Source organism: Aeromonas sp. 1HA1, assembly GCF_029237385.1.
Taxonomy (GTDB): Bacteria; Pseudomonadota; Gammaproteobacteria; order Enterobacterales; family Aeromonadaceae; genus Aeromonas; species Aeromonas popoffii.
Genome location: NZ_JAACGC010000033.1, coordinates 1 through 42910, shown reverse-complemented (window position 1 = coordinate 42910; position 42910 = coordinate 1). Strand labels below are relative to the sequence as shown.

The window sequence follows — 42910 nt, the reverse complement described above, 5'->3', positions numbered from 1 at the left end:
GTCCGTGAGCGGGTCGGTTGACTCGGCCTCTGGTTGTGGCAGGGCTCTGAGGGTAGAATTAGTCATGGCGTATCACCTCTGTTGATTGAGATTCTTCGCGGGAATCAATCAGCAGGATACGCCACCTTCTCTATCTCCCCCATACACCAGAAATCACCATAACTCACGTTATTGAGCTCTTTGGCGAGTTCTAGCAGGCTGAGTTTGCGACGTGCTACTTTCTCGTTGGTGGTCATACGGTGACTCCAGATAACACGGTAGGGGTACCGTTTTGTTATCCGGTTTGAAGCCGTATGACCACTCCCTTTTGTGGGCAACTGTCAGGTGAATACCATCTCCATACAAAATGTATCTTTAATTCTGGTGTGCCGATCTATTACATCCACGTTTATTCCGCTCTGGCTGGTGCAATAATGCTTGCTTGGGCGGCACTTGTGCCAGCAGGTTACTGGCTGTGGCGGACCGGGATGCTGGGTGCCAGTGCAAGGGTGAGTCTCAGCATGTCCTTGTGCTGGATGCCGTGTTCAATCAGAGGCTCAGGGTAGTGGATAAGGAAATGGTCTTTGAGCACGGCATCGACGCGAAAGCCGTGGCGCTGGTAATAGGTGAGCTGATGGCCAAAGCTGCCGGTTCCGAGTTCGACGCGGCGCACGCCCTTCTCGGCAAGGCTACCCAGCACAAAGCGCAGCAGGCCAGAACCTATGCCTCTCTGCTGGTGTCCGGGGGCTACGGCGATATTGAAGATCTCGACAATCTGCTCCCCGATAAGGTTGGCCACGCAGGCTCCCACAATCTCATCGCCCTCGCTGGCGGCAAAGCCCAGAGCGCCGGGCAGGTAGGCGGCGATGCGCTGCTCGGACGGGTCTGCTTCCAGCAGCAGTGTCAGCGGCAATCGGTCGGGAGCGATCTCGATAAACGTCACCTTCATCTCATCCTGTTCTCTTGGCAATGGGCGTAGCCGACCCCGAGGGGCGTGTCATTCAATACTCAAGAAACGTCTCGCCGCAGCGTTCGCAGATCAGATGCCGCACATGGGTGGCCTGATAGGCGAGGGTCTGGCCGAATACCGCATTGGTGAGGGTGCTGGCGCGAAAGGCTTGCCAGAAGGCTTTACGCGGTTCTTTGGGCATCACATCCTGACTGTGGTCGCGCGCCACCAGCACCACTATATGGCGGGTACGCTCTCTGCATTTGTCACAGCGATGGATTTCGCTCTGCGCTTGCTGTTCCCTTTGTTGCTGCGGCTCGTGTTGGGTTGTCATGATGGGCACTCTCCTGCTGATGGAGCGCCCATTATATCCCTCTCCACTTGGCTCTCATAGCCCCATGCGGAGTTTTGCAATCGGGAGTGGGATCACCCTGACCTGCGACCTGGGCCAGTCAGGAGACTGCGTCCTATCTCTGTTTGTCAGCCAGGGACACTGGTATCGCTGCGCCGTTCCAGCGCCCGCTCCACGTAGAGATAGCCGATGCCCATCACCTGCTGGGCACGGCTGAGCGTGCCGACGCGCAGTTGGGTTGCATTGACCGCATCGCTGCAATCGAACGGATTGGCGCCGGTCTGACTGACGATCGTTTGCAGCCAGGTCTCACCAAAGCCGCAGCTGCGGCCATAGAGCCAGATGCGGTTGATGTTGAGGATATTGAGGAAGTTGTAGAGGCTCAGGCCAATGGCGCGGGCCCCTTCATCCACCAGGGCGCGGATCATGGTATCCCCCTGATGGTAGAGCGCGAGCAGCTGGGCCGTGTCGAGCTCCCCGTCCACCAACGCCGGGTTGTCGGCACTGGCTTGCTGCTTGAGAAACACCCGGGCCCGTTTTTTGATGGCAAACAGGGAGGCGACCGTCTCCAGGCAGCCATAGCGGCCGCAGGCACAGGCGCTGCCGTCCGGATTGATGATGGTGTGGCCTATCTGGCCGCTGCCAAACAGGGTGCCCCGGTAGATCTGGCTGTTGATGATAAAGGCCGACCCGATGCCGTAATCGACGTTGATGACGCAAAAATCCCCGCCGCTTTCCTGGCCCTGCCACTTCTGGGCCAGCGCCAGCATGATGCAGTCGTTATCCACCATCACCTCGCAGCCGAGGCGCTCCTCCAGCAGGTACTTGAGCTCGACCGGCGCGTGCCAGGGGGCCTGCGGCATGGTTTGGGAGACCCCGGTCGCCGGGTTGACCTGACCGTGCACCGCCAATGCCAGCCGGATAGCCAACCCCTTGTGGCGGCGCTTGTGCTGGTAGTAGTGTGCTTCAATCAGGCGCAGCAGCTCATCGGGGGTCTGCGGCGCTATCTTCTGGCCACAGAACTCACCCAGCGGGGTGATCAGGTTATCCACCAATATGCTTTCCAGGCTGGTGGGGCTGATGTTGAAACAGAGAATCGCCCCCTTGCCGCTGGCGATGCGGTAGCTGCCCCCATTGATGCCACGCAAGGAGAGGTTTTGTTCGCTGTGGCTGATGGCGCCGTCGGCCACCAGCTCGTCGAGGATCTTGCTGACCGCCGGGATGGAGAGCTCGCAGTGGCGGGCCAGGGTGGACTTGCTCGCCTCCTTGAGTTGGTAGAGCAATGCCAGCAACACCTGCTTGTTGTGGTGGCGTACCTTCTGGTTGTTCAAGCCGATGATCATCAGTTCACTAAACTCCGCTTACTGTATTGCGTGATCTTTAAGCGAAAATCGCTGCAGTCACCATTCTAAACTGGCCTCATCGAAACGTTTACTAATAAATGTTGAATGAGGCGAGATTGATGAAAGCTGATGTAAAAGTCTGGGTAGAGACCATCTCACTGCCGACCTACGAGGTGGGTGCCGAAGATCCCAACCCCATGTTTCTCGAGAAGCGGGTCTATCAGGGCTCCTCGGGGGCCGTCTATCCCTACGGCGTGATCGACACCCTCACCGGTCAGAAGCAGATGAAGTCCTATCAGGCGGTCTGGCTGGAGAACGACTTTATCAAGGTGATGCTGCTGCCGGAGCTGGGTGGCCGCATCCACCGTGCCTACGACAAGGTGATGCAGCGGGATTTTGTCTATTACAACGAGGTGATAAAGCCGGCGCTGGTGGGGCTGGTAGGGCCCTGGATCTCCGGTGGTATCGAGTTCAACTGGCCGCAGCACCACAGGCCCACCACCTTTATGCCGGTGGATTTCACCATTGCGGAGCAGGAAGGCGGCGCCAAGACCGTCTGGCTGGGCGAGGTGGAGCCGATGCGCGGTCTGCAGGTGATGGCGGGCTTTACCCTCTATCCGGACAAGGCGCTCATCGAGATCACCGGCAAGGTGTTCAATGGCAACGACACGCCGCGCCACTTCCTCTGGTGGTCCAACCCGGCGGTGAAAGGGGGCGATGCCCACCAGAGCGTCTTCCCGCCCGATGTGACCGCCGTCTATGACCACGGCAAGCGCGACGTCAGTGCCTTCCCCATCGCCCGTGGCACCTACTACAAGGTGGACTACTCCGCTGGCGTCGATATCTCCCGCTACCGCAACATCCCGGTGCCCACCTCCTACATGGCGGACAAGTCCGATTACGACTTCGTCGGCGCCTACTGCCATGACGAGCAGGGCGGCCTGTTGCATGTGGCAGATCACCATGTTTCGCCGGGCAAGAAACAGTGGAGCTGGGGCAACTGCGACTTCGGTCTGGCCTGGGATCGCAACCTGACCGACCACAACGGCCCCTACATCGAGCTGATGACCGGGGTTTACACCGACAACCAGCCCGACTTTACCTGGCTGGATGCGGGGGAGGAGAAGGTGTTTGTGCAGAACTTCCTGCCCTACAACACCCTGGGCACCCTGCAAAATGCCAATACCCGCGCCGCCATCAAGCTGGAGCGCAGCGACGACGGCCTGCTCTGCGGTGCCTACGCGATCGCGCCGCTGAGCCAGGCCCGTTTCGAAGTGAGTGACGAGAGTGGCGTGCTGTTCACCCAGACGCTGGATCTGCAACCGGGTCAGGCCTGGCTTGAGCCGTTCGCCATCACCAGCGAGGGACGTTTGCAGGTACGCCTGCTGGATGAGCAGGGCCAGCCGATCCTGAGTTATCTCGAACACCTGCCTGCGGGCGAAGCCCTGCCGGATCCGGCCACGGCACCGGAGCCGGCCGTCAATCTCGACTCAATCGACGAGCTCTATTTCATCGGTCAGCATCTTGAGCAGTATCTGCACGCCAGCCGCTCGCCTTTTGATTACTACCTGCGGGCGCTTGAACTCGATGGTGGCGACTACCGCTGCAACCTGGCACTGGCGACGCTGGAGTACAACCGCGCCAACTATGAGCCGGCGCTGGCCTACGTCAATCAGGCGCTGACCCGTGCCCATCGCCTCAACAAGAACCCCCAGTGTGGCAAGGCCAGCTTGCTGCGCGGCCACATTGAGGAGCGCCTGGGGCAGTTCGATGCTGCCTTCGATGACTTTTACAAGGCGACCTGGAGCGGTAACTGCCGCGACAGCGGCTTCCTCGGACTAGCCCGTATCGCCATGGTACGTCGTGACCCCCTGCAAGCGTTGCCCTTTGTCGAGAAGAGCCTCGCGGTCAACGGTACCCACTATGGCGCCATCGCTCTCAAAGGGTTAGCGCTGGTGGAGTCCGGTCAGCGGGCGGCGGCCCTCGCCTATATCGACGAGCAGCGAGTCCGTTATCCGCTCCACTATCAGCTGGCCTTCCTGCGCTGGCTGGCAAGCGAGCAGCCGACCGATCTCGAGGCGCTGCGCACCCTGTGTAACGGGCGTGGGGTGAACCTCTGTTTCCTGGCGAGCAATCTGCTGGCGCTGGGTCGCCCCGAGTTGGCGCAGCAACTGCTCTCGCTGCTGCCAGTGGAAGAGACCCTGCCGCTGTTGTTCCAGGCCGCTCAGTTGCCCGAAGGTGAGGCGCAGTATGCCCTGCTGGCACGGGCCGAGCAGGCATTTGGCCGCAAGGTGCGCTTCCCCAATACCCTGGGCGAGGTGGCCATGCTGGCGCAACTGCCCCACAGCTGGTTTGCCAGCTACCTGCTGGGCTGCTTCCACTACAGCAAGCGCAGCTACCCGCAAGCCATCGCCCTGTGGCAGCAGGTGTGCGAGCAGGCACCCGAATTTGCCCCTGCCTGGCGCAACCTTGGCATCTATCACTTCAACAAGAGCGGCGATCCGGTGGCGGCCGAGCAGTGTCTGAGCCGGGCCTTTGCCCTCAAGCCGGATGATGCCCGCCTCTTGTTCGAACTGGATCAGCTGCACAAGCGCTGCACCATGGCACCCAACGAGCGGTTGGCGCTGCTGGAGGCACACCGTGAGGTGGTCCTCAAGCGCGACGATCTGACCGCCGAACTGCTCGGCCTCTATCACATCACCGGCCAGCTGGAGGCGGCGGCAGAGATCTTGCGGCTGCGCGAATTCCACCCCTGGGAGGGGGGCGAGGGCAAGGTGACCGGTCAGTACCTCATCAACCAGCAGCGCCAGGCGCTGGTGCTGATGGCCCAGGGACGCCATGAGCAAGCCATACCGCTGCTGCAACAGGCTCTGTGCTACCCCCTCAATCTGGGGGAGGGGCGTCTGGTGGGGCAAACCGACAACGATATCCACTACCTGCTGGCGCTCTGTCACCTCGCCTGTGACAACCAGAGTCTGGCGGCCCAGTGCCTGCAACTGGCCTGCCTTGGTCAGGGGTCGCTGGGTGCCAGTCGCTACTACAACGATCAGCCGGTCGATTACCTCTTCTATCAGGGCATGGCGCTGGCGCGTCTGGGTCGCGCTCCGGAGGCCCATCGTCTGTTTGAGGGGATGGTCGCCTGGGCCGAACAGGCGATGGGTGAGCGGGTCGAGGCGGACTTCTTCGCCGTGTCGTTACCGGACCTCATCGTGCTCGACGATGACCCGCAGCACAAACATCGCCAGCACTGTCTGTTGGTCAGGGCGCTCGGCCTGTTGGGGCTGGATCAGCGGGATGGCTGTGAACAGACCTTGCGAGAGCTGCTCACCCTCAACCCGGCCCATGACAAGGGGCACCTCTTTGCCCTGATCTGCCACGAGCTGTCACTCCACTCATAACACCCATAACAAAAATCGGCGCCCCGCCACGGTAAGGGGCGCCACTGCACCCTACAATCGACAAGATGATAAGGATGAGTCATGGAACGCACGAAAAATCAATTGGATACGAATGGGCTCAATATGAGCTACATCTGGATGATCTGCCTGGTGGCTGCCTGCGGTGGCCTGCTGTTTGGCTATGACTGGGTGGTGATTGGCGGGGCCAAGCCCTTCTATGAGGCCTACTTCGCCATTACGGATCCGGCCCAGTCCGGCTGGGCCATGAGCTCGGCGCTGGTGGGTTGCGTGCTGGGGGCTGCCATCTCCGGCTGGTCTGCCGACCGCTTCGGTCGCAAGAAGCCACTGATCCTGGCCGCCATCCTCTTCACCATCTCGGCCTGGGGTACCGCTACGGCCAGTAACTTCGATCTGTTCGTGATCTATCGCATCATCGGCGGTATCGGCATTGGTCTGGCCTCTGCCCTTTCGCCCATGTACATCGCCGAGATAAGCCCGGCCGAAAAGCGGGGCAAGTTCGTGGCCATCAACCAGCTCACCATCGTTATCGGGGTGCTGGCAGCCCAGCTGGTGAACCTGATGATCGCCGATCCCGTGGCCAGCAACGCGACCCAGGCCGATATTCTGGCCACCTGGAATGGCCAGTCCGGCTGGCGCTGGATGTTCGGTGCCGAACTGGTGCCGGCGCTGGCGTTTCTGGTATTGATGTTCTTCGTACCTGAGTCACCGCGCTGGTTGGCCAAAGATGGTCAGTATGAGAAAGCCTCCCGCATGCTTGGCAAGATTGGCGGTGATGATTATGCCAAACAGACCCTGGCCGATATCCGTCAGACCCTGGTGGGCGAGACTCACAAGGTGTCGCTGTCAGAGCTGGGCAAACCCTCGGTGCGGCCAATCCTCATCATCGGGATCGTGCTGGCGGTCTTCCAGCAGTGGTGCGGCATCAACGTCATCTTCAACTATGCGCAGGAGATCTTTGCCTCCGCCGGGTTTGACATCAACAGCACCCTCAAATCCATCGTCGCCACCGGTCTTATCAATCTGCTGTTTACCCTGATTGCGCTGCCCATGGTGGACAAGATCGGTCGCCGCAAGCTGATGCTGATTGGCTCGGCCGGTCTCACCATCATCTATGGCATGATGGCAGCTGCCTATGCCAGCGGTATGCTGGGGCTGCCGGTGTTGCTGCTGGTGCTGGCGGCGATCGCCATCTATGCCTTGACCCTGGCGCCGGTCACCTGGGTGCTGCTCTCCGAGATCTTCCCCAACCGGGTGCGCGGGCTGGCGATGTCAGCCGGTACGCTGGCGCTCTGGATTGCCTGTTTCATCCTGACCTACACCTTCCCGCTGCTCAACGCCGGGCTCGGCGCCGCAGGCAGCTTCCTGCTCTATGGCCTCATCTGTTTCGCCGGTCTCATCTTTATCTATCGCAAGGTGCCCGAGACCAAGGGGGTCACGCTGGAAGCGCTGGAAGCCCAGCTGGCTCAGGGCAGGGTCGAACTGACCCAAGCCAAGGCAAGCACCTCGGCATGACGGTATACACATTAAGCAACCCGCATCTTCGGATGCGGGTCTCTGCACAAGGGGCCTGTCTGCTGGGGCTGGACGATGATCAAGGGCGCCCGCTGCTGCGAGACACTGATCCGGCGCAGCCCTGGCATCCCGGACAGAGCGCCCTCTTTCCCATGTTGCCGCTGGCCAATCGGGTAGCGGGCAACCGGTTCGAACTGTGGGGAGAGGCGTGTTCGCTGCCCGCGAGCGAGCTCGATCCCGACTTTTTTTTGCATGGGGATGGCTGGTTGCAGCCCTGGCAGCGGGTGGCATTGACCGACAGCTCGGTGACCTTGCAGCTCACCAGCCAGCATGGCCCTTTTCACTATCTGGCGGAGATCGACTATCGGCTGCAGGGAGCAAGCCTGGTGGCGCGGATCAGCCTGACCCATCTGGGGGAAGTACCCTGCCTCTACGGCGCGGGATTCCACCCTTTCTTCTGGCGCGACGAGCAGACCCGAATACGCTTTCTGGCGAGCGGCGTCTGGCAGGAGGGGCCGGATCATCTGCCGACCGACTGGGCGAGCAGACTGGCGCCCCACCTCGATTTTCGCCAGTGGCAGCCGCCGCTAGGGTGGCTCAATCACTGTTATGGCGGCTGGCGTGGTCAGGCCGAGATCGATCATCCTGCCCGCCAGCAGCGCCTGCTGATTTCAAGCGAGTGCGCCTTCCTGATGCTCTATCAGCCCGATGACGCGAGTGGTTTCGTCTGTCTGGAGCCCCAGAGTCACGCTGCCAATGCCCACCACATGGCCGGTCACCCGGGCCTGCGCCTGCTCGGTCGCGGCGATCGCATGAGCATCGGCATGACCCTTAGCCAGCAACAGACACACGCAGCCCAATAACCTTGCCTGGCTCCCTTTAACGACAAGGATCCAGCAAGGGCCTCAGGAGATGAGCGGGAGACTTCGTGACCTCAGGCCGACGCCCGTTTTTGCAGATTGGGGGTGATGATATGGCGATTGGGGACGAGCTCGGGTTGCTGCATCCGGGTCAGCAGCCGCGTTGCGGCTTGTCTGCCAATTTCACGGGCCGGTGAGCTGACGAAGGTGAGGGCGGGGGAGGTGAGTTCCGCCTCTGCCACGTCGTCAAAGCCGAGCAGGGCCACCTGCTGGCCTATGTAGTTGTCCTTGCCCACGGTGCGCCCGCTTGCCTCCACCCCGTAAATGCCGCCGAGCGCCACCTCGGGATAGTGGCAGAGCACGGCGGTCACCTTGGGGTGCTGGTGCAGCAGCTGGGCTATGGTGTCGGCGGCGCTGCGCTGGGTGCGCTCGCATTCGAGTACCCACTCCGGTTTGAAGGGGAGGCCGTATTGCAGCAGGCTGGCGCAGTAGCCGCCGATGCGCTCGGCACGGGTGAGGGAGTCGGCCCGCCCGCCGACGTAGGCGATATGGCGGTGGCCCTGCTCGATAAGGTAGGTGGTGGCCTGCTGGGCGGCATGGGTGTTGTCGGGGCCGATAAAGTCCACGTCATCGCGATAGTAGGAGCGGGCGGCGCACACCACCGGCAGTTGTGAGCCCAGCAGGATCTCCAGGGTTTTGGCCGCTGCGCCGCGCACCGGATTGAAGATGATGCCCGCCACCCCTTGGCGTGACAGCGACTGTATGCTCTGCTGCAACCGCTCCGGGCTGTGGCCGCATTGGGTCAGAAACAGCAGGTAGCCCTGCTGCTCCAGCACCTCGCTCACCCCGGCGGTCACTTCGGTATAGAAGGGGTCGGTGATGTCGCGCAGGATCAGCCCCACCAGATTGGATTGCTGGCTGCGCAGGTTGGCGGCGGCGCTGTTGGGCACGTAATCAAGCTGCTTGATCGCCTGCTGCACCCGCTCGGCGGTGGCTGGCGAGATGCGCCCCTTGCCATTGAGCACCATAGAGACGGTCGTGACCGAGACCCCCGCCAGTTGGGCGACATCGGTGATCTTGACGTTTTTCGATGGTTGCAGTTTGGGTGACATAGGTTTGGACGGCATGGGTTGTGACGACATAGGGCGAGTGCTGCAGCCATGGGCAAAGAGACCGGAGAGCCACAGCATACCTCCTCGTATACCCAAGTGAAACGTTACATCACCGCTGCGCCGATCTGGCTCACAGATTTTGCACCACTCATCATTCGGGCCAGCCATTCTGTGATCCTGTCGGCACTTGTTGCTTGATAAAACGTTTTATCATCCAGCAAAACCTGATGCCAACCCGAGTCTCTGCCATGAGCAGCGGTGAGGGAAGCCGCAGACATTGCTGTTTATTCACAAGGAGCCGTTTCATGGCCAAGCCTCAAGCCAAATCCACGATATGGGAGTTCCTGCAGAGCCTCGGCAAGACCTTTATGTTGCCGGTCGCCCTGCTGGCCTTCTCGGGCATTTTGCTCGGTGTCGGCAGCTCGCTCACCAGCGATGCGGTCAAGCAGAGCATGCCCTTCCTCGACAATACCGTGCTGCAACTGCTGTTCCTCTGGATGACCAAGGTGGGGCTGGTGGCCTTTATCTACCTGCCGGTGATGTTCGCGGTGGCCATTCCACTGGGGCTGGCGCGGGAAGAGAAGGGGGTGGCGGCCTTTGCCGGTTTCGTCGGCTATGCGGCGCTCAACCTCTCCATCAACTTCTACCTGACGGTGGCCAACGTTATCGGTGACGCGGCGGCGGAGAAGGCCTACGGGGTGAAATCCATCCTCGGCATCAGCTCCATCGACACCGGCATTCTGGGGGCCATCATAGTCGGGGTGATCGTTGCCAAACTGCACGCCCGTTTTTACACCTACCGGATGCCAGATGCGCTCGCCTTCTTCGGCGGTGCCCGCTTCGTGCCCATCATCACTGTGCTGGTGCTGGGGGTGGTCGGCTTGGTAGTGCCTTTCGCCTGGCCCTGGTTTGCCGCTGGCATCAATGGTATCGGTGCGCTGATTTCCCACGCCGGTCCCTTCGGCCCCTTCCTGTTCGGTACCGGTGAGCGTCTGCTGCTGCCGCTCGGCCTGCACCACATTCTGGTGGCGCTCATTCGCTTTACCGAAGCGGGCGGCACTCAACTGGTGTGCGGCAACGAGGTGAGCGGTGCGCTCAACATCTTCTACTCCGAGCTCGCCTGCGCCGACACCAACGGCTTCTCGGTCTCTGCCACCTCTTTCCTCTCTCAGGGCAAGATGCCTGCCTTCCTCGGCGGCCTGCCGGGTGCGGCGCTCGCCATGTATCACTGCGCGCGTCCGGAAAATCGCGGCAAGATCAAGGCGCTGCTGGTCTCCGGTGTGGTGGCCTGCGTCATCGGCGGCATCACAGAGCCGCTGGAGTTCCTGTTCCTGTTCGTGGCGCCGGTGCTCTACGTTATTCACGCCATCCTGACGGGTCTGGGCTTTATGACCATGGGGCTGCTCGGCGTCACCATCGGCAACACTGACGGCAACCTCATCGATTTTCTGGTGTTCGGCGTGCTGCAAGGCACTGCCACCAAGTGGTATCTGGTGCCGGCGGTGGCGGCCATTTGGTTTGCCATCTACTACAGCGTGTTCCGCTTCGCCATCGTGCGCTTTAACCTCAAGACTCCCGGCCGCGAAATCGAGACCAGCGAGGCAGCCCAGCCCGCAGGCAAGAAAGCTGGTAACAGCGGCTACAACGGTGAGGTGATCCTCAACGCGCTGGGCGGGGCTGATAACATCCTCGCGCTCGATAACTGCATCACTCGCCTGCGGATGTCGGTGCAGGACATGAGCCGGGTCGATGACAAGCTGTTGAAAGCGAACGGCGCCATCGGGGTGATCAAGCTCGACGAGCACAACCTGCAGGTGGTGATCGGCCCTCAGGTGCATCTGGTGAAAAACCAGCTGCAGAGCCTGATGAGGGGCTGAGCTGGTCAATAAAACCCGAATGGGGGGCGCAAGCCCCCTCTTTGCCTCTCATAATATGTCTCCTGTTTATGAATGGGGAAAATTCATGCGCGATACTTATGATTTTGACCGTGTGGTCGACCGCCACGGCACCTATTGCACCCAGTGGGACTATGTGGCCGACCGCTTTGGCCACGCCGACTTGCTCCCCTTTACCATCTCCGACATGGATTTCGAGACCGCCCCCTGTATTCGCCAGACCCTGGCCACCCGTCTCGAACACGGGGTATTTGGCTACAGCCGCTGGAATCACAGTGACTTCAAGGGGGCGGTGAGCGACTGGTTTGCCAACCGCTACGGGGCAACGCTCGACCCGGATACGCTGGTCTATGGCCCCTCGGTCATCTATGTGATTGCCCAGCTGGTGAGCTTCTGGTCGGCGCCGGGCGAAGGGGTGCTGGTGCATACCCCCGCCTACGACGCCTTCGGCAATATGCTGGCGGCCAATGACAGGGTGCTGCTGCCCTGCCCGCTCAAAAAAGAGCAGGGGAGTTACCAGATAGACTGGGCGTGCTTTGAGCAGCAAGCCGCCCGCCCCGATTGCCGGATTTTGCTGCTGTGCAGCCCCCACAACCCCACCGGCCGGGTCTGGACGCGCGATGAATTGAGTCGAATGGCTGCTATCTGCCAGCGCCACGGGGTCAAGGTCATTTCGGACGACATCCATATGGATGTGAGCTTTGCCCGCTACCTGCCGTGGAGCGAGGTGGCGGCGGATGATCACTGGGCACTGGTGAGTTCGGGCTCCAAATCTTTCAATATCCCCGCTCTTGGCGGCGCCTACGCCTTTATCGCCAACGCACAGGCGCGGGCCGCCTATCTGCAGCGGCTAAAGGCGGCCCATGGCCTGTCTTCGCCCCCCATTCTCGGGGTGCTGGCCCATATCAGCGCCTATCGGGACGGCGGTGAGTGGCTCGATGCCCTGAAAGCCTATCTGCACGGCAACCTCGCCCATATGGCGGCGCGGCTCAATGCCGCGTTCCCCGCCATCGACTATCGGGTGCCTGAAGGGACCTATCTCGCCTGGATTGATCTGCGCGGCCTTGGCATCGACACCACGGAACGGATGGATGCCCTGCAAACCTTGCTGGTGGAGAAATACCGGGTCGCCATCATGCGTGGCGACACCTATGGCCCCGAAGGCAAAGGCTATATCCGCCTCAACGTCGGCTGCCCGCGCTCAAAGGTCGATCAGGGGCTCGACGCCCTGATCGGCGCGCTGGGGGAGTTGCATGCCAGATAAAACAAGCCGCTCCGGGCGGCTTGTTTATTGCGAGGTCAGCTTTTTGGTATCGGGAGAGCTAGCCCGTCCGAGGATGGCATGGCTGCTAAACAGCACCTTGCCGCAGGCAAGGCAGGTGTGACGCCGTCGGTAATCACCGACGCAGGTAAGCGGGCTGAACAGTACCTTGCGGGAACCGCAGGCGTAGCAGCTGGCGTGCTCGTCATCCTCGGTGGCGCATTCGGGATGCAAGCTGAGGTACTTAGGCAGGGTGGGCAGCTTGTCCCAGTCGGGCTGAGCGACCGAATTGTTCTTGAGGATGATGGCGACGGTCACCAGGCCCGCCAGGGTGAGTAGTACGTCCGTCAATTCCATGAGCGTCAAGACTCCGTCCGTGATGGGCCGCAGGGCCCTGGGGTTGGCAGGTACAATATGGCTCCTATCTTATCTTGCTGCGGGCTGAGTGTGCTATCCCCGTAAAGGTAGCCTTTTGGCGCCGTCTGCCGGGGAGGCGATCATGAAGAACAGTTTGGAGGGCATCTCCTCTTCAGCGCCCTGGTCGATTCCCTGCCGATGGCCTGGCCGAGCCGCGTGAAAAAAATGTGCATAACCGGCAGATCTTGAGGCTGTCTGCGAGATAGTCGGACGACATCACCTCAATGAACTGATAATAGAAGGAAATGTTGAATTTAATGACATCGGGTCAGAATGATTTGGTGGGGTTTCATAAGGATCTGAAAGCTGTTTGCTAGATTGGTTTATGCATAATCAATCGTTTATTTAGTTGGACAATCTAGGTGGGATCGGTGTCCAATCAAAGGAGCAGGTTGGCCAACAGTGCCGTCAGCCAGTGTGTAACCCTATGATGTAAGGAGACATCCTGATGGAAAAACTTGACCAAGAGATCGACACCATGCGCCAGGAGTTTGAGTCACAAGGCCAGAAACAGGCCCACGACAAATGGCAAGCCAGGGTTGATGAACTGCAACGGGAACGGGATCGTTCAGAAGCGCCCCAGCCGGAAGCTGAAAAACACTAGCTCGCCGACGGCCACCTCGTGATGGCCATCGGTCAAGCAGACAATAAACACCCCCATAGCCTCAGAGGAGACTGGGGGTTTTTATTGGCCGGGAGATTGCACCCTTGCACTTGTTATGAAGCGCAGCCTGACAAACAAAGATGCTTGCAGGGAACAACAAGGACCATCAGTGATGGTCCTTGTTCGTTTAGGCAGTCATTGAAACCTGCGCAGGGGGCACGTCTTGGCAGCGGTTGCCGGCGCGGGCGACCCGGCCTTCTGCCAGCAGCTGGTAGTGGCCGGTAGCGGCGGGGACAAAGGCGGACTGGCCCTTCTCGAGGCGCAGTGTCTCGCCGCCCTGCTTGAGTGTGACTGTGCCATCGATAGCAAACAGGATCTCGGCGCTGGCGGTGGTGAGCGCATGCTCGCCTGCCGGATAGACGCTGAAGGTGAAGTCCGGTACGGGCACATCGAAGTGCTGCACAGTGTTGCCGGTCATGCCCTCACATCGGGGGGCCAGCAGGATCTGGTCATCTGGCTTGGGCTGGCAGCGGGTGCAATCCAGCAGCTCTGCCACGTCGATATATTTTGGGGTGAGACCGGCGCGCAGCACGTTGTCGGAGTTGGCCATGATCTCAAGACCCGTGCCGCGCACATAGGCGTGGGGGGTACAGGCATCGAGGAACATCGCCTGACCCGGCTTGAGGGTCACGACATTGAGCAAGAGCGGCGAGAAGAGCCCCACATCCCCCGGATATTGGGCGGCCAGACTGGTAATGAGCGCAAAGGTCTCTTCATCCTGATGGTCGGTGGCATAGGCCTGCAGGGCCGCCAGCGTGGCTTCCTTGCGTGCCCCAGTCAGGATCAGCAACTGGTGGAAGAAGTGCTGCAAACCACTTTCGTTCTGGTTGGTGGCAAGGGCCGCGACCAGATCGGCGATGGACGCCAGCTTGATCCGCTCGAACAGCGCCAGGATGGCGGGAATGGCACGAAAGCCGTTCATCGCCTGATAGGGGGTGAGGGCAAACACCAACTCCGGTTTGTGGTTGGGGTCTTTATAGTTGCGATTGCTCGCCTTGGGGTCGATGCCAGCGGCTTCCTCCCTGGCAAAACCGGCTTCGGCCTGGGCCTTGCTCGGGTGTACCTGGATGGAGAGGGCCTTCTCGGCGCACAGCACCTTGAACAGGAACGGCAGGCTGCCGAAGCAGGCCCGGGTGGCCTCGCCCAGCGCGGCGGCCGGAGCTGCGTCGATCACCACAGAGAGCTTCTGCACCCTGCCCGCCAGCGTCACCTCTGAGCAGCCGTTGGGATGGGCGCCCATCCACAACTCGGCCTGGGGTTTGCCCGTTGGATTGGGGATGCCAAACAGGGCGGTGAGGGCGTCATGGCTGCCCCAGTCGTAGTCTTGAATCGGATTTTGCATTAACAAAAAAGAAGGCAGGTCGCGACTGCTCATAAGGGACGCCTCATTTAGTTTGAAGAAAGTCGGGTGAAGAAAAGGGTGGCATTGCTGCTGTGGACCGGACTATAACATGGGCGGCCTTTACCGCCGCAACCGCTTGCCTCTCTCCTTTGATCAGGATCAGGGGGGAGGGCCGGTTTCAGCTAGCAGGTCAACGCTCCCCGCCTAGAACGGGTGTTCAGCGGCGAATACCTCAACCAGATTTGGGACAAGGGGCCGGGCTGCAAGGAGATAAGTGTGCTGACCGAAGATCCCGGCCGCTCCCCCACCGATGATTACCTGTTTCACGGCATCTGCCTCTATATCCGGGAAAATGTTCACCGCCCCATCCCCCACCGCTTTAACGTCTTGGCCAGCCATCTCTCCCATCTTTTTCGCGAGCAGTGTCCTATGCGATTGGCGGACTACCTCAGCCGGATACGGATCGATCGGGCCACATTCATGCTGAAACAGTGCCTCCTCCACCTCGCAGAGGTGGCGAGCCGTGGCGGTTACGGCGATGTGAACTGCTTTTGCCGGGCGTGCAAGAGAAAGGCCTGAACGAGCGCACCTGGTGCCACTCCCTGCGCCAGCCGCAGGGGCAGAGGGATAGCCTGGTGGTATGAGTCATGCCGCCGTCTGGGCCCGAGTACAGCAGGGGGGAATGGCGCCGAACGTAGGCCGGGGCGAGCTGGCTGGGCGCATTGTGATCCAGTGCGCGACTATGGTCTGACATACGTACTCGCCATTTTATTATGAAAATGAATGGGCTAAGATGGCCGCGCGCAACAAACAAGTTGATAACAAACGGAAGTTAGGAGATGCCGATGGAAAGCAAAGTAGTAATCCCGACCCAGGGTCAGAAAATCACAGTCGATGCCAACGGCAAGCTGCAGGTTCCCAACCATCCGATCATTCCGTTTATCGAAGGGGATGGCATCGGTGTGGACGTAACCCCGGCCATGTTGAATGTGGTGAATGCTGCGGTCGAGAAAGCCTACAAGGGCGAGCGCAAGATCGCCTGGATGGAGATCTACACCGGCGAGAAGTCGACTCATATCTATGGCGAAGGTGCCTGGCTGCCGGCCGAAACCCTGGATTTCATTCGTGAATATTGCGTGGCCATCAAGGGCCCGCTGACCACGCCGGTCGGCGGCGGTATTCGCTCCCTCAACGTGGCCCTGCGTCAGGAGCTGGATCTCTACATCTGCCTGCGCCCGGTCCGTTACTACGAAGGGACCCCGAGCCCGGTCAAACGTCCGGATCTGACTGACATGGTGATCTTCCGCGAGAACGCCGAAGACATCTACGCCGGTATCGAGTGGAAGGCGGACAGCGATGAAGCCAAGAAGGTGATCGCCTTCCTGCAAAACGAGATGGGCGTGAAGAAAATTCGCTTCCCCGAGTCTTGCGGCATTGGCATCAAGCCCATGTCCAAGGCCGGTACCGAGCGTCTGGTGCGTGCCGCCATCGAGTATGCCATCGACAACGATCGCGACTCCGTGACCCTGGTGCACAAGGGCAACATCATGAAGTTCACCGAAGGTGCCTTCAAGGATTGGGGCTATGCCCTGGCCCAGAAAGAGTACGATGCCCAGCTCATCGACGGCGGCCCCTGGTGCTCCTTCAAGAACCCGAAAACCGGCAAGACTATCGTGGTCAAGGACGTCATCGCCGACGCCTTCCTGCAACAGATACTGCTGCGTCCGGCCGAGTACGACGTCATCGCCTGTATGAACCTCAACGGTGACTATATCTCCGACGCCCTGGCTGCCCAGGTTGGCGGTATCGGCATCGCGCCGGGTGCCAACATCGGTGACGGCGTGGCCTTGTTCGAGGCAACCCACGGCACTGCACCGAAATACGCCGGTCAGGACAAGGTCAACCCGGGTTCGCTGATCCTCTCTGCCGAGATGATGCTGCGCCACATGGGCTGGGTCGAAGCGGCCGATCTCATCATCAAGGGAATGGAAGCCGCCATCGCCAACAAGACGGTCACCTATGACTTCGAGCGTCTGATGGAAGGCGCCACCCTGCGCTCCTGCTCCCAGTTTGCCCAGGACATGGTCGATCAGATGTAAGCGGTAAGACTGAAATGCAAAACCGGCGCCATGAGCGCCGGTTTTTTATGGGTGAAGAGCCAAGGGATTCATTGCGCCTGCTCTACGTGTTGCTGATAGCGCTGCTGCCATTTGCTGCTTTCGGCTTCGTCACCCTGGGTCTGCCAGAACTTGCAGATGGAGTTGGCGAGCTCGGATGCCATGGCGTGATCTCCATCGCGGCGACTCATCAGATATTGTCCCAGCCAGCTTTGATATTGTTTCATTGCCCGATCTCCTTATCTAAGGTGCCCTTGGGTGTTGCTCGTCTGGCAAAACAGCTTCTCGACCGCTGCCAGACCTGACTCAACCAGGTCACGGTTTGTCTGCGCACCTCTGTTCGTTGTTATCACCGGATTGGGTAGCGATCTCGCCGGATAACGGTGCGAACGGGTCGCAGATGTCAAAAAACGGACCCTATCCTATCACAAAATAACCAACTTGGGGGGGTTGGCAGCTGACGGCGGAGGCGTGGCGCGCTCATGTGCAAGGCACAGTGGGGGCCATCTTGCTGATCCATGAAGAGAAAAACCCGCCAGAGTGGCGGGTCTATCGGGTGAAAAAAGATCAAATTGGGGCGCTAGCCAGGTATGTTGCCATCTCTTCAGCGGGATCATCGCCGCTGGTGGCCCATACCAGATGGGTGGCGCTGAGCAACCGGCCCTTGAGAAGCGGTTTGAGTTGCATGGCGTGTGCGCACCTGCTGAAAACAAACGGCGATTACACACGCTTGCGGGGGGATACTCCTGCCCTTGCTGCCACAGTCATCACGGGTTGAACTCCCACGCTGTCTGGCTTGGATTCGGCGCTTTGTTTAGCCGACAGCCTCAACCAAACCGGTAGGAGCCCATATAGAGGCTGCCGCCATCCCAGCTGTCGTGCAGCTTGAGGGGCTTGTCCTGGCCGGCGGCGCCGAGCGCCACAAACAGCGGGCACAGGTGATCGTCGTGAGGATGGGATTCCACTGCCCCCGGCGCACGGGCTCTGTACTCTTCCAACGCAGCTCTGTCACCCTCGCTCATGGTCTGCTCCAGCCAGTTGACGAAGGCGCTTGCCCAGCCGGGTACGGGCGAGTTGTCAGGCCCGAGCGCCCGCAGGTTGTGGGTGATGGCGCCGGAGGCCAGTATGCCTATCCCCTGCTCGCGCAGGCTATGCAGTGCCTCACCCAGTTGCCACAGCTGGCTCGGGCTGAAACTGGCCGGGATGGCGATCTGCACCAGGGGGACGCGGCTGGCCGGATCCATCAGGGAGAGCGGCGACCAGACGCCGTGATCCAGCTCACGCCGTACCGGCGTTGCCGGCAAGCCCGCCAGCATCAGCTGATCGCTCACTGCCTCCTGCAGCCACTGAGGGCTCTGCGCTGGCCAGCGGATCTGGTAGAGCGGCTCCGGAAACCCGTAGAAGTCATACATGAGCGCCGGGCTGGGCTCGACGTTGATCTGTAGTTCGGCGCGGCTGAACCAGTGGGCCGAGATCACCACCAGCCCCTTGATGTCGCCAAGAGAGAGATTTTTCAGGAAGCGGGTTGCCGGCTGGTCGCGCAGAACCAGATCCGGGGCACCGTGAGAGATAAACCATACAGGGGCAATAGACATGACAAGACTCCATATACGCTGTGTCGGTACGCGCGGCGCACCAAAACCCGGGTCAGGGCAGCGCCACTGACGATGGACTCATTATCTGCCCCGGATTGGCGGTTAACAATCCAGTATCATGTATAAGCACTGTTCACTATGGGTTGATAGTTATGGCGAAAACCGGGGGATGGATTCCATAAATGACAAGGCCAGCGCATGGCGCTGGCCTTGTCTGATTATTTCATCATCAGGCTTGCTGAATACCCGGCCGCACCACATCGAAATCCGCGCGGGTACTTATGGGGGGGCGGCAATAGGCCTGCTTATTGAATGCCCAGCAGCTCAACGTCGAAGATGAGGACTGATCCCGGCGGTATCTTGCCGGCGGCCCGATCGCCATAGGCCAGATTGGCGGGGATGTAGAAGCGGGTCTTCTCCCCTTCCACCATCAACTGCACCCCTTCGGTCCAGCCCTTTATCACCTGATTGAGGCCAAACTCGATGGGCTCGCCACGGGCGACCGAGCTGTCGAAGACAGTGCCGTCCAGCAGCTTGCCCTCGTAGTGCACCTTCACCTTGCTGGTGGCGGTGGGGTGAACCGTGCCAGTGCCCGGGGTCAGCACTTCGTACTGCAGGCCGGAGGCCGTGGTGGTCACCAGGGGTTTGTCTTTGTTGCTGACGAGGAACTCGGCGCCCTTGCGCACATTTTCCACGGCTTGTTTTTTGCTATTGCTGCTCGAGTAGAAGTAGTAGACGACACCGGCAACCAGCAGCGCGATCAGAATGAATTTCATCAGGTTTTCCTTAAATGCAATGAAGGTGGCATCTTATCCCAGTCGGGGAGGGAGGGCGAGTCGGGACATAAGGAGGATGTGACGGGGCAGACAGACGACGAGGGGACCAGGATCTGGCCCCCTCGTCTCATGAGGGTGGATTACTTCACCGCCACCATCATCAGGGCGGGCAGGGCGAAGAAAAGGCCTGCCACATAACCCAGCGCCAGCAGCTTGTTCTCGCTGCCCACTCGTGCCAGCCCCTCGGCGGCCCGGATGGGTAACTCCCGCAGGAAGGGCACGCCATAGATGAGCACCACGGCTAACAGGTTGAACAGCACGTGCACCAGGGCGATGGTCAGCGCCAGCTTGGCGCCGGCGTCGCTGATGGCGGTGGCCGCCAGCAGTGCCGTGATGGTGGTGCCTATGTTGGCGCCCAGGGTGAAGGGGTAGAGCTGGCGGATGCTGAACATGCCGCTTCCCACCAGCGGTATGATCAGGCTGGTGGTGGTGGAGGAGGACTGCACCATGACGGTGACCAGGGTGCCGGAGGCGATGCCGGTCAGCGGGCCACGGCCCAGCGCTTTGTGCAGCAGATCCTTGGCACGCCCCACCAGCACTCGTTGCAGTACCTTACCGAGGTAGGTGACGCAGCCGAGGATCAGCAGTATGCCGATGATGATGGTGGCGATGGCGGCGCCCTTGCCTGGCAGGAAGGCGACCAGGCCGTCGATGAAGGTGAGGGCGGGGGAGATGAGGGGCTTCATGAAATCCATCCCTTTCATCGACATGTCGGCGGAGCCCACCAGCAGGGTGGCCAGGGCTTCGGCACTCTGTTGCAGCAGGCCGAACATCAGCTCCAGTGGCAAGAAGATGAACACCGCCAGCAGGTTGAAGAAGTCGTGGACGGTGGCGGCGGCGAAGGCGCGGCGAAACTCGGCCTTATCCCGGATATGGCCGATGGAAACGATGGTGTTGGTGATGGTGGTGCCAAGGTTGGCCCCCATCACCATGGGGATGGCCATGCCGATAGGCAGGCCACCCGCCACCAGACCGACGATCACCGAGGTGACAGTGCTGGAGGATTGCACCAGCGCCGTGGCCAGTATGCCAAGCAGCAGGGCAACGAAGGGGTTGCTGGCGAAGGCGAAGATCTGGGCCGCGCCCTCGGCGCCGCCGGAGAAGCTCTTGAAGCCGTGGGAGACGGCGCCAACGGCAACCAGAATGAGGTAGATCAGGGTGATCACAGCGAGCCAGTTGAACAGTGGGCCAGTACGACGGGTCTGCTGTTGTGCTAAAGATGGTGTGCTGTGCATGAAGCCTCTTGGGACAGTCTGCGTGAAAATGGACGGGCGCATTACACCAAGCCTCCATGACAGAAATATGACAAAGTGACACTTTTGTGATGGTTTGATGATGTGGCGGCAGGGAGCCGTTCGCGGGGGAAGAGGGGCGCAGCTATGCCCATGACGGACGACAGGTGTCGGAGCCGGGGCCAAGTTTGGCCGGCTTGGCGGCCCATGGGATCAGGGTCTTGCGCCTGTCCGCTCGCTGCGGGGCATGGCAGGCCAGCGCTGGCAGGGTGCAAAACAAGAAGGGGAGCCATGGCTCCCCTTCTTGTTTTTTTGCTGTGTGGCGCGGCCCCTTATTGGGAGTCGGCGGTCTCTTCGTACTGACGGAAGGGAATGCGGAACACGGCGAGGCGCAGGAACAGGTAGGTGGCACCCAGACCGGCCCAGATCAGGCCCAACTCAAGGGAACTCTGCTCCAGGTTGATCCAGAGCGCACCGATAGTGGCGGCGCCGAGCAGCGGCAGCAGCAGGTAGACTAGGTGATCCTTGATGCACTTGTTGCGCTTCTCGCGTACCCAGAACTGGCCTATGACCGACAGGTTGACGAAGGTGAAGGCCACCAGGGCACCGAAGTTCACCAGCGCCAGGGCGGTATCCAGATCGAATGACACGGCGGAGAGTGCCAGGCAACCCACCAGCAAGACGTTGATGGCCGGAGTGCGGTATTTCTGGTGTATGTAGCCAAACACCCGCTCCGGGATCATGCGATCACGCCCCATCACGTAGAGGATGCGGGAGACACCGGCGTGCGCCGCCATGCCGGAGGCCAGCACCGCAACCGTGGTGCACACCAGCACCACGCTCTGGAAGAAGGCGCCGCCGACGTAGAGGGCGATCTCGGGCAGCACGGCATCGGGATCCTTAAATCGGGTCAGATCCGGGAAGTAGAGCTGCAGGCAGTAGGAGACCACCACGAAGATAACGCCGCCGATGAGGGCGGTCAGCACGATGGCGCGCGGGATCACCTTGCCGGCGTTCGGGGTCTCTTCACTGAGTGAGCTCAGACCGTCGAAGCCGAGGAAGGAGAAGCAGAGGATGGTGGCGCCGGTAAACAGCGGCACCATGCTGGCGGATTCGAAGTGGAACGGCCGGCTGCTCATCAGGGTTGCTGCGCCTTCGCCGTGATAGATGCCCCAGCCCATCAGACCGATGAAGAGGATGATGATGGCCAGCTGGATCACCACGATCAAGCCATTGAAGTTGGCCACCAGGTTGATGCCACGCAGGTTGAGGAAGGTCATCACAGTCACCAGACCGAAGATGAAGATCCAGGGATCAACCCCCGGGAACATGGCTGTGAGGTAAATCTTGGCCAAGAGGATGTTGATCATCGGCATGAACATGTAGTCGAGCAGGGAAGACCAGCCCACCATGAAACCGACGTAGGGGTTGAACACCTTCTGGGCATAGGTATAGGCAGAGCCCGCAGAGGGGAACTTGCGCACCAGATGGCCGTAGCTGAACGCGGTCAGCAGGATGCCGCCCAGTGCCAGCAGATAGGCGGTGGCGACCCGGCCATCGGTGATGTCACCGACGATGGCGAAGGTGTCGAACACGGCCATGGGGGTAAGATAGGCCAGGCCCATCACCACCACCTGCCACATGCTGAGGGTTTTCTTCAGACGAACGGGTTGCTGCTGGCTCATTCAGGCTTCCTCCTTGCACGGGTGGCAGGAGGTGGAATGGCGTGAGGCCATGGGACCGGGTTCTCGCGTACTCACAACATCGGTATGCAAACCACAGACGTTGGTCGCGCGGCGACCAAAGCAGGTTCCGGTGGCGACCGGAGACAAAGCAAACAAGAGCCCCATGTTTTTTCCTCATTGCGGCATTAGGTTCATCTGAACCTTGATATCATTTCCGGAATGGTTCCGGCCTCGAGTGGTATTGATTTTTTTTCAAAATGAAAATAACCGATGTGGGATCACATCGGTTATGAAAGCGGCGGGATTTTGCCCCAGATGAGGGGGGAAGACAAGCCACTAAGGCCATTCCAGGCAAGAGAATTATCAATGACCTGGTTTATATCAATAAATGACGCCTAGTCCGGTGTGGGGGAGATGGACGCCAGCCCAGCCGTGGCAAGGTGTGTAGCTCAATAGGTCGGCAAGGATACGCGCCAGAAGGTGGTGCGCAAAAACAGATAAATTCCCCCTATGGCAGCCCAGATAAGGCCGAGGATAAGGGAGGTTTGTTCCAGATTGAACCAGAGAACCGCGACAGTCCCTGCCCCGCACAGGGGCAGCACCAGATATTGCAGGTGATCCTTAAGGGTTTTGTTGCGCCCCTGACGCACGTAATAGCAGGCGATCACCGACAGATTGACCACGGTAAAGGCCACCAGGGCGCCGAAGTTGATCAGGGCCAGGGCGATTTCCAGATCAAAGCTGATGGCCGACAGTGCCAGTATGCCCACCAGCAATATGTTGAACACCGGGGTCTGCCACTTGGGGTGGATGTAGCCGAAAGTGCGTTGGGGCAGCACCTTGTCCCGCCCCATCACGTAGAGGATGCGGGATACCCCGGCGTGGGAAGAGAGCCCCGACGCCAGCACGGCCACGCAGGCGCACACCAGCACCACGCTCTGGAACAGCTTGCCGCCCACATAGAGGGCGAGCTCCGGCAGCACGGCATCCGGCTCCTTGAAGCGGGAGGCATCCGGGAAGTAGAGCTGCAGGGCATAGGCCACTACCACGAAGATGAGGCCCCCCAGCAGCGCGGTCAGGAAGATGGCCTTGGGGATCACCTTGCCCGCCTCCGGCGTCTCTTCGCACAGGGCGCTCAGACTGTCAAAACCCAGGAAGGAGAAACAGAGGATGGTGGCGCCGGTCAGCAGCGGCAGCACCTCGGCGTTGGCGCTGTAGATGGGTTGCAGGCTGACGGCACCGACCCCTTCGCCCTGGGCTATGCCGTAGCCAATCAGGGTCAGGAACACCACTATGATGGCGATCTGGATCAGGATGATGATGCCATTGAGGTTGGCCACCAGATCGATGCCGCGCAGATTGATGAGGGTCATCAGGGCCGTCATGGCGCAGATGAAGATCCAGGGCTCGACGCCGGGAAACAGCGCACTCAGGTAGATCTTGGCCAGCAGCATGTTGATCATCGGCAGGAAGACATAGTCCAGCAGGGACGACCAGCCCACCATGAAGCCCACCACGGGGGAGAACTCCTTCTGGGCATAGGTGTAGGCCGAGCCCGCCGAGGGGTAGTGGCGCACCATCTGGCTGTAGCTGGTGGCGGTAAAGAGCACGCCGACCAGGGCCAGCAGGTAGGCGGTGGTGACATGACCGTGGGTGATGTCGGTGACGATGCCGAAGGTATCGAACACCACCATGGGGGTCATGTAGGCCAATCCCATGACCACCACTTGCCACAGGGTGAGGGTTTGCTTCAATCGAGCCGGGCGTGGAGCCATTGGCCTATCTCCTTGAATTCGGTGCAGGTTTCCCGCGCAGCGGGCAGGCGCAGGATCCGTGACAGGGGGGCCTCGGCCTTGGAGGGAGCCAAGCGCTCCTGTCATCATTTTTGGGGCGGCGATGATACCGTATGAGCAGGCCGTCCGCGATGGGCGACCTGCTGTTATCTGACGGTATTTTTCGCACCGTTTGGCAAAACGGGGCGGATCTAGCCTTGACTGGCGGCGGTGAGAGCCTGTTCCAGCAGGCTCAGCCCTTCCTCGATCAAGGCCGAAGACGCGGTGAGGGGCGCCAGGAAGCGGATGACGTTGGCCCGTACGCCGCAGGAGAGCAGTACCAGCCCCCGTTTGCCCGCCTCGGACACCAGCCGTTTGGTGAGATCCGGGTCGGGCTGGCTGGCATTTCGTCCCTTGACCAGCTCCATGGCGACCATGGCGCCGGGGCCGCGGATGTCACCGATGCAGTCGAAGCGTTCCGCCAGCTGGTGCAGGCGGGCCTTGATCTGCTCACCCTGGGTCAGGGCTTGCTGGTTGAGTTGTTCCTCGTCGATCACCTCCAGCACCGCCAGGGCGGCGGCACAGGCGATGGGCGAACCCGCATAGGTGCCCCCCAGCCCCCCCGGCTTGGCGGCATTCATGATAGCCGCCTTGCCCACCACGGCCGAGAGCGGGAATCCGCCGGCCAGGCTCTTGGCGAGCGTCATGATGTCCGGCTCTATGCCGCTGTATTCGGTGGCAAAGGTCTTGCCGGTGCGACAGAAGCCGCTCTGGATCTCGTCGCAGATCAGCACTATGCCGTGCTGATCGCACAGCGTGCGCAGGCTCTGCATGAAGCTTGGGGAGGCGGCATAGAAGCCCCCCTCACCCTGCACGGGTTCGAGAATGATAGCCGCGACCCGGGCCGGCTCTATATCCGAGCTGAAGCAGAGATCCAGCGCGGCCAGGGCATCGGCCTCGCTCACCCCCAGATAATCGCTCGGGAAGGGCAGGTGATAGACCTCCCCCGGGAAGGGGCCGAAGCCGGTCTTGTAGGGCACCACCTTGCCGGTGAGTGCCATGCCCATCATGGTACGACCGTGAAAGCCCCCCTTGAAGGCGATGGTGCCGCTGCGTCCCGTGTGGGCGCGGGCTATCTTGATGGCGTTTTCCACCGCCTCGGCGCCGGTAGAGAGAAACAGGGTGCGCTTGGGGGTAGGCCCGGGGACCAGGGCGTTGAGCTTCTCGGCAAGCTCGATATAGCCGGGGTAGGGGGTGACCTGGAAGCAGGTGTGGCTGAATTTTTCGAGCTGTTCACGCACCGCCGCCACCACTTTCGGGTGGTTGTGGCCGGTGTTGAGCACGGCGATGCCGGAGGCAAAGTCGATGTAGCGGTTGCCCTCCACATCCCACAGCTCGGCATTTTTCGCCCGGTCGATAAACACCGGTAGCAGGGTGCCGACGCCGTTGACCACGGCCGCTTCGCGGCGCGCTTGCCAGGCCTTGTTTGATTCTGACTGACTCATCTTTCCTCCCTGAGGGGCCGCAGCCCCCGATATTCCCTGACTGAATGTGTGGCGGGCGACTTGGCGCCCATCGTCGCCGACTGGCCCATTGGCCCAGATCGGCGGCGTGTGGTTTGCTCTGCAGCAGCCCTCTTGCGGGGCACAGTGGGCCACATTTAGCCCCTTGCCGCCTCGGGCGAACTCCTGCATCTATCTATCAAAGCGATGGATTTTGCGGCCAAGGCATCGGTGAATAGGATGCTTTGGCCCTCTGCTGCCTTAGCGAATGCCGCCAAAGCAGAGGTATTTGGTTTCGAGGTACTCTTCCAGCCCCTCGGCCGCCCCTTCTCGGCCAAGACCGGACTCCTTGATGCCGCCAAAGGGGGCCAGCTCGGTGGAGATGATCCCCTCGTTGATGCCCACCATGCCGTATTCCAGCTGCTCGGCCACGCGCCATACCCGGGCGATGTCGCGGCCATAGAAGTAGGCGGCCAACCCGTAGGGGGTGTCGTTGGCGATGGCGATGGCCTCAGCTTCTGTTTCAAAACGCACCAGCGGGGCAACCGGGCCGAAGATCTCCTCCTGCAAAATGGGGTTGCTCTTGTCGACCTTGCCCAAAATAGTGGGTTGGTAGAAGAGCGGGCCGGCGGAATGGGCTTCCCCCCCCACCAGTACCTCGGCCCCGGCGGCGGTGGCTTGCTTGACCAGCTCGGCCACCTTGCTGGCGGCGGCGGCGTTGATCAGCGGGCCAATCTGGGTGCCCTCGTTCATGCCATCCCCCACCTTGAAGGCGTGCACGGCGGCGGTGAGCTTCCCGGCGAAGGCCTCGTAGACACCGGCCTGCACCAGGATGCGGTTGGCGCAGACGCAAGTCTGGCCCGCGTTGCGGTATTTGGAGGCCAGCGCCCCGGCGATGGCAGCGTCGAGGTCGGCATCATCAAATACGATGAAGGGGGCGTTGCCACCCAGCTCCAGCGACAGTTTCTTCATGGTGTCTGCGCACTGGCGCATCAACAGCTTGCCGATGCGGGTGGAGCCGGTGAAGGAGAGTTTGCGCACCCGCTTGTTGTTGCACAGCTCGTTGCCCACGGCGGCCGCCTGATGGGAGGTGACTATGTTGATGACCCCGGCTGGTATGCCCGCTTGCTCCGCCAGTACCGCCAGCGCCAGTGCACACAGCGGTGTCTCGGCGGCAGGCTTGATGACGATGGTGCAACCGGCGGCCAGTGCCGGGCCCGCCTTGCGGGTGATCATGGCGATGGGGAAGTTCCAGGGGGTGATGGCGGCGACCACGCCCACCGGCTGTTTGATGGTGGCCAGACGCCTGTCGTTGGAAAAACCCGGAATGGTGCGGCCGTAGGCGCGCTTGCCCTCTTCCGCAAACCACTGGATAAAGCTGGCGCCATAGGCCACTTCCCCCTTGGCCTCGGCCAGCGGCTTGCCCTGCTCGCAGGTCATGATGCGGGCCAGCTCATCCTGATTGGCCATGATGAGCTCGAACCAGGCATGAAGCCGGTTGCTGCGCTCCTTGGCGGTGAGCGCCGCCCAGGCCGGCTGGGCTGTGTAGGCGGCCTCGATGGCGCGGCGGGTGTCCGCCTCGTCCATGTCGGGCACCTGGGTGATGACCTGGCCGGTGGCCGGGTTGTACACCTCGAAGCTGTGCCCGCCATGGGCCTCGCACCAGCGGCCATCTATATAGGCAAGGGATTTGATCAAGGAGAGAGCAGGTTGTGATGCTGACATGAGAGGCCTCGAGTGTGGGTCAGGGTGGTCACGTCATCCCGTGTTGCCACCGTATAGAATAATAAGCATGTAATGACCATAAATTGAGCTGAAATGTTTTTCAAGTGTTAAATATATTTGAGTAAATGGGGCTACACATGCTAAAAATGGAGCCGTCAGGGCGATTTTACCGGTTTTTGTGGTGTCGGGTGTGCAAAATAATGAACGGTGCGTACTGTGCAGGATAACGAACAGACCAGACCGATTGACCCGTTATTTTAACCGGATGCGCCCATCGAACAGATCGGCCGTACACACGTTTGCAGGCACACAAGGAGGTGGGCGATGCAGCAACCACAAGGAGAGGCAAGGTGGCAGACCATGAGGGATAACCCGCTGATGGGCAAGAGTATGGGGGAGCGCCTCGCCGCCACCCGCCGTCATCTCGGGCTCTCCCAACGGCGAGTCGCCGAGCTGAGCGGGCTGACTCATGGCGCCATCTGCATGATAGAGCAAGACAAGGTGAGCCCGTCGGTGGCCTCGCTTCAAAAGCTGCTTAACGTCTATGAGCTGCCGCTGTCAAGCTTCTTCGCCGAGGAGGAGGGACGCACGCCGAGCGTGGTGATCAAGGCCGAGCAGCTGATCGAGCTTGGCAGTCAGGGGGTGTCCATGAAGCTGGTGCACAACGGTAACAACCGTCGCCAGCTCGGCTTTATGCTGGAGACCTATGCCCCCGGCACCGATACCGGTGGTCAGGTCAAGCATCTGGGGGAGGAGGTCGGAACCGTGCTGGAAGGCGCTGTGACCCTGACGGTGGCAGGCCTGGCCTATCAGCTCAGTGCCGGGGATAGCTACGTGATCGACACAGGCGAGCCCCACAGTTTCAGCAATCCGTCGGGGCAGGTCTGCCGCATCGTCAGCGCCCATACCCCGGCCAACTTTTAGCGTTGAGACTATGTCTCGTTTGGGAAAAGAACCGGTAAGGAAACAGGATCATGACCGAGCATGTAAACAGTTACTACGCAGCCAGTGCCAATCCACACGCCCCCTATCCGACACTGACCGAGCAGCTTGAGTGTGATGTCTGCGTCATAGGCGCGGGTTACACCGGCCTCTCCAGCGCGCTGCATCTGGTGGAAAAGGGCTATTCGGTGGTGGTGCTGGAGGCGGCCCGGGTGGGCTTTGGTGCCAGCGGTCGCAACGGTGGCCAGATAGTCAACTCCTACAGCCGCGACATCGACACCATAGAAGCGAACTGCCCGCCGGATCAGGCCAGGCTGCTCGGCTCCATGTTGTTTGAAGGGGGCCAGATCATCCGCGAGCGCATCAAGCGCTACAACATTCAGTGTGACCTGCAGGAGGGCGGTGTCTTTGCCGCCGAGACGGAGCGCCAGCTGCATGATCTCAGGGCCCAGCAGGCCCGTTGGCAGAAGTGGGGCAACGATAAACTGGAGCTGCTAGACAGGGACTGGATCCGTGAGGTGGTCGCAAGCGATCGCTACGTCGGCGGCCTGCTCGACAAGAGCGGCGGCCATATCCACCCCCTCAACCTGGCGCTGGGGGAGGCGGAAGCCATCCGTATGCTGGGGGGCAGGATCTTCGAACAATCCGCCGTCACCAGCATTACCCCGGGCCAGCCCGCTCTGGTCAAGACCGCCAAGGGGGCGGTGAAGGCGCGCTTCGTGGTGGTGGCCGGCAATGCCTATCTTGGTAATCTGGTGCCCGAGCTGGCCAGCAAGAGCATGCCTTGCGGCACTCAGGTGATCGCCACCGAGGTGCTGGGGGAGGAGCGGGCCCGCTCCCTCTTGCCACAAAACTACTGCCTGGAAGATTGCAACTACCTGCTCGACTACTACCGCACCTCGGGCGATCACCGGCTGATCTACGGCGGCGGTGTTGTCTATGGCGCGCGGGATCCGGCGGATATCGAGCGGCTGATCATCCCCAAGATGCTCAAAACCTTCCCGCAGCTGGCGGACGTCAAGGTGGAGTACACCTGGACCGGCAACTTCCTGTTGACCCTGTCGCGCCTGCCGCAGTTTGGCCGCATTGGCCCCAACATCTACTACATGCAGGGTTACAGCGGCCACGGCGTGACTTGTACCCATCTGGCGGGCAAGTTGCTCTCCGAGGTACTGAGCGGTCAGGCGGAGCGCTTCGATGCCTTCGCCAAGCTGCCGCACTACCCCTTCCCCGGCGGCCGCTTGTTCCGCATTCCTTTCACCGCCGCTGGCGCCGCCTGGTACACCTTGCGCGACCGCTTGGGGGTGTAAGCGCCACCTATTGTGCCGCAAGTTAGTGGTATGGGCAGACGCCAAAAACGACAAGGCCACCGAACGGTGGCCTTGGTTTTTTAACCCTGTTGGCGACAGGTGCCTGACATCCTGGTCAGTGCTTAGAGATAAAAGGCCTCAACGGTGCCTTTCAGGGTGATCAGAATGGGCTGACCGCGACGATCCAGCGCCTTGGGGGAGGGGATTTTTACCCAGCCTTCGCTGATGCAATATTCTTCGACGTTGGTGCGCTCTTTGCCATTGAGTCGAATACCAATCTGGTGTTCGAAACAGGCTGCGACATGGTGCGGACTGCGGGGGTTGCCTGCAAGGCGATCCGGCAGTGCCGGCTTGGTGTTGGTATCGCTCATCAATATGACCTGACATGGATAAAAAGTGCGTCATTGTAGAGAATGCAGTCATGGCATTCAAGGTGGCCATAACGAGTGCAACACCCCCTCTTCCATGCTGGATGCAGGAGTGATGCAGCATATTTATGGACCATGAGGCCGCCATCTTCTGTCACCGCCAAGTCGCAGGCATGCTGGCTTTTGGCTGCTGTTTCATGCTTGCGATCATGCTCAACTGTGTATCATCTGAGTGGTGCTGCGCTTTGTTTTCTGAAGGTACTGGGGGTCACACCAGCGATGCGAGAAAACTCGCGATTAAAGTTGGATTTAGTCTGAAAGCCTGCATTCATCAATATGTGGGTAATGGTCTCATCTGTGTTGAGCAGTGCCTGTTTCGCATGCTCGATGCGATATTCATTGACCACTCTGGAAATGCTCTTCTGGTGTACCTGATTGACCGCCATCGAGATTTGCTTGGCGGGAATACCCAGCTTGCGTGACAGTGCTGCCAGGGTCAGATCAGGATCAAGATAGCTGGCTTTTTCTCGCATCAATTTATCCAGCCTTGCTACGATCTCGTCGGCGCGATCCTGTGTCAATAATGATTCCGAACTTGGCGCCCTGGGAAGCTCCGATATTTCCGGCTGGGCAATATCTTCGACTGTGGGGGTATTGATGCTCACTATGATGACGGCAATGGCCAGCACGGGCAGCAGCACCAGGTGAGCGAGCGTCAAAATATAAAGGGAATATTTTCCCTGATTAACCGCAAAATCGAGGGAGATAGCCGCATCAATGAGGGCAGAAAATAACAGCATCCAGCCGGCCACCTGCTCTGCCCTTTTCACGCTTTCCCAATGGCTGAATGAGACATGGATAAGGAGCGGCTCTTTGGCGGAGTAGCGAACCAGTGCGATACCATAGAATAGATAAGTGGCTGTAATTATCTCATCCAGTGGCAAGGCGAGAAAGGGGTGAGTGAAGAGAGTGACCGTCACCAATATCGGTCCCGCAGCATGGAGATAAGCGAGCCGGTGGGGGCTTGCATGGGTAAAAATGAGCCAGGCGGCCACCGGGATCAGTGAGGCAAGTAATGGCTGGGCCATGCTGAAAAGTGCCATATCGACTGTCCAGCGCAGCCCAACCAGCCCGGTGGTAGCCGCACAGAGTGCCAAAAACAGGCAAGCCGATTTTGCTTGGCTGGCCAATCGCACATACAGGGTCACCGCCAGCAAGAGCAGCAGCAAAGAGACAACAAAGGGTACGGGAATTGCGAGCATAACCGATCCGGATCCCAGTCATGGTGGTGAAAATATAACGTCACGCCAGCATAACGATTTACAGCCATGTAAAGAAGAAGGTCACGGACAAAGACAGGTTTTAGCTCGTCCTCAAACCGGTTTCAGGACGTCTCTCGCTGCGTTAGCCACCAAGATGGGTGACCCAATAAGGTTGGAGATATCCCGAATGTTTCATTGTTATTTACTTGCGTGGCGCCGCTGCCTTGATTTTTCCGGTCACTCCTCCAGAAAGGAGTTCTGGATGTTTATGTTGGTACATCTGCTGGTTACCCTGATGTGCATCGCATTGGATGTGGGCATCAATGGTATGAGCGGCTTGGATGTAGGTTATAGCGTGGTGAGTACCCTCCCCATGGTCGCTATCATGGTCCGCCGGCTGCACGATATTGATCGCTCTGGATGGTGGGGATGGATCTTTTTTGTCCCTGGTGTGGGCCCCTTTGTGTTGGTCTATTTGCTTGCCCGGCAAGGTTGTTCAGGCATTCCCCCCATGAGGAAGGCATCATGAAACATCTCCTTTTGTTGTTCATGCTGATATGCCCGGTCGTCTTCGCCGAGGCCGCCAATATCCACCATTTTCCCGAGGGAGCACAGGGGATATTGTCGGTAGAACGTCTGACTCAGGGGAAATTGTTGTGGCTGCAGGGCCGGGTTGGTGAGGGGAGCTATACCCGTGTTGATAGCGAAGGGCGTCACTGTACGATCAAGGTGCCGGTGGTCGTGGGTCGTGTGGCAAATACCGGGCTGGGGATAGAGGCTGTGGGGGGGCTTTCCATTATCGTGATGAATAAACGGTTAAGCGATGCCCTAATCAAGGGGGAACGTATTAATAGCAACGAATGGCAGTTTGCTGCGCTGGCAGAGCGTCGCGGCGCAGATGGCTACATAGTAAAAGGCATCGAAGCAGACGAAGGATTCGTGCTCAATTCAAAACGGCGCTGGATTTCCTGGCTATTGGATGAGACGCCCATGCTGCATTGTCAGTAACCGCGCATTGAACAACACCGCCTGTGGGCGGTGTTTTACTCGGGCCTTATTGGGCAAGGGATTTCAGTTGCTGTTTGTCTGGCGGGTTATTCCAATCGATGGGGCCGTGGGTGAAGCGGTACTGCAGGCGGGGCAGGCTGGTCTCCAGCCACTCTTCCCGAAAAAAGGCATGGCCCTGATCCCAGTCAGGATCGTTCGCCCAGCCGGTTTGCAGGAAGTAGAGCCGGGTGCCTTGACCCTCCGGCACGAACCGCAGGCTGACCTGGGTCTTTTGCTGGCGAATGTGGGGCAGGGAGGGCGGAAAATTCCAGCTGAAGCTGAGCAGGTTGTGGGGCATGACGGCCATCACCCGACAGCCTTCGCTGCCACGCTCACCCAGTGGTGCATCGGGTCTGAAATAGATCTCGAACGGACCATTCGGTTCGGGCACCATCAAACATTCCGGCGCCAGGAAGCTGCGCAGGCCGCTTTCGGTTGTCCAGGCGCGCCAAACATCGTCGATATGGGCCGGAACAAAGATGTTACCTTCTATCTGCTTGTTATCCATAAATCAGCGAGCCTCAAGTCATCCATACATGGGACTCGAGCAGTATAGCCTTGCGGGCGATAAAATGAACAGCTGTGTGTCACACCCGTGCCATCCTGCAGCTGTCATGCTGGCCTGGCAATTTGACATGATGTGGCGATCCATCGACAGTGGTGCCAAGTGATCATAGTGATGAGGAAGGTTTGATGATCAGAGTCATGCGAGAGACAGACACCCCCTACTTGGCGCAGTTGTTTCTGAAGGGGCGGCGTCAGACCTTTCACTGGGTCGATCCTTCCCACTTTCGGCTGGAGGATTTCGACGAGCAGACCCGGGGTGAGCAGATATGGGTGGCCGAACAGGGTGGTACTCCCTGCGGATTTGTCTCCATCTGGGGGGATGAGAGCTTCGTGCATCATCTCTATGTGTCTGCCGACTGGCACGGTCAGGGGGTGGGACGAGCCCTGCTTGCCCAGGGATTGGCGGCGTTCCAGAAACCGGCCTCGCTCAAGGTGGCGACCCATAATACTGCTGCCCTGGCCTTCTATCATCGCCTTGGCTGGCAGAACACGGAGGAGACTGGGCACTGCGATATCACGGGCCCCTGGCGCCGACTGTGCCTCGAATAGTACTCATTAGCGTCAAGTAAAAAGAAGGATGACAATCGTCAGGGGCCATGGGCCCCTGACGATAATATATAGTGTCAATCGTTTACCTTGAGTCTCATGTAGGTGGTCTGGGTTTTAACAGCCATGGCCAATTGTCAAAATAGCTGACACACGTGAGATGAGAAATATACCGGGGCGGTCCCATGCCTATTTACCTGACCGGTATGGGGGAGTGGTGTCGAGCGTGATCAGCTGGCCTTGCACAATGACCGATGGGTGAATACAGTTGCTCACATATTCAGCCAATAGTTTTTGTGAAGAAAGTGACAGCAACTATAAAATCATTATGTTGTTATCAGACAGGCATGCTATTCTCAAACTGTGTTATCCTTGTGACAAACAAAAAATAATTCTGTGAGGAAGTAATGAACGAGTTTCTGAAAGTTCTGCTGAACATTCGCAGCCTGCGTGCTGCCATCCGTGAATTGCCGTTTGAACAGCTGCAAGAAGCGAAAGAAAAGTTTGAGCTGGTATATAACGAGCGTGCCGAGTCCGTTGAACAGGAGCGTGCCGAGCAGGAAGAGCGTCAGCGCAAGCTGAGCGAGTTTACTGAAATGCTGCAGCAAGCCGGTATCGACCCGCGTGAGCTGATTAACAGCGCAGCAGCACCTGCTGCCGCTGCTGGCGCGACCAAGAGCAAGCGTGCTCCGCGTCCTGCCAAGTACAAGTACCAGGAAGATGGCCAGGATAAGACCTGGACTGGTCAGGGCCGTATGCCGAAAGCCATTGCAGAGCAAGTTGCGCTGGGCAAGGATCTGAATGATTTCCTGATCTGATCCATTGGATCTGTCCTGAATGATGCCGCCCGCGAGGCGGCATTATTATTTGTGCTCACCGACACTCTCTCCTGTCAATTCCCGACTCATTTTGTTCCGCCCCGTTTGTCGTCGTGTGATGCATCATCTCAGTCCGTACATTTGTCTCCTTTATTGGTCGATTAATTGCGATCCGTCCGCATCTGGGTGGTCAGGTTGCGCTCGATTTTATTGCAGACCGCTTGTCGACCACTTGCGAGAGACAATCTGCCGGACTCATATAGCCTGGTACATATTCCTCTCTGCCATTCCCCAGAAAATTAGGGGGCATTAAGCTGTCCGCAAACAAGCTTCGCTTCTTTTTTACTCATTGGCGTTGTTGGCGCCATTAAACGACCTGCTTTTCAGTTTTACCTGACGCAGCATTAAGCGGAGGTCGGGATACAGGTTGTTTACCATGGCAGGGGATATTTGCTCTATCCCTGCGGATCCGTATATCCATGATTTTCAACCTGAATGGGTCACCCGGGTCGTGCTGGCGTGGCGAGGAGGGCGGTATGACAGGGGGGGAAAGAGATGGGCAGTCAGGCTCCCGCAGGGGGAGCCTTCCCGGGTTCAACTGGCCAGCAGGGCATTCCAGATCGCCTTGCCAGGCTGTGCATTGCCAGGCTGTGCCTTGGCGCTGTGCTGACGGCGGGCCTCGACGGCATCGGCTAGCATGGCGAGCAGGGTCTGGGTATCGTCCCAGCACAGGCAGGCGTCGGTTACCGACTGGCCGTAGGCGAGCTTGTTCAATGGCGCGGGCTTCTGGCTGCCCCCTTGCAGGAAGCTCTCGACCATGACGGCGGCGATGGCGTCGCTGCCTTCTCCCAGTTGACGGCAGAGTTCCCCCGCTACCCGGATCTGGTTTTTGTGCAGCTTCTGGCTGTTGCCGTGGCTGCAATCCACCATCAGGCGGTGGCTGAGCCCCTGCCGCATCAGCCGCTCGGCGGCATTCTCTACGTCGCTCTGGTGGTAATTGGGGCGGGTGCCGCCACGCAATATGATGTGGCCGGCCGGATTGCCCTCACTCTTGATCACCACAATGCCGCCCTGACTGCCCGGTGCGGTGAACAGGTGGGAGGCTTCACTGGCCTGGATGGCATCGATGGCGACCCGGATATTGCCGTCCGTGCCGTTCTTGAAGCCGACGGGGCAGGGCAGGGCCGAGGCCAGCTGCCGGTGCACCTGGGACTCAGTGGTACGGGCACCTATCGCCCCCCAGCTGATGAGGTCGGCCAGATAGAGGAAGCTGGTGGTATCGAGAAACTCGGTAGCGGTGGCCAGCCCCAGCCGGTTGATGTCGAGCAGCAGCTGGCGTGCCAGCCGCAGGCCATGGCCTATATCGTTGCTGCCATCCAGATGGGGATCGAATACCAGCCCCTTCCAGCCGACCGTGGTGCGGGGCTTCTCGAAGTAGGTGCGCATCACTATCTGCAACCTGTCTTGATAGGCGTCGGCCAGCCGCGCCAGCCGCTGGGCGTAATCGAGGGCGGCGAGCGGATCATGAATGGAGCAGGGACCTATCACCACCAGCAGGCGATCATCCTCTCCCGTCAGGATCTGGCGAACCTGCTGGCGATGGTGCGCGATCTGCGCTGTGGTTGGGGTGGGACAGGGATGAAGTGCCAACAGATCGGCAGGAGTGGGGAGAGCCTCTACCGCGAAGGCGCGCATTACCGAGTTCAAAACTGCCATCTGGATTACCTTGCTGTGCTAACGGGAGTGAATGACGTGCGCACCACACCCGACCCCTGAGGTCATGGCGAGGGAGCTGCAATGGGGCATCATCACTGCTTTTTGTTGAGAGTGATTATCATTATCTTGTTGTCTGCATCAAATGCAAGCACAACCGAGCGGATCACCAGAATGGGGGGAGAGGGGGAAAACCGGAGGCATGCAGATAGCCATCAAGCCCATGACCGGCAGGCCATGAGCTTGATAATAGAAGGGAAAATGCGGGGGATCAGCTGTCCATCACGTCGTGACGGTCATGGTGATAGGCCTCTTCATCCTTGCCTTGACGCCAGTAGGGCACGGCGTAGACGCGCGTGCGATCGACCTCCAGGGTACGCCTGACGTGACGGCGCAAGGGCACCACCAGCCCCTCTTCGCCGCCAAACCAGAAGTAGCTCACCTGCTCTTGCATCGGCAGGGCGGTGAAATACGCCACCAGCGGCTCTGTCTGTTCGGGGGGGCCGACAAACCAGCGCAGGCTGATGCCAGTCGGCAGCGGCAGATCCTGCACATCTTCCTGATAGGGCACCAGCAGGGCGATATGACCCTGAGCGTCGGCGGGCATCACCTCCGCCATGGCGCTGATGGCAGGCAGGGAGGTGAGATCCCCCGCCATGTAGTAGTGCCGGGCGGGTTGCAGCATGGGCGCCGGGCCGCCCGGGCCCGAGATGGCCAGCAGATCGCCGGGTTGGGCCTCAAGGGCAAAGCGGCTGGCGGGGCCAGCCTCGCCGTGCAATGCGAAGTCGATATCCAGCTCCTGCTCCTCGCGGCGAAAGGCCCGTATGGTGAAGGTGCGGATGATGGGGCGCTGGCTCGGGTCTTCCCAGCGCGGCCCTTGCGGGGTGGGCGTGGGCAGCACGGCATGGGCCTGGCCCGGCTGGGGCAGCATGATCTTGATGTGGGCACCGCCGCAGGTGAAGGGGTAGTCAGCGAGTTCCGGGCTGGTCAGGCAGACTCGGCGCAGATGCGGGCTCACATCCCGGACGTGTTTGACGGTGAGCAGACGAGGGCGATTGACCGGGGCGGGCTGGGACATATGGATACTCCTGACTGATAATGGCGCTCATTTTTCATTAAATGAAAATTATTATCAATTGGTTTGTGTGACAGTCCGTCAGGAAAGGGGCATAAACAGGGAAGAAAAACGCCGCCTCTCATGACATGAGTGGCGGCGTAACGAGGCGTTGGATTAGCTGCGATCGCTTCCCCCCAGCGCCTTGTAGATCCTGGCCATGGTGTTGAGCTGCTCCTGCTGCTGACCGAGCAGGGCCAGCTCGGCATCCCACAGCCGGTTCTGCTCATCCAGCCAGTCCCGCACCCCGGTGGCTCCTGCCTGGAAACGCGCCTTGGCCAGCCGCTCCGCCTCCTTGGCAAACGCCCGCTGCTCGGCCAGATAGTTAAGACGCTGCTCGCCATGATGGCGGGCGGCCAGGCCATCTTCCACCTCCACCAGGGCGGTGTAGAGCTGCTTGCGAAACTCGGCCTCGGCGATCTGGTAGTCAAGCTCTGAGCTCGCGATGGAGATCCGGGTCTTGTTGTATTCGAGGAAGGGCAGCGCCAGGGTGGCGCCCAGGGTGCCTACCGGGTTTTGCAGCACCTGGGTCAGGGTATCCGAGGTGCTGCTGGCACCACCGGTGAGGCTGAGGGTGGGGTAGAAACCGGTGCGGATCTCGTCCCCTTTCGCCAATGTCTTGCGCAGCCTCAGCTCGGCGGCGCGCACGTCGGGGCGCCGCGCCAGCACGTCTGCCGGTATGCCGACCGCCAGCGACGGTGCGGGCGCCGTCGTCAGCGCGGTCGGGGCAAACTCTAGCGGGCCACTGCTGCGCCCGAGCAAGAGGCGCAGCCCGTTGCGGGCCTGTTCCTGCTGCACCAAGAGCGCGCTGAGTTCTGCCTGCTTGCCCGCCTTCTGCTGGCTGGCCTGCACCAGATCGAGCCGGGTGACGGCGCCGGCCTGGTATTTGACCTGGGTCAGCTGCTCGGCGCGGGCATAGTTGGCGAGTTGCCGCTCGCCCAGTGTGATGGCCGAGCCGAGATAGGCCAGTTGCCAGTACTGCTCCAGCGCCTTGCCGATCAGCATCAGACGGGTGGCCGCCAGATCCTGAGCTGAGGCCTGGGCTTCCCAGCTCGCCTGATCCCGCACCGAGGCGAGCCTGCCCCACAAATCCACTTCGTAACTGAGGTTCAGAGAGGGACCCATAGTGCTGGTAGCCTTGCCGGTTTTCAGATCCTTGTTGCCGTTGGCGTCCAGGCTGGCGTTGACCGAGGGGGTCAGGTTGGTATCGGCGAGATCCGAACCCAGCAGTGCGCTTCTGAGCCTCAGTCCGGCGACCTGCATGTCCGGGTTGGCGGCTAGCACGGCCTCCACCAGTTGATCCAGCGCCGGATCATGGAACCCTTGCCACCAGAGGCCGGCTTGCTGCCGGGTGAGGTCATCGTCCGGCTGCTGCCAGCTCGGGGCCAGCGCCAGATCTTGCCTGTGATAGGTGCTCTGCTGGCTGCAGGCGCTCACGCCTGCGGCAAGGGCGAGGCAGAGCCCCAGTCTGGATAAGTTGTGCATCGTCATTCCCTCGCCAGCGCCTTGACCGGATCGAGCCGGGCGGCATTACGGGCGGGCAGGTAACCAAACAGGATCCCGATGAGCGAGGAGCAGCCAAACGCCATCAGGATAGAAAAGAGCGAGAACTGCATCTGTATGCTTTCCACGAACAGGGAGAAGAGCAGACCGATGAGCAGGGAGACGCCGACCCCGAGCATGCCGCCGAGCAGGCTCACCATCACGGCCTCGATCAGGAACTGCTGCAAGATGTCGGACTGGCGGGCGCCGACCGCGATGCGGATCCCTATCTCGCGGGTACGCTCCACCACCGAGACCAGCATGATGTTCATCACCCCGACCCCGCCGACGATGAGGGAGATCACCGCGATGGCGGAGACCAGCAGCGTCATGGTGGCCGTGGTCTTCTCCACTGACTTGATGATGTTGTCGCTGCTGAAGGTGAAGAAGTCCTTCACCCCGTGGCGCTGGGTCAGCAGCGCGATGACGGCCTGTTCGGCTAGCGCCGGTTGTACCCCGTCCTTGACCCGGATAGTGAGCTGGCTGAAGTGGCTCTGGGAGATGAGGCGGCTCATCACGGCGCTATAGGGCAGCCAGATATTGACCGATTGGCCGCTGCGGCCAAATCCCGTCTCCTCTTCCACCACGCCTATGATGCGTACCGGCAGGGTGCCGACCAGCACCACTTGGCCGACGGGGTCTTTCTCGCCGAGCAGGCTTTTTATGGTCTTGCTATCTACCACGGCCATCGCGGCCCGATTCTGGATGTCGCGCTCGTCAAACAGGCGGCCGCTGGTGAGTTTCATCCCCTTGACCCGGAAGAAGTCGCTGCCGACCCCCACTATGCTGCCGCTGATGGTCTTGTTGCGATAACGCAGCTGGCCGGCCGAGGTGATCTGGGGACTGGCCCCTTCCAGATAGGGCTGGCCGAGCAGGGCATCGAGATCCCGCTTGTTGAGGGTCTGGATGCTGGCAGCCTTCTCATCTCCCCAATCCTTGCCGGGGAATATTTCGATGGTGTTGGTGCCCATGGCGTTGATCTGCTCGATCACCTTGGCGCGAGCGCCCTGACCGAGCGCGACCACGCTCACCACGGCGGCTATGCCGATGATGATGCCGAGCATGGTGAGGAAGGTGCGCATGCGGTGAGCCAGCATGGCGTGCAGTGCCATGCGCCCCGCCTCGCGATAGCGATCCCAGTCGTTGCCAGTGACCCTGGCGGCGGGTGTGGTGGGCGGGAGGGGGACCGAGGCCGTGGCCGGCTTACCGCTGTCTTCCAGCACCCGGCCGTCGCGCAGCGTGATGATGCGATCCGCGTGGCTGGCCACCGCCATGTCGTGGGTCACCAGTATGATGGTGTGGCCCTGAGCGTGCAGCTCCTTGAGGATGGCCATCACCTCCTTGCCGCTCTGGCTGTCGAGGGCCCCTGTGGGTTCGTCCGCCAGGATCACCTCGCCGCCATTGGCCAGCGCCCGGGCGATGCTGACCCTCTGCTGCTGGCCGCCGGAGAGCTGGCCCGGAGTGTGATCGCTGCGATCGCTCAAACCCAGCCGTGCCAGCAGGGCGTGGGAGCGTGCTTGCCGTTCGGGACGAGAGGCGCCGGCATAGACGGCCGGGATCTCCACATTGGCGGCGGCATTGAGGTGCGGCAGCAGGTGGTAGCGCTGAAAGATGAAGCCAAAGTGGTGGCAGCGCAACCGGGCCAGGGAGAGGGCATCCAGGGTGGCGGTGTCCTGCCCCCGAAACAGATACTGGCCAGCGCTTGGACGATCGAGGCAGCCGAGCAGGTTCATCAGCGTGGATTTGCCGGAGCCGGAGGCGCCGACGATGGCGATCATCTCCCCTGCTTCAATGGTCAGATCCAGTGGATGCAGGACGGTGACCTCGTGTTCCCCGCTCGGATAGCGCCGCTCTATACCCTTGAGCTGGATCAGCGTCTCGCTCACAATATGATCTCCACGTCGCCGCCGCTGACCGGTTTGCCCTGGCCCAGGGTGACCTGCTCCTGCTCGCTCAGGCCGCTGACCACCTCGACCTTGATGTCATCCTTCATGCCGGTCTTGATGCGGCGTGTCTCTTTCTGAGCGTCATCCTTGAGCAGGGTCACCTCGTACTCGTTCTCCCCCAGCTTCTTGCCAAGCGCCGTCTGTGGAATGGTCAGCACCTGCTTGCGCTCGCCGAGCACTATGGTGACTTGCGTGGTCATGGCGACCCGCAGGGTGTGATCCGGATTGGGCACGTCAAACAGGGCGTAGTAGTAGACGGCGGCATTGCTGGTGGCTGTGGTGCTGGCGGCCGGCTCGTTGATGTTGGTGGGGGCCAGCTCCACCGTGCGCAGGGTGCCGTGATAGCGGGTGTCCACATCCCCCATCAGGGTGAAATAGACCGGCATGCCGGCCTTGACCCGGGTGACATCCGCTTCCGAGATTTGCGCCTTGACTGTCATGGTTTCCAGGTTGGCGAGCTTGAGCAGGGTCGGCACCGTCTGGCTGGCGGCCAGGGTCTGGCCCTGGCGGGTCACTATGCTGACGACTGTGCCATCCATCGGGGCAAGGATGCGGTTATAGCCCAGCTCCGTCTTGGTGCGATCCACCTTGATCAGCGCATTCTCGACCTCGGCCTGGGCGCTCTGCAGCTCTGCTCGGGTGACCGCCAGCTGGGCTTCGGCGCTCTCCAGATCGGCGCGGGAGCTGGCTTCCTGCTTGAACATCTGCTGCTGACGACGCCAGGCCAGCTCGTTTTGCTTGAGCTGTGCCTGCTTGATCTTGAGCTGGGCACGGCGGCTGGCAAGATCCGCCTCGGCGGTCTTGAGGTTGTTCTGGGCGATCAGCGGGTCTATTTCGGCCAGCAGGTCCCCTTGCTTGACGTTTTGTCCGGCCTCGACCGCCAGATAGGTCACCTGACCCGAGACCTGGGCACCCACATCCACCTGCTCTATGGCCTGCAGGACGCCGCTGGCCAGCACAGTCTGCTCCACATCCTGGCGGGTCACTGACGCGCTCAGCACGGGCTCGGGGGCCTTGCTCGGCCAGGCCAGCCAAGTGATGGCGGCCAGCGGGAGCAGGATGAGCAGGGCAAATTTTCGCTGCTTGGGGGTTATGTTCATTTATCACCTGAAAGAAACGTGCGAAGGCGTGCAAGGGCAATATCCTGCAGCAAACGAGGCTTAAAAAACAGCGATGAATATGTAAGGAAACATGTAGATAGCTTTGTCATTACCGGCCTTGCCTGCCGTCATGGCAATGACCGGGCGGCGGTTTGGATGGACAGAGTTGCGAGGTGCGAGGGAATGGGGCGAGAGGAAATAAAGCGAGGCGATGGCATGTTGGCAAGCGGCGCCCACCCGTGGGGTGGGCGCCGGGCAGATTAACCTATGGTCTTGAGCTGTTCGGCGTAGGGTTCGTGGCAGATCTGGATATCGATCGGCAGCTTGTAGATGAGCAGGCGGGCCAGTGACCCTTCCATCCAGTGGTGGCGGCTGCCCACCAGCAACAGATCCGTCGGGTGTGCATCCAGCCAGCGCTTCAGATCAGGCACCACGTCATCGACCACCAGACACTGGTAATCCACCGGGTGCTGCAGGGTGGTGATGAGCTCGCTGATGATGGCCTTGGCATCCAACGTGCCTTGGGCACTGCGTTCTTCCTCGGACAGTGAGAGGCTATTGCGGCGCATCTTGCTGCTGTGGGTTAGGTGCAGCAGGGTCAAATCACCGCCCATTCCCTGTACCAGGCGGCTTGCTTTGGCCAGGGTATCCTGCTCGTAATCCTTGCCTTCCAGTAACAGCACAATATGGGTTGAGGTCATAAGCAGTTCTCCTTGGCATGGCGCGGGGCACCGGGGACAAACTGTCTGTCTCCTACCACTGTGTTCCCGCTATGTGTCGCATAAAACGAACCGGTTTTTGCGCGTCTGGCGTCACGTTTTGTCGGTGATGCATCGTCAAGCCATGTTCGTTCACATCATCATAACAGACCGGGTTGAATGGAAAATGAAGGGAAACCCGCTTTTTCACGGTGTACTGGTCTGGTGGCAGTGAACATCATGTAAGCGCCCCTGAATCAGCACCTGTTTTTACTGAGATCACCTCGGCACACTGAAACCCATCGTATCTACGTTGGGATTTCCGCTATGACCACTCAAGAACGCGTTGATTTTTGGCAGCGCCAGAT

General features: G+C 60.3%; 37 protein-coding genes and 1 pseudogene. 14 read left to right on the top strand and 24 right to left on the bottom strand.

Features of this window, described 5'->3' with window-relative positions; genetic code table 11:
- Positions 1 to 104: 104 nt before the first annotated feature.
- The 4 genes from GWQ22_RS12025 to GWQ22_RS12010 all read right to left on the bottom strand — a co-directional run bounded on the left by GWQ22_RS12025 (position 105) and on the right by GWQ22_RS12010 (position 2623).
- On the bottom strand, positions 105 to 236 hold the full coding sequence (locus GWQ22_RS12025; RefSeq protein ID WP_275930439.1) for a hypothetical protein: 132 nt from the start codon (positions 234 to 236) through the stop codon (positions 105 to 107).
- A 209-nt stretch (positions 237 to 445) separates the two neighbouring features.
- A complete protein-coding gene (locus tag GWQ22_RS12020) occupies positions 446 to 922 on the bottom strand; it encodes a GNAT family N-acetyltransferase (RefSeq protein WP_275930438.1) in 477 nt (158 codons plus the stop codon).
- Positions 923 to 980: 58 nt separating this feature from the next.
- A complete protein-coding gene (locus GWQ22_RS12015; protein WP_275930436.1) occupies positions 981 to 1262 on the bottom strand; it encodes a hypothetical protein in 282 nt (93 codons plus the stop codon).
- A gap of 146 nt (positions 1263 to 1408) precedes the next feature.
- A complete protein-coding gene (locus GWQ22_RS12010; protein ID WP_275930435.1) occupies positions 1409 to 2623 on the bottom strand; it encodes an ROK family transcriptional regulator in 1215 nt (404 codons plus the stop codon).
- Positions 2624 to 2742: 119 nt separating this feature from the next.
- Between GWQ22_RS12010 and GWQ22_RS12005 the strand changes: the two genes are divergently transcribed.
- The 3 genes from GWQ22_RS12005 (at position 2743) to GWQ22_RS11995 (ending at position 8417) form a co-directional block, all read left to right on the top strand.
- Positions 2743 to 6021, top strand: coding sequence for a DUF5107 domain-containing protein (locus GWQ22_RS12005; RefSeq protein WP_275930434.1), 3279 nt, complete (start codon positions 2743 to 2745; stop codon positions 6019 to 6021).
- An 81-nt stretch (positions 6022 to 6102) separates the two neighbouring features.
- A complete protein-coding gene (locus GWQ22_RS12000; RefSeq protein ID WP_275930433.1) occupies positions 6103 to 7554 on the top strand; it encodes a sugar porter family MFS transporter in 1452 nt (483 codons plus the stop codon).
- A complete protein-coding gene (locus tag GWQ22_RS11995; RefSeq protein ID WP_275930432.1) occupies positions 7551 to 8417 on the top strand; it encodes an aldose 1-epimerase in 867 nt (288 codons plus the stop codon). Before GWQ22_RS12000 ends, GWQ22_RS11995 begins: the two co-directional genes overlap by 4 nt.
- Positions 8418 to 8488: 71 nt before the next feature.
- Here GWQ22_RS11995 and GWQ22_RS11990 read toward each other — a convergent pair whose 3' ends face one another.
- Positions 8489 to 9526 carry a Mal regulon transcriptional regulator MalI gene (locus GWQ22_RS11990; RefSeq protein WP_275930437.1) on the bottom strand — a complete coding sequence of 346 codons (1038 nt, stop codon included), beginning with the start codon at positions 9524 to 9526 and terminating at the stop codon, positions 8489 to 8491.
- A 305-nt stretch (positions 9527 to 9831) separates the two neighbouring features.
- Here GWQ22_RS11990 and malX point away from each other — a divergent pair, with 305 nt between their 5' ends.
- Positions 9832 to 11403 (top strand): maltose/glucose-specific PTS transporter subunit IIBC, encoded by a 1572-nt coding sequence (gene malX / locus GWQ22_RS11985; RefSeq protein WP_275930431.1) that lies wholly within the window; start codon positions 9832 to 9834, stop codon positions 11401 to 11403.
- A gap of 85 nt (positions 11404 to 11488) precedes the next feature.
- Positions 11489 to 12685, top strand: a complete 1197-nt coding sequence (locus tag GWQ22_RS11980; protein WP_275930430.1) for a MalY/PatB family protein — start codon at positions 11489 to 11491, stop codon at positions 12683 to 12685.
- Positions 12686 to 12709: 24 nt separating this feature from the next.
- Here GWQ22_RS11980 and GWQ22_RS11975 read toward each other — a convergent pair whose 3' ends face one another.
- Positions 12710 to 13039, bottom strand: a complete 330-nt coding sequence (locus GWQ22_RS11975; RefSeq protein ID WP_275930429.1) for a hypothetical protein — start codon at positions 13037 to 13039, stop codon at positions 12710 to 12712.
- 508 nt (positions 13040 to 13547) lie between these two features.
- Here GWQ22_RS11975 and GWQ22_RS11970 point away from each other — a divergent pair.
- Positions 13548 to 13703, top strand: coding sequence for a hypothetical protein (locus GWQ22_RS11970; protein WP_108535925.1), 156 nt, complete (start codon positions 13548 to 13550; stop codon positions 13701 to 13703).
- 187 nt (positions 13704 to 13890) lie between these two features.
- Here the strand turns inward: GWQ22_RS11970 and manA are convergent, their stop codons facing one another.
- Positions 13891 to 15138, bottom strand: a complete 1248-nt coding sequence (manA, locus tag GWQ22_RS11965) for a mannose-6-phosphate isomerase, class I (RefSeq protein ID WP_275930428.1) — start codon at positions 15136 to 15138, stop codon at positions 13891 to 13893.
- Between the two features lie 141 nt (positions 15139 to 15279).
- Here manA and GWQ22_RS11960 point away from each other — a divergent pair.
- Positions 15280 to 15749, top strand: a pseudogene (locus tag GWQ22_RS11960) (helix-turn-helix domain-containing protein); the annotation flags it as partial.
- A gap of 201 nt (positions 15750 to 15950) precedes the next feature.
- Positions 15951 to 17204: an NADP-dependent isocitrate dehydrogenase gene (gene icd, locus GWQ22_RS11955; protein WP_005312750.1), complete on the top strand. Its 1254-nt coding sequence runs from the start codon at positions 15951 to 15953 to the stop codon at positions 17202 to 17204.
- 68 nt (positions 17205 to 17272) lie between these two features.
- On the opposite strand, the gene GWQ22_RS11950 is transcribed toward icd, so the two are convergent.
- The 8 genes from GWQ22_RS11950 to GWQ22_RS11915 all read right to left on the bottom strand — a co-directional run bounded on the left by GWQ22_RS11950 (position 17273) and on the right by GWQ22_RS11915 (position 27569).
- Entirely contained in the window at positions 17273 to 17449 is a 177-nt protein-coding gene (locus tag GWQ22_RS11950) for a hypothetical protein (protein ID WP_108537100.1), read from the bottom strand.
- A gap of 600 nt (positions 17450 to 18049) precedes the next feature.
- Positions 18050 to 18817 (bottom strand): class III extradiol ring-cleavage dioxygenase, encoded by a 768-nt coding sequence (locus tag GWQ22_RS11945; RefSeq protein WP_275930427.1) that lies wholly within the window; start codon positions 18815 to 18817, stop codon positions 18050 to 18052.
- 305 nt (positions 18818 to 19122) lie between these two features.
- Complete coding sequence (locus tag GWQ22_RS11940) at positions 19123 to 19593, bottom strand: FKBP-type peptidyl-prolyl cis-trans isomerase (protein WP_108537667.1); 471 nt, start codon at positions 19591 to 19593, stop codon at positions 19123 to 19125.
- A gap of 140 nt (positions 19594 to 19733) precedes the next feature.
- Complete coding sequence (locus GWQ22_RS11935; protein WP_108537101.1) at positions 19734 to 20888, bottom strand: Na/Pi symporter; 1155 nt, start codon at positions 20886 to 20888, stop codon at positions 19734 to 19736.
- A gap of 329 nt (positions 20889 to 21217) precedes the next feature.
- The gene (locus tag GWQ22_RS11930) at positions 21218 to 22570 is read right to left on the bottom strand and encodes an APC family permease (RefSeq protein ID WP_042034027.1); all 1353 of its coding nucleotides are present in this window, start codon (positions 22568 to 22570) and stop codon (positions 21218 to 21220) included.
- Between the two features lie 449 nt (positions 22571 to 23019).
- Complete coding sequence (locus tag GWQ22_RS11925) at positions 23020 to 24345, bottom strand: APC family permease (protein ID WP_212514329.1); 1326 nt, start codon at positions 24343 to 24345, stop codon at positions 23020 to 23022.
- 209 nt (positions 24346 to 24554) lie between these two features.
- Positions 24555 to 25847, bottom strand: a complete 1293-nt coding sequence (gene gabT / locus GWQ22_RS11920; protein WP_275930426.1) for a 4-aminobutyrate--2-oxoglutarate transaminase — start codon at positions 25845 to 25847, stop codon at positions 24555 to 24557.
- A gap of 258 nt (positions 25848 to 26105) precedes the next feature.
- Positions 26106 to 27569 (bottom strand): NAD-dependent succinate-semialdehyde dehydrogenase, encoded by a 1464-nt coding sequence (locus GWQ22_RS11915; protein ID WP_275930425.1) that lies wholly within the window; start codon positions 27567 to 27569, stop codon positions 26106 to 26108.
- A 324-nt stretch (positions 27570 to 27893) separates the two neighbouring features.
- On the opposite strand from GWQ22_RS11915, the gene puuR reads away from it, so the two are divergent.
- Positions 27894 to 28493: an HTH-type transcriptional regulator PuuR gene (gene puuR / locus GWQ22_RS11910; RefSeq protein WP_275930424.1), complete on the top strand. Its 600-nt coding sequence runs from the start codon at positions 27894 to 27896 to the stop codon at positions 28491 to 28493.
- A gap of 50 nt (positions 28494 to 28543) precedes the next feature.
- Positions 28544 to 29821: an FAD-binding oxidoreductase gene (locus tag GWQ22_RS11905; RefSeq protein ID WP_108537957.1), complete on the top strand. Its 1278-nt coding sequence runs from the start codon at positions 28544 to 28546 to the stop codon at positions 29819 to 29821.
- A gap of 122 nt (positions 29822 to 29943) precedes the next feature.
- On the opposite strand, the gene GWQ22_RS11900 is transcribed toward GWQ22_RS11905, so the two are convergent.
- Both GWQ22_RS11900 and GWQ22_RS11895 read right to left on the bottom strand, forming a co-directional pair.
- Positions 29944 to 30192, bottom strand: a complete 249-nt coding sequence (locus GWQ22_RS11900) for a DUF3297 family protein (protein WP_042034019.1) — start codon at positions 30190 to 30192, stop codon at positions 29944 to 29946.
- Positions 30193 to 30413: 221 nt separating this feature from the next.
- Entirely contained in the window at positions 30414 to 31451 is a 1038-nt protein-coding gene (locus GWQ22_RS11895) for an AraC family transcriptional regulator (protein WP_275930423.1), read from the bottom strand.
- A gap of 154 nt (positions 31452 to 31605) precedes the next feature.
- Here GWQ22_RS11895 and GWQ22_RS11890 point away from each other — a divergent pair, with 154 nt between their 5' ends.
- Both GWQ22_RS11890 and GWQ22_RS11885 read left to right on the top strand, forming a co-directional pair.
- Positions 31606 to 31980, top strand: coding sequence for a DUF805 domain-containing protein (locus GWQ22_RS11890; protein WP_345893638.1), 375 nt, complete (start codon positions 31606 to 31608; stop codon positions 31978 to 31980).
- Entirely contained in the window at positions 31977 to 32459 is a 483-nt protein-coding gene (locus GWQ22_RS11885; protein ID WP_212514323.1) for a hypothetical protein, read from the top strand. The genes GWQ22_RS11890 and GWQ22_RS11885 overlap by 4 nt, the downstream gene beginning before the upstream one ends.
- 46 nt (positions 32460 to 32505) lie before the next feature.
- Here the strand turns inward: GWQ22_RS11885 and GWQ22_RS11880 are convergent, their stop codons facing one another.
- A complete protein-coding gene (locus GWQ22_RS11880) occupies positions 32506 to 33006 on the bottom strand; it encodes an SRPBCC domain-containing protein (protein ID WP_042034016.1) in 501 nt (166 codons plus the stop codon).
- Between the two features lie 185 nt (positions 33007 to 33191).
- Here GWQ22_RS11880 and GWQ22_RS11875 point away from each other — a divergent pair, with 185 nt between their 5' ends.
- Both GWQ22_RS11875 and GWQ22_RS11870 read left to right on the top strand, forming a co-directional pair.
- Positions 33192 to 33614, top strand: a complete 423-nt coding sequence (locus GWQ22_RS11875) for a GNAT family N-acetyltransferase (protein WP_042034015.1) — start codon at positions 33192 to 33194, stop codon at positions 33612 to 33614.
- 404 nt (positions 33615 to 34018) lie between these two features.
- On the top strand, positions 34019 to 34429 hold the full coding sequence (locus tag GWQ22_RS11870; RefSeq protein WP_042034014.1) for an H-NS family nucleoid-associated regulatory protein: 411 nt from the start codon (positions 34019 to 34021) through the stop codon (positions 34427 to 34429).
- Positions 34430 to 35023: 594 nt separating this feature from the next.
- On the opposite strand, the gene GWQ22_RS11865 is transcribed toward GWQ22_RS11870, so the two are convergent.
- From GWQ22_RS11865 to GWQ22_RS11840, 6 genes are all read right to left on the bottom strand, one after another.
- Positions 35024 to 36145: a 3-deoxy-7-phosphoheptulonate synthase gene (locus tag GWQ22_RS11865; RefSeq protein ID WP_275930421.1), complete on the bottom strand. Its 1122-nt coding sequence runs from the start codon at positions 36143 to 36145 to the stop codon at positions 35024 to 35026.
- A gap of 268 nt (positions 36146 to 36413) precedes the next feature.
- Positions 36414 to 37220: a siderophore-interacting protein gene (locus GWQ22_RS11860; RefSeq protein WP_212514321.1), complete on the bottom strand. Its 807-nt coding sequence runs from the start codon at positions 37218 to 37220 to the stop codon at positions 36414 to 36416.
- A 153-nt stretch (positions 37221 to 37373) separates the two neighbouring features.
- Complete coding sequence (locus tag GWQ22_RS11855) at positions 37374 to 38747, bottom strand: efflux transporter outer membrane subunit (protein WP_275930420.1); 1374 nt, start codon at positions 38745 to 38747, stop codon at positions 37374 to 37376.
- Positions 38744 to 40684 carry a MacB family efflux pump subunit gene (locus GWQ22_RS11850; protein ID WP_275930419.1) on the bottom strand — a complete coding sequence of 647 codons (1941 nt, stop codon included), beginning with the start codon at positions 40682 to 40684 and terminating at the stop codon, positions 38744 to 38746. Before GWQ22_RS11850 ends, GWQ22_RS11855 begins: the two co-directional genes overlap by 4 nt.
- Entirely contained in the window at positions 40681 to 41844 is a 1164-nt protein-coding gene (locus GWQ22_RS11845; RefSeq protein WP_108537580.1) for an efflux RND transporter periplasmic adaptor subunit, read from the bottom strand. Before GWQ22_RS11845 ends, GWQ22_RS11850 begins: the two co-directional genes overlap by 4 nt.
- Positions 41845 to 42104: 260 nt before the next feature.
- On the bottom strand, positions 42105 to 42545 hold the full coding sequence (locus GWQ22_RS11840) for a universal stress protein (RefSeq protein WP_042035688.1): 441 nt from the start codon (positions 42543 to 42545) through the stop codon (positions 42105 to 42107).
- Between the last annotated feature and the right edge of the window lie 365 nt (positions 42546 to 42910).

What these genes read in the sequence shown, in the direction of transcription:
- GWQ22_RS11935 (WP_108537101.1), bottom strand. Translation starts at nt 20,888, where the DNA reads ATGCACAGCACACCATCTTTAGCACAACAGCAGACCCGTCGTACTGGC.
- GWQ22_RS11890 (WP_345893638.1), top strand. Translation starts at nt 31,606, where the DNA reads ATGGGTGACCCAATAAGGTTGGAGATATCCCGAATGTTTCATTGTTAT.
- GWQ22_RS12010 (WP_275930435.1), bottom strand. Translation starts at nt 2,623, where the DNA reads ATGATCATCGGCTTGAACAACCAGAAGGTACGCCACCACAACAAGCAG.
- GWQ22_RS11925 (WP_212514329.1), bottom strand. Translation starts at nt 24,345, where the DNA reads ATGGCTCCACGCCCGGCTCGATTGAAGCAAACCCTCACCCTGTGGCAA.
- GWQ22_RS11950 (WP_108537100.1), bottom strand. Translation starts at nt 17,449, where the DNA reads ATGAAACAATATCAAAGCTGGCTGGGACAATATCTGATGAGTCGCCGC.
- GWQ22_RS11930 (WP_042034027.1), bottom strand. Translation starts at nt 22,570, where the DNA reads ATGAGCCAGCAGCAACCCGTTCGTCTGAAGAAAACCCTCAGCATGTGG.
- GWQ22_RS11940 (WP_108537667.1), bottom strand. Translation starts at nt 19,593, where the DNA reads ATGAAATTCATTCTGATCGCGCTGCTGGTTGCCGGTGTCGTCTACTAC.
- GWQ22_RS11860 (WP_212514321.1), bottom strand. Translation starts at nt 37,220, where the DNA reads ATGTCCCAGCCCGCCCCGGTCAATCGCCCTCGTCTGCTCACCGTCAAA.
- GWQ22_RS11975 (WP_275930429.1), bottom strand. Translation starts at nt 13,039, where the DNA reads ATGGAATTGACGGACGTACTACTCACCCTGGCGGGCCTGGTGACCGTC.
- GWQ22_RS11895 (WP_275930423.1), bottom strand. Translation starts at nt 31,451, where the DNA reads ATGCTCGCAATTCCCGTACCCTTTGTTGTCTCTTTGCTGCTGCTCTTG.
- GWQ22_RS11865 (WP_275930421.1), bottom strand. Translation starts at nt 36,145, where the DNA reads ATGGCAGTTTTGAACTCGGTAATGCGCGCCTTCGCGGTAGAGGCTCTC.
- puuR (WP_275930424.1), top strand. Translation starts at nt 27,894, where the DNA reads ATGCAGCAACCACAAGGAGAGGCAAGGTGGCAGACCATGAGGGATAAC.
- GWQ22_RS11845 (WP_108537580.1), bottom strand. Translation starts at nt 41,844, where the DNA reads ATGAACATAACCCCCAAGCAGCGAAAATTTGCCCTGCTCATCCTGCTC.
- GWQ22_RS12005 (WP_275930434.1), top strand. Translation starts at nt 2,743, where the DNA reads ATGAAAGCTGATGTAAAAGTCTGGGTAGAGACCATCTCACTGCCGACC.
- GWQ22_RS12000 (WP_275930433.1), top strand. Translation starts at nt 6,103, where the DNA reads ATGGAACGCACGAAAAATCAATTGGATACGAATGGGCTCAATATGAGC.
- GWQ22_RS11880 (WP_042034016.1), bottom strand. Translation starts at nt 33,006, where the DNA reads ATGGATAACAAGCAGATAGAAGGTAACATCTTTGTTCCGGCCCATATC.
- GWQ22_RS11885 (WP_212514323.1), top strand. Translation starts at nt 31,977, where the DNA reads ATGAAACATCTCCTTTTGTTGTTCATGCTGATATGCCCGGTCGTCTTC.
- GWQ22_RS11905 (WP_108537957.1), top strand. Translation starts at nt 28,544, where the DNA reads ATGACCGAGCATGTAAACAGTTACTACGCAGCCAGTGCCAATCCACAC.
- GWQ22_RS11855 (WP_275930420.1), bottom strand. Translation starts at nt 38,747, where the DNA reads ATGACGATGCACAACTTATCCAGACTGGGGCTCTGCCTCGCCCTTGCC.
- malX (WP_275930431.1), top strand. Translation starts at nt 9,832, where the DNA reads ATGGCCAAGCCTCAAGCCAAATCCACGATATGGGAGTTCCTGCAGAGC.
- GWQ22_RS11995 (WP_275930432.1), top strand. Translation starts at nt 7,551, where the DNA reads ATGACGGTATACACATTAAGCAACCCGCATCTTCGGATGCGGGTCTCT.
- GWQ22_RS11980 (WP_275930430.1), top strand. Translation starts at nt 11,489, where the DNA reads ATGCGCGATACTTATGATTTTGACCGTGTGGTCGACCGCCACGGCACC.
- GWQ22_RS11990 (WP_275930437.1), bottom strand. Translation starts at nt 9,526, where the DNA reads ATGTCACCCAAACTGCAACCATCGAAAAACGTCAAGATCACCGATGTC.
- GWQ22_RS11915 (WP_275930425.1), bottom strand. Translation starts at nt 27,569, where the DNA reads ATGTCAGCATCACAACCTGCTCTCTCCTTGATCAAATCCCTTGCCTAT.
- GWQ22_RS11875 (WP_042034015.1), top strand. Translation starts at nt 33,192, where the DNA reads ATGATCAGAGTCATGCGAGAGACAGACACCCCCTACTTGGCGCAGTTG.
- GWQ22_RS11870 (WP_042034014.1), top strand. Translation starts at nt 34,019, where the DNA reads ATGAACGAGTTTCTGAAAGTTCTGCTGAACATTCGCAGCCTGCGTGCT.
- GWQ22_RS11970 (WP_108535925.1), top strand. Translation starts at nt 13,548, where the DNA reads ATGGAAAAACTTGACCAAGAGATCGACACCATGCGCCAGGAGTTTGAG.
- icd (WP_005312750.1), top strand. Translation starts at nt 15,951, where the DNA reads ATGGAAAGCAAAGTAGTAATCCCGACCCAGGGTCAGAAAATCACAGTC.
- GWQ22_RS11840 (WP_042035688.1), bottom strand. Translation starts at nt 42,545, where the DNA reads ATGACCTCAACCCATATTGTGCTGTTACTGGAAGGCAAGGATTACGAG.
- GWQ22_RS11945 (WP_275930427.1), bottom strand. Translation starts at nt 18,817, where the DNA reads ATGTCTATTGCCCCTGTATGGTTTATCTCTCACGGTGCCCCGGATCTG.
- GWQ22_RS11900 (WP_042034019.1), bottom strand. Translation starts at nt 30,192, where the DNA reads ATGAGCGATACCAACACCAAGCCGGCACTGCCGGATCGCCTTGCAGGC.
- gabT (WP_275930426.1), bottom strand. Translation starts at nt 25,847, where the DNA reads ATGAGTCAGTCAGAATCAAACAAGGCCTGGCAAGCGCGCCGCGAAGCG.
- GWQ22_RS12025 (WP_275930439.1), bottom strand. Translation starts at nt 236, where the DNA reads ATGACCACCAACGAGAAAGTAGCACGTCGCAAACTCAGCCTGCTAGAA.
- GWQ22_RS12015 (WP_275930436.1), bottom strand. Translation starts at nt 1,262, where the DNA reads ATGACAACCCAACACGAGCCGCAGCAACAAAGGGAACAGCAAGCGCAG.
- manA (WP_275930428.1), bottom strand. Translation starts at nt 15,138, where the DNA reads ATGAGCAGTCGCGACCTGCCTTCTTTTTTGTTAATGCAAAATCCGATT.